This is a genomic window from Actinobacillus indolicus (assembly GCF_004519515.1).
Taxonomy (GTDB): Bacteria; Pseudomonadota; Gammaproteobacteria; order Enterobacterales; family Pasteurellaceae; genus Glaesserella; species Glaesserella indolica_A.
The window spans coordinates 692,056-749,726 of record NZ_CP038145.1 but is presented as its reverse complement, the minus strand read 5'-3'; the positions used below and the strand labels follow the sequence as shown (position 1 = coordinate 749,726).

Genomic DNA, 57,671 nt, shown 5'->3' with positions numbered 1-57,671 from the left:
TAACGCACCGTGCAGGACACGTTTACTGTTATCAATCCCCAAGCGGTCACATAACGCATCTAAATTGTTACGTTTCCCTGGATACATCTTACGAGCAAGCTGTAAGCTGTCCGTGACGGTACACATCTGTGCCACTTTTTCAGGGGGATTCGGCAAAAAGGAAAACTCGTGGTCGATAAATCCAACGTCGAAGGGGGCATTATGGATAATCAGTTCCGCCCCTTTGATAAATTCAATAAATTCATCGGCAATTTCAGCAAATGCAGGTTTATCCGCCAGCATTTCGTTGGTAATACCGTGAACTTGCATTGCTTCTGCCTCGACTTCCCTTGGTGGTTTGATATAGACGTGAAAAGTCCGCCCGGTTAAACGGCGGTTAATCACTTCGACTGCACCAATTTCAATGATGTTATGTCCAATGTGCGGAGCACCATTGAAATTCATTCCCGTGGTTTCAGTATCAAGTACAACTTGGCGTAATATTTGTTGTTCGCTCATTGTATTTCCCTAAGTTACAAGCGGTAGGATATGCAAAATGTTTTACCGATCTTACCGCTTGTTATTCAAATTAACTATCTGCTTTTAATTCATCAATCGCTTTTTGGTCGAAGAAATATTGCGTACCGCAACACTCGCACTGCATATCAATTACCCCTTGTTTTTCGGCTAACATCTCTGCAATGTCTTCTTCAGGCAGTAATAAAATCGCCGCCCCTGAACGCTCTCTTGAGCAACCACACTTAAACTCTGTGGACTGTGGTTGATAAACTTCCACTGTTTCTTCGTGGAACAAACGATAAAGCAGCTCTTCGGCAGTTAAACCGAATAACTCTTCGGCTTTGATGGTCGATGTTAAAGTGGCTAAATGATCGAAGTCGTCCGGTGAGCCTGTGCCATCTGGAACGATCTGTAATAATGTTCCACCTGCAACGGCTTTGCCTTGATATTCACCTACACGGATCACAAGCTGTGTGGCGAGCTGTTCTGAACGAGCAAAATAATCTTCTAAACATTCGCTAATTGTTGGTTTATCTAACGCTATCACCCCTTGATAGCGTTCCCCGTTGTCTGGAATGATAGAAATCACCAATACGCCATTACCAATCATTTCTGGAAGTGTTGCATTGTCTGCGATATTGTCTTCAACACGTGCTAAAGCACGGAATTGTTGTTGATGATTGCCATTTACTACCGCTAATTTTAATGCGCCGTCACCTTGAATTTGAACGGTAATTGTCCCTTCAAATTTAAGTGTTGCCGTTAATAAGCTGGTTGCCACCAACATTTCACCTAGCAAATTTTGTACTGCTGATGGATAGTGGTGGGTATTTAGGGTTTCCGTAAAAGTGTCATTTAAGCGAACCCATTCGCCACGCACTGCGCGGTTTTGAAATAAAAAGCGATAAAGTTTATCGTTATCTTGTGTGTAAGTTGTCATTAAAAATCCTTATGAAATATAAAAGCGGTGAAGACGTTCACCGCAGTTGTCACGTTATATGGGGATGATTTATCAAATTACAAATCACTTTCTTGGTATTTGAATTTAATCAGATCACGCCGCTCTTTTTTATTTGGGCGACGATCTGGGTGTGGCATCGACAACGCATTTGCTTTACGGGCAAAGGCGATTTTTTCTCGCTCTTGAATACTTTTTTCCGTTTCTTGATAAAGTAGTTGTGCTTCAGGCGCGCCACGTCGTTGATCGCTCAAGGCTGTGACAATAACTTCTTTTTCATCGTTGCCTTGGCGTAACTTAATTGTTGCCCCGACTTCGACAATTTTACTGGTTTTAGCCCGTTGCCCATTGTAATGGACTTTACCACCTTCAATCATTGCCTTTGCAATGGAACGGGTTTTGTAAAAGCGGGCTGCCCATAGCCATTTATCTAAACGTACGTCATCATGATTTTCTGCCATATCTCCCCCATCGTTTTGTTATATTTTACCCTTTTTCACGCAAACAAGCGGACAGATTGCAGAAAAAATTTGCAAAACACCTGATTTCGCTGTATTCTTCGCCACCACAATTCATACAAACAAATCTGAATTAACCTGTTTTAATCCAATCTTTTATAAAAAATAATTATTCCTATGCATCTTACAGAGTTAAAAAATACACCCGTATCGGAACTTGTCCGTATCGGTGAAGAACAAATGGGGCTAGAAAACTTAGCTCGCTTACGTAAACAAGATATTATTTTCGCCATTTTGAAACAACACGCAAAAAGTGGTGAAGACATTTTCGGTCAAGGCGTGTTAGAAATCTTACCTGATGGTTTTGGTTTTCTCCGTTCTGCCGACAGTTCTTACCTTGCAGGTCCTGATGATATCTATGTTTCCCCAAGTCAAATCCGCCGTTTCAATCTTCAAACTGGTGACAAAATCGAAGGTAAAATCCGCCCACCGAAAGAAGGCGAACGTTACTTTGCATTGCTAAAAGTCGATTTAGTCAATGATGATAAACCTGAAGTTTCTCGTAGCAAAATTCTCTTTGAAAACTTAACCCCACTTCACGCTAACTCACGTTTGCGTATGGAACGTGGTAATGGTTCAAAAGAAGATTTAACAGCACGTATCTTAGATTTAGCTTCACCAATCGGTAAAGGTCAGCGTGGTTTGATCGTAGCACCGCCAAAAGCAGGTAAAACCGTTTTACTTCAAAACATTGCTCAAAGTATTACCCATAACTATCCTGAGTGTGAATTAATTGTTTTATTAATTGATGAACGTCCAGAAGAAGTAACGGAAATGCAACGTTCGGTCAAAGGCGAAGTGATCGCTTCAACCTTTGATGAACCTGCAACTCGCCACGTTCAAGTTGCTGAAATGGTAATTGAAAAAGCAAAACGTTTAGTCGAACATAAAAAAGATGTCGTTATTTTATTAGACTCTATCACACGTTTAGCCCGTGCTTACAACACAGTAACCCCAGCGTCTGGTAAAATTCTCTCTGGTGGTGTCGATGCTAATGCCTTACACCGTCCAAAACGTTTCTTCGGTGCAGCTCGTAACGTAGAAGAAGGCGGTAGCTTAACCATTATTGCAACAGCACTTGTGGATACAGGTTCAAAAATGGACGAAGTTATCTTTGAAGAGTTCAAAGGAACAGGTAATATGGAATTACACCTTTCTCGTAAAATTGCAGAACGCCGTGTATTCCCAGCGATTGACTTTAACCGTTCAGGCACGCGTAAAGAAGATCTACTCACAAGCCCAGATGAATTACAAAAAATGTGGATTTTACGCAAAATCCTTAACCCAATGGGTGAAGTGGAAGCAATGGAATTCCTCATTGATAAATTGATGGTCGCAAAAACCAACGATGAATTTTTTGAGATCATGAAAAGATCTTAGTTATAGAAACGGCACTTAAAGTGCCGTTTGTCATTAATAACCCTATGAAAAACACAGTATTTTTATCTTTTCTTTGCTTACCACTATTAAGCTATGCGATAGAAAAAGAACCACGAACAATGCCTGCAAATGGCATTGATAAAGCACTGCTCGGTCAAATTCTCTTTTTCGACAATAGTCTTTCATTTCACGGTAACCAAAATTGTTCAAGTTGCCATAATCCTGATGCAGCATTTATTGATGTTAGAGATAACAGTGCTAACAGAATGGTGTCACAAGGTGATGATCTCAGTAAGTTCGGCAAACGAAATTCGCCAACGATGCTTTATGCAAAATATTCTCCTGAATTTCATTTCGATGAGTCGATTAAAGAGTATGTGGGTGGACAATTTTGGGACGGTCGAGCCACAAATTTGCAAAATCAAGCAGGAATGCCACCGCTTGATCCGCTTGAAATGGGTATGCCTGATAAACTTTCCATTGCCAAACGGCTATGGCAAATCCCAATGTATGCAAATTTATTAACTCAACATTATGGCAAAACGGTCTGGGATAGCGTTGATTCCGTCTATGCCGCCATGGAAGATGCCATTGCGACATTTCAAAAAGAGAAAAAGTTACTCGCGCCCTTTAGTTCAAAATATGATAAATCGCTCAAAGGTGAATATCAGCTGACCGAGATTGAAGCCAAAGGCAAAGCACTCTTTTTTGATAAAGACAAAGCTAATTGTGCGAGCTGTCATCAATTACAGCAAACGGCAAATCATCCCGAAGAAACCTTTTCAAACTATCGTTATTACAATATTGGCACACCGAGTAACAAGGCATTAATTGCACATAATGGCTACGCTCAAGATTTTGTTGATTTGGGTTTATTTGAAAATCCGAATGTCAAAGGCGATGAAAAGCAAAAAGGCAAATTTAAAGTGCCGACTTTAAGGAATGTCGCGGTAACTGCCCCTTATATGCATAATGGTGTATTTAAGGAATTAAGGACGGTATTGTTCTATTTAGATCACTTCAATAACGATAAACGCAGGGTGAATCCTGAAACGCAACAAGGGTGGGACAAACCTGAATATGAGCCCACTTTAGCGAAGCAAGAACTCACCGCAAAGCCTCTATCAGATGACGAGATTGATGCACTAGAAGCATTTTTGAAGATCTTAACGGATGAGCGTTATGAGCCTTTGTTGAACAAACGGTAAGATTCTCGCTCTTTTTTGCAAAATGCCCTGATATTCTCAGGGCATTTTCTTTGAACTATTTCGCTGAAACTAATAGATTGGCATAGTAGACAAAATAGTTGCTGAACCGTCAAAAACTATGCCAAGTGGACAAAACAGTTGCTAATGTTTATTTTCTTTAAAATATTAGCAACTCTTTTTATTTAAAAAATCCTGTATAAACAACATCTTACGCTTTTTCGTTAATCCGTTATGATTATTTAATTTTCGTTTAAGTTCACTAAATAATCCCTCTAAACGATTTGTCGTCTTTTTTATATTTAATTCAGAACATTTCTCGTAGGTAAAAATATAATCCATATAACGCTTTAAACTGGCATAAGCACTTCTTACATTGCGATGTTTATAAGGGAAATAGCCTTTTTCATTCGCTTTATCACTCCGTTCTTTTAAAAACGTTTGGTGTTTTATAAACCAAGAATGTAATCGCCGATAAAATTCATTTTTTGAGCTACTCGTGAGTGTTTTTACAATTGTTTTTAATTCTTTACCCGCTTGCGATTGATGTTTTTTTCTTAATTTTCTCATTACAATTGCTACCATATGAAATTGACACATTTGTACCGGCGTATTAAATAAATCTTTCATTAAACCACGCCTACCATCACAGGTAATTGATTGAATTATATAGCCTTTTTCTCTTAATCTATTCAGGGCAAGTTTATAGTAAATATCTTTTTCGGCTCGCACAAAATAATGAGAAATGACGTTATTTGAATTTGAATCCATCAACACTAATACACCAAAATAACGACCGAAGAATGTCGTATCCATGATGATGTTCAAGTATCGATTTAAAGGTGGTTTTAAAGGTGTTTTAGGGGCTTAAAGCCTTGTACTATAAGGCTTTAAGCCACTTTTTAGCAACTATTTTGTCTATTACACCTTTTTGTACATTAGGGTATATAGGCTAAAAGTCGGTAGTAACTCTTAATTCATTTTCACCTATATACTTTTCATTATGCCTTTTTCAAAAACTCAGATTTGAGTAACAATTTTCCGCAATCTACATTGTGGTCGCCAGCCACTAAGCGAATACCTTTGTATTTCGTTCCTTTCTTTAACACTTCTAAAGAACCTTTGAGTTTTAAATCTTTGATTAAGATAACATCATCGCCATCAGCAAGTAAATTTCCGTTGCTATCTTTGACAATTAATTGATCTTCATCGATCTCAACTTCATTACCTGTCCATTCATTACCACAATCAGGGCAAACAAATTGAATTGAATCATGATATGTATTTTCGCCTTTGCAAGCAGGGCAAATTGGGTAGTCCATAAATATCCTCGAGTATTTAAAAATGGCTATTCTACTACAAGCGGTGAGATTTGAGGGATTTTTTGCAAATTAAAAGGGGCATTTTAATTTGCCCCTAACCTTATCAAGATAAACCTATTGTAATGCGGAAATATATTTCAACATGACGCCAGCCGCAATCGCTGACCCAATGACGCCAGCGACATTTGGCCCCATGGCGTGCATTAATAGGAAGTTTTGTTTATCAGCCTCAAGTCCAAGTTTATTGGATACACGGGCTGCCATTGGTACAGCAGATACGCCTGCCGAACCAATCAAAGGGTTGATTGGTGTCTTACTGAAGCGATTCATGATTTTCGCCATAATCACACCGCTTGCAGTGCCGATACCAAAGGCAATAATGCCAAGAGCTAAAATGCCTAATGTCTGTGGTTGTAGGAATTTATCGGCAACTAATTTAGAGCCAACGGATAATCCAAGGAAGATGGTAACCATATTAATCAGAGAATTCTGGGCAACATCACTTAAACGTTCTACTACACCACTAACACGCATCAGGTTTCCAAAGCAGAACATTCCTAATAATGGAGCTGCATCTGGTAATAACAAGGCGACTAAAACCAATAACACAATTGGGAACAACACTTTCTCTCTGGTACTAACATTGCGCATTTGTACCATTTTGATTTTACGCTCTTGTTCGGTCGTCAACGCACGCATAATTGGCGGTTGAATTAGCGGCACCAGAGCCATGTAAGAATAGGCTGCAACAGCGATTGCACCTAATAATTCAGGCGCTAGCTTACTCGCAAGGTAAATGGCGGTTGGTCCATCCGCACCACCGATAATACCGATCGCTGCGGCTTGTGGCAGAGTAAAATCAATAATGCCAAGCCAGTTTAAACCCACAGCCCCCAGTACCGTCGCAAAAATTCCAAATTGGGCAGCAGCACCAAGTAGCAATGTTTTTGGGTTAGCAAGTAAAGGTCCAAAATCAGTCATTGCACCGACCCCCATAAAGATCACCAGTGGTGCAACACCCGAGCCGATTGCCACTTGATAGAATTGGGCTAATACACCAGATGTGTAGCCAAAATCTCCCGCAAGAACTTCAAGTTCATGACGAACCGACGGCAAGGCTAAACCTAATGCTTCCTTAATGGCGCTTGGATCAACTTGGCTACCTAATTTTTCCGCGACCATCGAAAGTTGCTGTGTTGTGCCGTGATGAAGCAAGTTATCAAGAGCCGTCATGGCTAAACCCGCTTCGGGAATATTCGAGAGCAAGCCCCCGAACCCGATAGGTAACAGCAACAGCGGTTCAAATTGTCGGGCGATAGCGAGCCACAGCAACAAGAGACTAATGGCAATCATAATGGCTTGCCCTAGCTCAAGGTGCATGATTCCCATACCTTGAATTAATGCTGACAAACTTTCCATATTTCCCCCTAGGCGATTTGCATCAGCGCATCGCCTACGCCGACGACATCACCTGCTTTCACTTTAATACCTTGTACTGTTCCGGCTTTTGCTGCGCAGATTTGGGTTTCCATTTTCATCGCTTCAAGGATGAGTAATACATCACCTTCTGCGACTTGCTGTCCTTCATTTACTACAACTTTAATGATATTTCCTGCCATTGGTGCATTGACTGGCTCGCCGTTACCACAAGCGGTTGGTTGTGGCGCAGAATTTGCAACTGAGGCAACAGGTTGAGCTGGTGCAGGGGAGGCTACCGGAGCTATATTGCTGATATCGCCACCTTCACTGACTTTCACCACAAAAGCTTTGCCTTCTAATTCAACGGTGTAAACTGCAGAACCGGTCGCTTGTGTTGCCGGTTTTTCTGCTTTTGGTGTCGCTGGTTTAGCACTTTCTTTCGTTGGAACTGGTTCAAAAGCATCTGGATTGCCACGATTTTCTAAGAATTTCCAACCGACTTGTTGGAAGAGCGCAACAATCAACACATCATCAATACTGTTTTCGGCTAATTTAATACCTTTTTCTTTGGCTTGAGCGGTAATTTCAGCCGTTAATTTTTCGACTTCAGGCGCAAGGTGATCGGCTGGGCGATCGGTAATCGGCGCTTTGCCTTCCAACACTCGGGCTTGTAATTCGGCATTGACCGGTGCAGGTGTGCGTCCGTATTCACCTTTTAAGATGCCCGCTGTTTCTTTCGCAATATTTTTATAGCGTTCACCCATAAGTACGTTAATCACCGCTTGTGTACCGACAATTTGTGATGTTGGGGTGACTAGCGGGATATAGCCGAGATCTTTACGGACTTCAGGGATCTCTTTTAACACCAAGTCTAATTTATCGGACGCATTTTGCTGTTTTAACTGGCTTTCAAGGTTGGTGAGCATTCCCCCTGGTACTTGAGCAACTAAAATACGGCTATCTACACCTTTTAATTGCCCTTCAAACGCATGGTATTTTTTACGAACTTCACGGAAATAAGAGGAAATTTTTTCTAATTGTGGAATATCTAAACCCGTATCGTAAGGGGTGCTTTGTAAGGTTGCTACTAACGCTTCGGTTGCAGGGTGTCCGTAAGTGCCACTCATGGATGAAATAGACGTATCTACACCGTCCACGCCTGCTTCAATCGCTTTGAGTAATGCCATTTCTGCCATGCCTGTGGTGGAGTGGCAGTGTAGATGTAATTCCACATCATAACGGGATTTAATTTCTTTGACCAAATCATAGGCTGCCATTGGGGTGAGGATTCCCGACATATCTTTAATCACTAATGAATCAATGCCGATTTCAAGTAACTGCTCGGTGACATCTAACCAAGTTTGTGTCGTATGAACAGGGCTGGTGGTATAACTTAACGTTCCTTGTGCATGTCCGCCGTATTTTCGTACCGCTTGTAGTGCACATTTCATATTGCGTGGGTCGTTCATTGCATCAAACACACGGAAAACACTCATGCCGTTTGCCACGGAGCGATCGACAAAGCGTTCAACCACATCATCGGCATAATGGCGATAACCTAATAAATTTTGACCACGCAGTAGCATTTGTAATGGCGTTTTTGGCATCGCTTTTTTCAATTCACGTAAACGCACCCACGGATCTTCCCCTAAAAAACGAATACAAGCATCAAACGTTGCTCCCCCCCATGCTTCCAATGACCAATATCCAATTTCATCGAGTTCTTTTGCGATCGGTAACATATCGTCTAAACGTAAACGTGTCGCAAACAATGATTGATGCGCATCTCTTAATACCACATCAGTAATAGCAATTTTTTTCGGTTGAATAGTCATTTGATAATCCTCTTATTTAAGTCCTTGAGTACGGCGGTGGTGTGCAATAGCTGCCACAATAACGGGGCGTAAGCGTTCTAAATCATTAGAGATGGCAGGTTGCGATGGTGGTTGAGATGGCTCAACTATCTTGATCGGTTCAGGAAAATAACGATTTATAAGATGTGACATCAGCTGAATAGCGAGAATAAGCAGGAATAGAAACAGCATCACAAATCCCATTCCGACAAACATCAGATTCAGTCCTTCCGTGATAAGTTCAGTTTCAGTCATAGATTGCCCTCTGAAAAGAAGAAGAGTAAATAATGTAAATCAATTTATCGGAGATTTCTATAACTTAAATCAAAATAGTAAAGAGAATTATTTATCAAGTAGATGAAAGTCGAAGTGCATGATTAGGCAGTGAAATATCTGCCTAATCATATTATCGAAGGTGATATAAAATTAGTTAATCTTCTGATCAAAAGAGTATATTTTCAGAGCTCGAGCTGCAGCATCTCTTATTTGCTTACAAGGGTAAGTATCTGCAAATTTGCGATGTGCTTGACTATCATTCTGTGGAATGGCTTGATATAAATCTACACATTCATTAAATGATTTTTTAATGGCTTCATAATCTTTAAGAAGATTTTGTACCATCTCATCTGATAATTGTTTATATCTCTCTTTAACTTTATAGTCAAAGAGATGGCGAATATGCTCTAATGGCTCATATTCGTGGCGAGCGATGTCCAACTCTTGAAGAGACATTTTCCCAATTTCCTCATCGGCTTTTTTAGCTAGTGCTCTTGCGGTTATTTCACATACTGAGAATGATCTTGTTAAATGGACTTCTCGACACTCTTCTCGCTGTTTTAAAATTAAATCATCAAGAGACATCTTCATCAGTTCTGCTTGCCCCTCTTCGGATTTCTGTTTTTGTAATGCATAAAGTGCAGTACATTCTGGGGTTCTGCCAGTATTACTAATATTAATTGTGCATTGATGTTTAAGGAATTTATCGGTAAATGCTCTCCAATCTAAACCAGCGAATTCAGCATCCACTTGTTTTTTGGCTTCTTCCACTGCAATTCGACGCTTTTCTTCCTCTTCTTCACGTTTGCGTTTAGCTTCTGCAATACGATTCTCTTTAATAGCTTGAGCTGCAGATTGGCATTCTAAGTCTGCTTTTAGTTTTTCGAGTTTTTCTTTATCTTTTGATTGACGAGCTTGCTGTACTTCCGCATTACACTCTTTGAGTTTTTCCTCTGCTTCAGGAATATTTTTAAGATAGTACTCTTTATCATTATCTGAACATGCTGCTAAAGCAAGTGCAGCAATGCATACCGAGAGTAAATGTTTTTTCATAATTGATACCTTTATGATCAGTTATTATAAAGCGGTGAGATCTTGCAAATATTTTACAAAATCTTACCGCTTGTAGAAAAATAGAGTAATTGATAGAAGATATTCTATCGGTGCCTATTACGCCTGTTATATCATCCTTTGTCAATAGCTTATTTGATAATCACTAATCGTCTATCATTTATAACAAGCGGTCAGATTTTATGAATTTTTTGCAAAATAGTTTTTATTGATCTGTTCGTACTCGCCAATAAGTCGCAAAACGAGGTTTGCCATTTTCAGTTAAACCACGATATTTATAAGTGATAAGGCTACCGATAGCAGGAGGGTTCTCTCGTTCTTTATCGGAAAATCCCGAACCGATGCGAAAACGCCCACGATGATTTTCACAGGTTACCGCCCCCAGTTTATCGGCATATTTTCCTTTGCCTTTATGATGAGCAATCACGGTGCATTCTTCATCTAGTACGGTTTTCAGCTTTAAAATTTGTGCCGAACGCCCTTGAATGTAAGGTGAATTCGGATTTCGCACCACGACACCTTCACCGCCGAGCTGTTGAATCTGCTCAAAAAATTGATTGAGGTGCGTTGTATCCTTGATAGGAATCTGTTCAATAATTTCAATATAAGGTGTGGGATGTGTAGTAAGGTAATCTTGCAGAACCTTCAATCGCTCAAATAAATTCCCTTCAGCATTCGGCACGTCAAAAACGTGTAATTTTAACTTATACCAACCTTTCGGCGAGGCGGAACGCACTGTTGCCGAAATCTCTTCAAACTTTCCTCGCTCGCTGAACAACTCCCCGTCAATCGCAAAGGGCGGAAAGCCTTGAATAAAATAATCGGGTGGCAAAAACGGATAACCTTGACGGCTGATTAACTGTTTGCCATCCCAAAATCCACGTACACCATCCAGTTTTTCACTCATCACCCAACCGGTGACATCCTGATCTTTATATTGTTCTAACAACATTAAATTGACGGGCTGTGCAGATAACGTTGGAATGATAAAAAATAAAAGAAATCGCCACATATCTTTCTCCTCAATGAAAAATATGTAGCGACTATACGAAAAGTAAATTTAAAAATCTGATCAGCGATCGAATTTTTCGATCTACGTCGAAAAAATTGCAAAAAATTTGGGTTATCTGACCGCTTGTATTAACGCCGAAATCCCTTCTTCAAAGACTTCTTTTTCTGCCATATCAATAATCTGATCATGGGAATAACGTTTTGCGTTATAAACCACGACAATACTTGTATCGCCGATTTGTAAGAAATTCTGTTCACCAAAATCTGTGTAGCGGGTTGCGCCGATACTAATAATAGCTTTGGTTGGATAATTTGCCAAAGCGAGCAAATCAGAAATGTTGCTCATTGGGTCTTGATCGGGTTGATTATTCATTCGGTCGATGATCCAATCTAATAGTTTTTGGTGAAAATAACTGTAACCAACCGTTGGGCTGTCGATGCCGTATTCGGTTAATTTACCGTTCCGTTTGTGGAAACAGGCGATATGATATTGATCCAGGTTTCCGCCTTGTTCGAATTTATCTAACGCAATTTGTGTGGCGGAAATACCTTTGGAATTATCTCCCCAATTCTTCTTTTCACAGATTTTGCGGGCATTCGGGCGACGAATTGAACAGTCATTGTAAGCTGCAAAGTGTGTTGGTTTTAACGCAACGACTTTGCTGTCTTGATATTCAATGTCACAAATTAGCGCGACTTCTGGTTCGATTTGCAGGTTGTCGGCATCTTTCGGGAAATTAATGGTGTCATGGGAGAGTGGATAATGAGCAAGAAAGCGGTCGGATTCGGCTAAATTTTTGCAAGGAACATAAAACGGGAAAATGGCTTTCGGTTGAATCGCTTCGGCGGTTTGAACTTTGACAAAGTCAGCGGCTTCGCCTGCTTGTTCCAAATGTCCGGCAAAGTTTCCTGCAACACCTAAACCGATGAATTTTTCTAGTTGCATGGGTTTCTCCTGTAGAAATGAGATGTAAAAATAAAGTGAACACGACTACTTTTAGAATTAAATTTTAACACAAAATAGCCATTCTGAATTAAAATTCAACAAGCGGTTACTTTTTTCAAATTTTTTGCAAAAAGTACTTGCGTTAGTTTGGGATTTCTCTATAATGCGCACCACACAACGACGCGCTGTTGTGAGTAGTTAAATTTGACAGTGCGTCGTTCTTTTTTGCTCTTTAACAATTTATCAGACAATCTGTGTGGGCACTTGTTGATTGACTTTATTTGAAAATATTATTTAATTTTGAAGTCTTGATAAGTGCTTAAACTAGAAATTCATTTTTACTTAAAAGTAATATGTAAACTTTAGCTAAGCAGTTTATTGAGCGATTAAACTTTTTGAATTGAAGAGTTTGATCATGGCTCAGATTGAACGCTGGCGGCAGGCTTAACACATGCAAGTCGAACGGTAGCAGGAGAAAGCTTGCTTTCTTGCTGACGAGTGGCGGACGGGTGAGTAATGCTTGGGAATCTGGCTTATGGAGGGGGATAACTACGGGAAACTGTAGCTAATACCGCGTAATGTCTAAGGACTAAAGGGTGGGACTTTCGGGCCACCTGCCATAAGATGAGCCCAAGTGGGATTAGGTAGTTGGTGGGGTAAAGGCCTACCAAGCCGACGATCTCTAGCTGGTCTGAGAGGATGACCAGCCACACTGGAACTGAGACACGGTCCAGACTCCTACGGGAGGCAGCAGTGGGGAATATTGCACAATGGGGGGAACCCTGATGCAGCCATGCCGCGTGAATGAAGAAGGCCTTCGGGTTGTAAAGTTCTTTCGGTGATGAGGAAGGTGTTTGTTTTAATAGAACAAGCAATTGACGTTAGTCACAGAAGAAGCACCGGCTAACTCCGTGCCAGCAGCCGCGGTAATACGGAGGGTGCGAGCGTTAATCGGAATGACTGGGCGTAAAGGGCACGCAGGCGGTGACTTAAGTGAGATGTGAAAGCCCCGAGCTTAACTTGGGAATTGCATTTCATACTGGGTCGCTAGAGTATTTTAGGGAGGGGTAGAATTCCACGTGTAGCGGTGAAATGCGTAGAGATGTGGAGGAATACCGAAGGCGAAGGCAGCCCCTTGGGAAAATACTGACGCTCATGTGCGAAAGCGTGGGGAGCAAACAGGATTAGATACCCTGGTAGTCCACGCTGTAAACGCTGTCGATTTGGGGATTGGGCTTTAAGCTTGGTGCCCGTAGCTAACGTGATAAATCGACCGCCTGGGGAGTACGGCCGCAAGGTTAAAACTCAAATGAATTGACGGGGGCCCGCACAAGCGGTGGAGCATGTGGTTTAATTCGATGCAACGCGAAGAACCTTACCTACTCTTGACATCCATAGAATTCTGCAGAGATGCGGAAGTGCCTTCGGGAACTATGAGACAGGTGCTGCATGGCTGTCGTCAGCTCGTGTTGTGAAATGTTGGGTTAAGTCCCGCAACGAGCGCAACCCTTATCCTTTGTTGCCAGCGATTCGGTCGGGAACTCAAAGGAGACTGCCAGTGATAAACTGGAGGAAGGTGGGGATGACGTCAAGTCATCATGGCCCTTACGAGTAGGGCTACACACGTGCTACAATGGTGCATACAGAGGGCTACGATACCGCGAGGTGGAGTGAATCTCAGAAAGTGCATCTAAGTCCGGATTGGAGTCTGCAACTCGACTCCATGAAGTCGGAATCGCTAGTAATCGCGAATCAGAATGTCGCGGTGAATACGTTCCCGGGCCTTGTACACACCGCCCGTCACACCATGGGAGTGGGTTGTACCAGAAGTAGATAGCTTAACCGAGAGGGGGGCGTTTACCACGGTATGATTCATGACTGGGGTGAAGTCGTAACAAGGTAACCGTAGGGGAACCTGCGGTTGGATCACCTCCTTACCTAGATGAAGCGATTTGCAAGTGTTCACACAGATTGTTTGGTAATTGTAGACAGTGAAGAGAATATGTTATAATGGCAAAGTGGAAAGCATCTTTAAATGTTGTCCCCATCGTCTAGAGGCCTAGGACATCGCCCTTTCACGGCGGTAACCGGGGTTCGAATCCCCGTGGGGACGCCATTTAAAGATGATTTTTTTGTCGAAAGATAAGTGATTATCGAATTGTTCTTTAAAAATTTGGAAACAAGCTGAAAAACTGAGAGATTTTCGAAAGAAAGTCTGAGTAGTAAGAAAATCTTGACTGAACAAAAGCAGTCAAGTGTTTAGTAGTTAATATCGACTTCGAATAAAAATGTTTGAGGTTGTATGGTTAAGTGACTAAGCGTACACGGTGGATGCCTAGGCAATCAGAGGCGAAGAAGGACGTGCTAATCTGCGAAAAGCTTGGATGAGTCGATAAGAGGCGTTTAATCCAAGATGTCCGAATGGGGAAACCCAGTAGATGAAGAATCTACTATCACTTGTTGAATACATAGGCAAGTGAGGCAAACCGGGAGAACTGAAACATCTAAGTACCCCGAGGAAAAGAAATCAACCGAGATTTTGTAAGTAGCGGCGAGCGAAAGCGAAAGAGCCAGTTAGTGATAGCAGTTTAACTTAGAGGAATGAGCTGGGAAGCTCAATCGTAGAGGGTGATAATCCCGTACTTAAAAAGTAAATTGTGGTACTAGGCTAACAACAAGTAGGGCGGGACACGAGAAATCCTGTTTGAAGATGGGGGGACCATCCTCCAAGGCTAAATACTCCTGATTGACCGATAGTGAACCAGTACTGTGAAGGAAAGGCGAAAAGAACCCCAGTGAGGGGAGTGAAATAGAACCTGAAACCGTGTACGTACAAGCAGTGGGAGCCCTTTTGGGGTGACTGCGTACCTTTTGTATAATGGGTCAGCGACTTATATTTTGTAGCGAGGTTAACTGAATAAGGGAGCCGAAGGGAAACCGAGTCTTAACTGGGCGGATAGTTGCAAGGTATAGACCCGAAACCCGGTGATCTAGCCATGGGCAGGTTGAAGGTTGGGTAACACTAACTGGAGGACCGAACCGACTAATGTTGAAAAATTAGCGGATGACTTGTGGCTGGGGGTGAAAGGCCAATCAAACCGGGAGATAGCTGGTTCTCCCCGAAATCTATTTAGGTAGAGCCTTGAGCGGACACCTTCGGGGGTAGAGCACTGTTTCGGCTAGGGGTCCATCCCGGATTACCAACCCGATGCAAACTGCGAATACCGAAGAGTGATACTCAGGAGACACACGGTGGGTGCTAACGTCCATCGTGGAGAGGGAAACAACCCAGACCGCCAGCTAAGGTCCCAAAGTCTATATTAAGTGGGAAACGAAGTGGGAAGGCTTAGACAGCTAGGATGTTGGCTTAGAAGCAGCCATCATTTAAAGAAAGCGTAATAGCTCACTAGTCGAGTCGGCCTGCGCGGAAGATGTAACGGGGCTAAAATATAGCACCGAAGCTGCGGCATCAGTAGAAATACTGTTGGGTAGGGGAGCGTTGTGTAAGCGGATGAAGATGGATTGAGAAGTCTGTTGGACGTATCACAAGTGCGAATGCTGACATAAGTAACGATAAAACGAGTGAAAAACTCGTTCGCCGGAAGACCAAGGGTTCCTGTCCAACGTTAATCGGGGCAGGGTGAGTCGGCCCCTAAGGCGAGGCTGAAAAGCGTAGTCGATGGGAAACGGGTTAATATTCCCGTACTTGTCTTCATTGCGATGTGGGGACGGAGAAGGTTAGGTTAGCAGACTGTTGGATGTCTGTTTAAGTTGGTAGGTGGGGAGCTTAGGCAAATCCGGGCTCCTACTAACACTGAGAGATGATGACGAGTCTCTACGGAGATGAAGTAACTGATACCACGCTTCCAGGAAAAGCCACTAAGCTTCAGATGAAGATAAACCGTACTGAAAACCGACACAGGTGGTCAGGTAGAGAATACTCAGGCGCTTGAGAGAACTCGGGTGAAGGAACTAGGCAAAATAGCACCGTAACTTCGGGAGAAGGTGCGCTGGCGTAGGTTGTAGGGATTTACTCCCGAAGGCTGAACCAGTCGAAGATACCAGCTGGCTGCAACTGTTTATTAAAAACACAGCACTCTGCAAACACGAAAGTGGACGTATAGGGTGTGATGCCTGCCCGGTGCTGGAAGGTTAATTGATGGTGTTATCGAAAGAGAAGCTCCTGATCGAAGCCCCAGTAAACGGCGGCCGTAACTATAACGGTCCTAAGGTAGCGAAATTCCTTGTCGGGTAAGTTCCGACCTGCACGAATGGCATAATGATGGCCAGGCTGTCTCCACCCGAGACTCAGTGAAATTGAAATCGCCGTGAAGATGCGGTGTACCCGCGGCTAGACGGAAAGACCCCGTGAACCTTTACTATAGCTTGACACTGAACATTGAATTTTGATGTGTAGGATAGGTGGGAGCCTTTGAAGCAGTCACGCCAGTGATTGTGGAGGCGTCCTTGAAATACCACCCTTTAACGTTTGATGTTCTAACGAAGATTGCGGAACGCGGTCTCGGACAGTGTCTGGTGGGTAGTTTGACTGGGGCGGTCTCCTCCCAAAGAGTAACGGAGGAGCACGAAGGTTTGCTAATCACGGTCGGACATCGTGAGGTTAGTGCAATGGTATAAGCAAGCTTAACTGCGAGACAGACAAGTCGAGCAGGTGCGAAAGCAGGTCATAGTGATCCGGTGGTTCTGAATGGAAGGGCCATCGCTCAACGGATAAAAGGTACTCCGGGGATAACAGGCTGATACCGCCCAAGAGTTCATATCGACGGCGGTGTTTGGCACCTCGATGTCGGCTCATCACATCCTGGGGCTGAAGTAGGTCCCAAGGGTATGGCTGTTCGCCATTTAAAGTGGTACGCGAGCTGGGTTTAGAACGTCGTGAGACAGTTCGGTCCCTATCTGCCGTGGGCGTTGGATGATTGAGAGGGGCTGCTCCTAGTACGAGAGGACCGGAGTGGACGCATCACTGGTGTTCCAGTTGTCTCGCCAGAGGCATTGCTGGGTAGCTACATGCGGAAGAGATAAGTGCTGAAAGCATCTAAGCACGAAACTTGCCTCAAGATGAGTCATCCCAGTCTATAAGACTGTAAGGGTTGTTGGAGACTACGACGTAGATAGGCACGGTGTGTAAGTGTAGTGATACATTGAGCTAACGTGTACTAATTGCCCGAGAGGCTTAACTATACAACCTCAAGCGTTTTTGAAGAAGAAGCGCAAGAGAGTTGAAAGCTGAATAAAAGCAACAAACTAACTAAACAAAATAAAGACACTCAGAGCAGCTTGTTTCGAAATGAAAGAACAGACAATAAGATAGAGAAAGTCATCAAAGATTTTCCTGATGGCCATAGTGCTGTGGTCCCACCTGATTCCATCCCGAACTCAGAAGTGAAACGCAGTAACGCCGATGGTAGTGTGGGGTTTCCCCATGTGAGAGTAGGGCACCATCAGGGTTTTATTAAGGTAAAGAAACCGCAAGTTAGAGATAGCTTGCGGTTTTTTGCGTTTAGGGATAAACATCCCGCAAACAAGCGGTGAGATGGCGAGAGGAATTTGCAAAAGGATTTGCAAAAAAATGAGGGAATCTGACCGCTTGTCAGATGCATTGCATTTCCTTTTGTATTCATTTTATCCAGTTTCTTATGATAAGTTCTTTATCTATCTTTCCATTTATCCCTGTTCCCCGTATAATCGGGAATAATTTTTTGTTTGAAAAACTAAAGCCAACTTAATAATGCAATTAATACGTGGAGTTTATAATTTTAAAAGTATGCCTGATTTCCGAAATGGGTGTGCATTAACAATCGGAAATTTTGATGGCGTTCATTTAGGGCATCAACAAATTTTGAAACGTTTAATTGAACAAGCAAAGATATTAAGCGTACCTTCTGTGGTCATGGTTTTTGAGCCGCAACCACGAGAATTTTTTGCGAAAAAGTTAACGTCTTCTATAGCTCCTGCTCGTTTAATGCGGTTGCGCGATAAGATTTCGGCATTACAACAAATCGGCATAGATTATTTGCTCTGTATTCGTTTTAATCAAAAGTTTGCAGAGTTAGCGCCTGCAGAATTTATTCAATCTTTATTGGTGGATAAATTAAATGTGAAATATTTAAGTGTTGGAGATGATTTCCAATTTGGCTACAAGCGGTCAGGAAACTTTGAAATTTTGCAAAAAGCTGGGAAGCAATTTGGGTTTGACGTAGAAAATTCGCATAGCCATTGTTTAGGGCAACAGCGGGTTAGTAGTTCACTTATTCGTGATGCGTTACATAATGATGATCTGCAGTTAGCAGAAAAAATGCTAGGAAAACCTTATGCAATTTGTGGTCGTGTTGCTCACGGTAATAAATTAGGTAGAACCATTGGATTTCCAACTGCAAATATTATGTTGAACCGCTTAGTCACCCCAATCCAAGGTGTCTATGCCGTGCAAATTGAAACAGCCGAAGGCGTATTCAACGGCATTGCTAATGTAGGCAATCGACCAACGATAAACGGAACAAAGCCGCTATTAGAAGTGCATTTATTTGAGTTTGATAAATCTATTTATGGGCAAGCGATTGAAGTTCGTTTTTTAAAGAAGGTTCGTTCAGAAATTAAGTTTGCGAGTTTTGATGAACTGAAATCACAGATAGAACGTGATGTTATTGACGTAAAAAGCTTTTTTACGCATAGCAAGCGGTCAGATTAAGAGAGAGTTTTGCAAATATGCAATCACCGATTTATTTTTAAATTTTATTAACTGGAACATAAAAATGACTGATTACAAAAACACATTAAATTTGCCTGAAACAGGCTTTCCGATGCGTGGGGATCTCGCTAAGCGTGAACCTGCGATGTTACAAAATTGGTACGACAAAAAGCTCTATCAAAAAATTCGTGAAGCATCAAAAGGGAAAAAATCCTTTATTCTGCACGATGGTCCTCCGTATGCGAACGGGAATATTCACCTTGGTCACGCCGTTAATAAAATTTTAAAAGATATTATTATTAAATCAAAAACTGCGTTGGGTTTTGACTCGCCGTATATCCCGGGTTGGGACTGCCACGGTTTGCCGATTGAGTTGAAAGTAGAAGGTTTGGTGGGTAAGCCAAATGAAAAAATTTCAGCGGCAGAATTCCGTCAAGAATGTCGTAAATATGCAGCAGAACAAGTTGAAGGGCAAAAAGCAGACTTTATCCGTATGGGTGTGTTGGGTGATTGGGATAACCCATACTTGACAATGAACTTTGATACAGAAGCCCATATTATCCGTGCTTTAGGTAAAGTGATTGCAAATGGTCACTTATACAAAGGCTCAAAACCGGTTCACTGGTGTTTAGATTGTGGATCTTCCCTTGCTGAAGCTGAAGTGGAATATGAAGATAAAGTCTCGCCATCAATCTATGTGCGTTTTTCTGCGGTAGATCCTGCTGCCGTAGAAGCGAAATTTAATGCACAAGGTAAAGGAAGCGGTCAAATTTCTGCAGTAATTTGGACAACAACCCCTTGGACGTTGCCGTCAAACCGTGCGATTGCGTTAAATGCAGAATTAGAATATCAACTCGTACAATTTGGCGATGAGCGTGTCATTCTTGCGGCAGAACTTCTAGAAGCTGTACAAAAAGCAGCAGGCGTTGAGCAAGTGGAAGTGTTAGGTTCAGCGAAAGGCAGTGATTTAGAGTTAATGCGTTTTAACCATCCGTTCTATGAGTATAGTATACCGTTTATTTTAGGCGATCACGTTACTACCGATGGCGGTACGGGTTTAGTACATACCGCACCGGATCACGGTTTAGACGACTATATTGTGGGTCAGAAATATAAATTAGAAATGGCTTGTTTGGTGGCAAACGATGGTAAATTCATTTCAACTACACCATTCTTTGCAGGCAAAGGTGTGTTTGAAAGTAATGATTTAGTCCTTGAAAAACTAAAAGAAACTGGGGCGTTGCTCAAATTAGAGCGTATCAAACACAGCTATCCGCACTGCTGGCGTCATAAAACTCCGATTATTTTCCGTGCGACACCACAATGGTTTATCGGTATGGAAACGCAAGGTTTACGCAAACAGGCATTAGGCGAAATTAAACGTGTACGTTGGATCCCAAGTTGGGGTGAAGCACGTATTGATACGATGGTGGCGAACCGTCCTGACTGGTGTATCTCTCGTCAGCGTACTTGGGGTGTGCCGATGACAATGTTTGTGCATAACGAAACAGAACAGCTACACCCACGCACCTTAGAAATTTTGGAAGAAGTGGCAAAACGTGTTGAGCAGGCAGGTATTCAAGCGTGGTGGGATTTAGATCCGAAAGAAGTTTTAGGCGAAGAAGATGCGAAAATCTATCGTAAAGTGCCTGATACCCTTGATGTATGGTTCGACTCAGGATCAACCTATGCGTCTGTAGTGCAACAACGCCCAGAGTTTAACGGCAATGCTGCGGATATGTACCTTGAAGGTTCAGACCAACACCGTGGTTGGTTTATGTCATCATTAATGCTTTCTACGGCAACCGATAATAAAGCACCTTATAATCAAGTACTTACACACGGTTTCACCGTCGATGAAAAAGGTCGCAAAATGTCAAAATCACTCGGTAATGTGATTGTGCCAAGTGAAGTGTGGAACAAAAATGGTGCAGATATTTTACGTTTATGGGTTGCTTCGACGGACTACACCGGTGAAATTGCCGTTTCGCACAACATTTTAAACAGTGCAGGTGACACTTATCGCCGTATCCGTAATACTGCACGTTTCCTATTAGCGAACTTAAACGGCTTCGATCCAAAACGTGATCTGGTTAAACCTGAAGAGATGATCGCCCTAGATCGTTGGGCGGTAAGCTGTGCGTTAGATGCACAAAACGACATTAAAGAAGCCTATGATAATTATCAATTCCACACCGTTGTTCAGCGTTTAATGCGTTTCTGTTCAATCGAAATGGGATCGTTCTATTTAGATATTATCAAAGACCGTCAATACACCACCAAAGCAGACAGCCTTGCACGCCGTAGCTGTCAAACTGCATTGTGGCATATCTCTGAAGCGTTAGTGCGTTGGATGGCACCGATTTTATCCTTCACTGCCGATGAAATCTGGGGCTACTTACCACAAGTGGAAGGGCGTTCTGAATTTGTCTTTACCGAAGAGTTTTATACAGGTTTATTCAGCTTGAGCGAAGCGGATAAATTAGATGATGGCTACTGGCAAAAACTGTTAAAAGTACGTGCTGAGGTCAATCGTGTATTAGAGCAAGCACGTAATGACAAGTTAATCGGTGCTAGCTTAGAAGCGAAAGTCACCGTTTATGCAAATGATGATATTCGTCCGTTGTTAGAACAGTTAGGCAACGAGCTACGCTTCGTGTTAATCACTTCACAAGCGGTTGTTAAACCACTTGCCGAAGCCGATGTTGCTGAAGGTGAATTAGCTGGTCTTGCGGTGAAAGTAGAACGTGCTGACGGTGAAAAATGCCCACGTTGCTGGCACTATGCGACAGATATTGGTGCAAATGCAGAACACGCTGAGATTTGTGGGCGTTGTGTGGAGAATGTGGCAGGTAATGGCGAGCAAAGAGCATTTGCTTAAACAAGCACTCTCTCCGTAACTACATTTCCTACTTTTCTTTGCTTCGCCAAAGAAAAGTAGGCAAAAGAAAGGCGACCCCGAGCGTTTCTTCTTCCTACGCTTGTTGCTAATTTTTGGGACGAACTTTTCAAATTCGCTTGCTTCGCAAGCTCAAACACGAAAAGTTGTCCTCAAAAATTGATGCAACCGCTTCGGCGAAACGCAGGGGAGATCGAACATCTCGATCTTAGCATTACAAAAAATTGATTAAAACTCACCGCTTGTTATGGCGGATTGGGTTCCCTTCTGAACCGCCTGAGCGTGTTTAAATTTGTAGGAACATTTTTCTCTGAGCCAACGAAGTTGGCGAATTTAAAATGTTCCGTTAAACAAATTTAAACTAAGCGAAGATAAGCGGTGAAGTAGGGTGTGTTTCTTTTGGTTACTTTTCTTTGCACAAGCAAAGAAAAGTAACAGAGGACTAACAATGCTTATTCTAAATAAACAAACCCGTGCAAAACGCCACTTAGACAATCTCACCTTCATACCCCAAGCGGTAGAAAAAGTGGATTTTCTAACAAGTAGCACTGCGTTTAAACAACAAATTTTAGCGTTAATCAAACAAGCAAAATTTCGTATTTATCTCACCGCTCTCTATTTTGAAAAAGATGAAGCTGGGCAAGAGATCTTAGATGCACTCTATCAAGCGAAATTAGCTAACCCACAACTAGAAATTAAAGTCTTTGTGGATTGGCATAGGGCACAACGTGGGCGTATCGGCGAAGAAACCCAAAGTTCAAATGCCGATTGGTACACCCAAATGCGTGAAAAATATGCCCTGCCGACAGAGCAAGAGATTGCGTTTTATGGCGTTCCGGTCAATAAACGTGAGATCTTCGGCGTGTTGCACCTAAAAGGTTTTGTGTTTGATGATACCTTGCTTTATAGCGGAGCGAGCATTAACAACGTCTATTTACAGCAGTTTGAGCGTTATCGCTACGACCGCTATCATCAAATAGAAAATAAAACGCTGGCAGACAGTTGGGTTAATTTTATTCAGCAGAATATTTTGACTAACTCAGCGGTAAATCGCTTGGATCAAGCAAATCGTCCAAAAACCATTGAAATCCGACCGCTTGTAAAAGCTTTCCGTAAGGAGCTAAGCCAACAGGCATATCGTTTTAATGGTAAGCCAATGAATCATGAACAGCTAATGGTTTCTCCTGTGGTGGGCTTAGGACGTAAAAATCCGCTGAATAAAACGATTGAAGCCTTGTTTTTCCAAGTGCAACAAAAATTAACCATTTGTACGCCTTATTTCAATTTCCCTCGTTCTATCAGCCAACGAATAGAGTGGTTATTGGAAAATGGCAAACAGATTGAAATTATTGTCGGCGATAAAACGGCGAACGACTTTTTTACGCCTCCTGAAGAAAAATTTACGATGGCATCAGCGTTGCCATATTTGTATGAAAAAAATCTACGAGCGTTTGCTAAACGTTTTGATTATTACATTCAAAATGGGCAATTAACTATCCGTTTATGGAAAGATGGGGAAAACACCTATCATCTAAAAGGGGTGTGGATTGATGATCGTTATATTTTATTGACAGGAAATAATCTCAATCCACGAGCTTGGAAGCTTGATGCGGAAAATGCGGTGTTGATTTCCGATCCAAACGGAGAGCTTACCGAAAAAGCCCAGGACGAGTTAGCGCAAATTCGTACGCATACGACCGTTTTGACCCATTATAGCGATTTGGAAGAGCTAAAAGACTACCCAGAAAAAGTGAAAAAATTACTCAAAAAATTTGGACGGGTAAAATTGGATAAGATTGTGAAGATGTTATTGTAGTAAAAAAGCTGATTTCAATGTTGTTGAAATCAGCTTTTTCTTAAGATTATTGTTGGCATACACCACAAGTTGCCGCAGAAGAGAACATCCATACGAGTTTTTCTTGTTCTTTAATGTAATCACTCATTTGTGAGGCGGTACCTTCATCGCCAGCTTCACTTGCAAGAGCAAGAATTTCACGTTGTTGTTTTAATAAGGTTTTAAAGCCTTCTAATGTGCCTGTTAAACAATGTTGAGCAGAACTTGCGCCAATGTCTTCTTTGACTAATGAAACATTTAGGTATTGGCTAAAGGCATTAGCAGGAACGTGACCTAAGGTAAGAATACGTTCTGCAATTTCATCTACTTTAACCACTAAATCATCATAGATTTCTTCAAATTTTGCGTGTAATTCAAAGAAGCTTACGCCTTTGATATTCCAATGATAGCCACGCACATTGGTGTAGAATACTTGGTAACTTGCTAATAAGTTATTTAACTCTTGAGCTAATTTAGCAGATGTTTCTTTTTCTAAGCCAATTGAATTTAACATACTATTTCTCCTATGATTAAGTAATTTTCACCTATTATAAGTGAAAAACATGGCGAAGACAGCGAATATAATTTATCCATTTAATAGAAAAAAACAATCGCTTAAATGAGATTAATTTCGTTTAAAAACAATGAGATATTCTTTGCAAAATATCATCGTAATCTCACCGCTTGTTATGCTTTAAAATGATCTAAACCGTATTGGTAAAGCTCATTTTTTTTATATCCAAAGGTTTCTGCAACAATCGCAGAGGCTTTTTTTAATGGAAGTTCTTGGTTTAATAATGTCAGTAATTTGATCGCTTGTGGTGAAATTTCTTCATTTTCCTGAGACTGTTTTCCTTCAACAATTAAAACAATTTCACCTTTGATGCGGTTATTATCTTGAGATAGCCAATCGATCAAATTCACAATGGTATCTCCCCGAATAGTTTCCCATGTCTTTGTGAGTTCTCTTGCCATCACAATATAGCGATCTTCACCTAAGATCTTTTGCATATCAGCTAGACATTCCAAAATTCGGTGTGTGGACTCATAAAAAATAAGTGTTCTCGGTTCTTCAGAAAGCGCTGTGAGTTTGTCACAGCGCGCTTTACTTTTTGCAGGAAGGAACCCTTCAAAACAAAAGCGGTCAGATGCAATACCTGAACTGCACAATGCAGTAATGGCGGCACAAGCGCCTGGTATTGGGACAATGTGGATACCTGCTTGTCTGCAATGGCGGACAAGGTGAAACCCAGGATCGCTAATTAATGGCGTTCCTGCATCAGAAATCAGGGCAATATTTTGTCCTTGTTGTAACTTTTCAACAAGAATAGAAGCTTTTTGTTGTTCATTATGATCGTGTAAGGCAAAAAAAGGCTTTTTAATACCATAATGACTTAACAGAATGCCGCTATGGCGTGTATCTTCTGCTGCAATTAAATCGACTTGTTCAAAGGTCTTTAATGCACGCTGGGTGATGTCATCAAGGTTTCCGATAGGAGTGGCAACGATATATAATGTGCCAATTTGTTCGTTATTATGTCCGTTTTTCATTTGATTTTCGCTTATTTGATAAGTAAGATCATTGGATGTGCTTATTCAGAGTATTAAGAATACCTATTTCCAAATTTATGGAGCAATAAAATGCCAACTATTTTAGTACAAAGTCGAGGCTTTCGCCAAAAAATGAAGACAATCTTTATTCCTACGACATTAGCTTTATTACTTGCTGCCTGTTCAAATAATCAAGTGACAGAAGCTCTCAAAGATGAAGCCTATGCAAATTCTGAGTTCTACATTAATAAAGCAGATCAAAGCGGTAAGGAAGAAGAACAACAAAGCTATCGGTTACTGGCTGTGCGAAAATTGATCGATGAAAATAAAGTCGTTGAAGCACAAAATACAATGTCAGACATTGTTGTAGAGAAGTTAAATGAGCTCCAAAAACCAGAATATCAATTACTTTCTGCACAATTAGCCGCGCTTCAAGGAAAAAATGCAGAAGCTTACTCACTCTTAAAAAGCTTACCACAAGCGCAGTTAAGTCAATCTCAACTGTTGCGAGTTTACCAAACCCAAGCTCGTATTGCTGAAAACCAGAATGACGCTATTGAAGTCGTAAGAGCAAGATCTTTTATGGATAGTTACATGAAAGATACGCAAAGTCGTCAGGCAAATAACGATAAAATTTGGGAAACGTTGCGTAATGCCAACCGTGGTATGCTAGAAAAAGCAGTAGCAGGGCCCGGTGAAATGGGGCTAGCTGGGTGGTTAGCATTGGTTGTGACATATAACCAACATATGTCAGCGCCAGAACAGCTTCCACAAGCAATTCAAAATTGGAAACAGCAATATCCTAATCATTCTGCCGCAATTTTAATGCCAACAGAATTACAAAATGTGGTCTCTTTCCAACAAACACAATTAAATGGTGTTGCGTTACTTTTACCGCTAAGTGGAGAAGGTAAAATTCTAGGCGATATTATTAAACGTGGTTTTAATGATGCCAAAGGACAAGATTCGATAGCCGTTCAAGTTTTTGATACGGATACAGCCCCTGTTAATGATCTACTTGTTCAAGCAAAACAGCAAGGTGCACAAACAGTTATTGGTCCATTATTGAAAAATCGTGTCGATGAAATGCTTGTCAGCCCAGAAATTAATAATCTTAATGTATTGGCATTAAATTCAACACCTAATGCAAGACCTGTTGCGAAGGTTTGTTATTATGGCTTATCGCCAGAATCTGAAGCAAAATCTGCCGCAGAGCGTTTCCGAAAAGACGGATTAAATAATGCGGTAGTTCTTGCACCAAATGGCGATTTCGGACAACGTTCAGCAGATGCTTTCGCACAACGTTGGCGCCAATTAACTAATAAAGATGCGGACATTCGTTACTATAATGAAGCATTTGAAGGTATTTCTTTGCTACAAAGTGCAGGGCTGTCTCAAGGCAGCGGTATTTATGTGTTAGGCACAGCGGAACAATTAGTCGATGTAAAACAAGGTATTGATAACTCACCATTAGCAAATCAATATCCAATTTATACTTCGTCACGTAGTAATTCACCAAATAACGGTCCTGATTTCCGTTTAACGATGGAAGGGGTTAAATTTAGTGAAATTCCGTTACTTTCAGATCCAGAATCTGACGAATATAAAAAAGCAGAACAAATTGCAGAAAGTGATTTCTCAATGATGCGTCTTTATGCTATGGGATCGGATACATGGTCTATTGCGAATAAATTTAATGAATTCCGTCAGATTCCTGGTTACAAAGTCCATGGATTAACAGGTATTTTAAGTGCAGGGACTCACTGTAATATTGAACGTGAAATGAATTGGCTACAATACCGTAGCGGTAGCATCATTAACGCAAACTAAGATGAGAGCTCAGGGCTATTATTATGAACAGCAAGCAAAGGTTTTCTTAGAAAATCAAGGCTTGCTGTTTATTGCTCAAAACCAGCAGTTTAAATGTGGTGAGCTTGATTTAATTATGAAAGAGCAAGAGACTTTTGTTTTTGTAGAAGTTCGCCAACGTAAAAATGCATATTTTGGTTCTGCTGTTGAAAGTATCAATTACCAAAAACAGCAGAAATGGCTAAAAGCGGCTAATTTGTGGTTAGCAAAACGTCATCTTTCATTAGATACGGCATATTGTCGATTTGATGTCGTGGCTTTTGAAGGAAGTAATGAGCCAATCTGGATAAAAAATTTTTTAGGATAAGATGTTAGATAAAATTCAAGATCGCTTTAGTGAAAGTATTCAGATTCAAATCGCAGCAGCGGAGTTATTGCCAAAAGTATTAAATGAAGCTGCGAATCGTATTGTTGCCTGTTTACTTCGTGGTAATAAAGTGATTGTTTGTGGCTATGGGCGTTCTTATGCAAATGCCCAGTTATTAGTGAGCAATCTTTTACATCGTTATGACTTGGTTAGACCAAGTCTTTCCGCCCATTTGTTACAATTTGACGGAATGTTAGTTGGGTGTTTAAATCAAGATCAGGATTTAGCCCAAATTTATCGTAAACAATTACAAGTGATAGCAAAAGAAGGCGATCTTTTTATTGCATTCTCGCCTATTGGTAATGAAGAAAGTGTATTGAACGCAATTCACTGTGCGAATAATGAAAATTTAGAGATTTTTGCATTTACCAGTAGTCGAAATGATCATACTAAAGGGTTATTAGATGAAACGGATCTGGAAATTGAGATGCCATCCATTAATGAGATGAGAATCATTGAAGGTCACCAGTTTTGTGTCAATATGATTTGTGAATTAGTAGATAGTTTACTGTTTCCAACCTCATCAAATTAAAACACTTTTAAGGAGATTATTATGTTAACGTTAGTAAAGAAATTTGGAAAAGTAGGGCTGTTAGGAATAACATTGTTATCTCTACAGGGCTGTTTAGCAACAGCAGTTGTTGTAGGAGGGGCTACTGCAGCAAAAGTGGCAACGGATCCGAGAAGTGCTGGTCGCCAAATTGATGATGAAACTTTGGAAGAAAAGGTCGCTTATAATTTAAATAAGGATGAACAGATTAAATCAGAAGCACGCATTAATGTTGTTGCTTACAACGGAAAAGTACTGCTAATTGGACAAGCACCAAATGAATCTGCAAGAGAGGCTGCCAAAAGTGTAGCTGCTGGTGTAGAAAGCGTTTCCACCGTATATAATGAAATTCGTGTAGGTGAAAAAATAGGTGTTGCACAAATCAGCCAAGATAGTTGGATCACTACAAAAGTGAAATCACAATTACTTGTTAATAATGAAGTCAAAGCCACGGAAGTGAAAGTCATCACTGAGAATGGTGAAGTGTTCTTAATGGGGAGTCTTTCCAATACTCAAGCGAATGCAGCTGCTGATGTAGCACGTAATGTTAGTGGTGTTGCGAAAGTCGTTAAAGTAATTACTTATGTTCAATAGAAACTAGATAATTAAGCAATATCGGCATATTGAAACACGCCTATCAATATGCCTTTTTTATTGAGAATAATTTTGTCAATTTTTTTAAATAACATTGACTTTAATTAGGGCATCATTGATTATCGCAAGCTATTTTTTAACCTAGAGAAACCGAATGCGTAATAAAGAGAATTTGGTTGAAGTAAAGAACTTAACCTTTAAACGAGGTGAGCGTGTTATTTACGACAATCTCAATCTACAAGTGCAAAAAGGCAAAGTGACTGCAATTATGGGGCCGTCAGGGATTGGTAAAACCACTCTCTTACGTCTTATTGGCGGTCAAATTTTACCTGAACACGGTGAAATACTCTTTGATGGACAAGATATTTGTCAGGCAAATAATAAAACCTTGTACCAAATTCGTCAGAGAATGGGGATGTTATTCCAATCTGGCGCATTATTTACGGATTTATCGACTTTTGACAATGTCGCTTTTCCTATTCGTGAACATACTCGCTTACCCGAAGAGCTCATTCGTAAGCTAGTATTAATGAAACTTGAAGCGGTTGGATTACGAGGCGCAGCACAATTAATGCCATCAGAACTTTCTGGCGGTATGGCTCGCCGTGCGGCATTGGCAAGAGCGATTGCATTAGACCCTGATTTGATTATGTATGATGAGCCTTTTACGGGACAAGATCCTATCAGTATGGGGGTTATCGTTGAGTTGATTAAAAAATTAAACCAAGCATTAAACTTAACGTCTATCGTTGTCTCTCATGATGTGACGGAAGTATTAAGCATCGCAGATTATGCTTACATCATTGCAGATAAACGTATAATTGCAGAAGGTACCCCTGAGAGTTTATTGTCTAGCCAAGATCCGCAAGTCGTTCAATTTTTATCAGGAAAGGCAGATGGTCCTGTGAGATTCCATTATCCAGCCGAAGATTATACCAAGGAGCTGTTTCAATGATTGACTTTGTTTCATCTGTTGGACGCTCTGTCATCCATTTTATTCGAGCGCTTGGCAGAGCAAGTTTTATGCTCTGGGGAGCATTAATTGGCAAACCTGAATTTCGTAAACATACGCCATTGCTGATTAAGCAGTTACACGTCCTTGGCGTGCAGTCTTTATTAATCATCATGCTTTCAGGCTTATTTATCGGGATGGTATTGGGCTTGCAAGGTTATGTGGTCTTAGTTGACTTTTCCGCAGAAACAAGCCTAGGGCAGTTGGTCTCCCTTTCGCTATTACGTGAGCTTGGTCCTGTGGTGACGGCATTATTATTTGCTGGGCGTGCAGGTTCTGCATTAACAGCAGAAATTGGTTTAATGAAAGCCACGGAGCAACTTTCAAGTTTAGAGATGATGGCGGTTGATCCACTCCGTCGTGTTGTTGCGCCACGTTTTTGGGCGGGTGTGATTGCGATGCCAATTTTAGCGGTGATTTTTACTGCGATTGGTATTTGGGGTGGTTCTTTAGTCGGCGTTGATTGGAAAGGCGTTGACTCTGGAAGCTTTTGGTCTGTCATGCAAAGTAGCGTAACGGTAACTGATTTACTCAATGGGTTTATTAAAAGTCTCGTCTTTGCTTTTGCAGTGGTATGGATTGCACTGTTTAATGGTTATGATGCACTGCCAACGTCGGAAGGCATTAGCCAAGCAACAACAAGAACCGTTGTGCATGCATCTTTAGTCATTTTAGGTTTAGATTTTATTTTAACGGCAATTATGTTTGGTGGTTAATAAGAAGGGAATTTGCAAAAAATCGTGCAAATCATACCGCTTGTTAACCCCTTTCAATAAGGAAAATTATGCGTCAATCAATTAAATATGAATTTTGGGTAGGGTTATTTGTTCTGCTTGGATTAGGAGCTTTAGTTTTTTTAGGCTTACGCGTTGCCAATGTTCAAGGTTTTTCTTCAGAAAAAACTTATGCGCTTTATGCAACTTTTGATAATATTGGTGGACTAAAGGTTCGCGCGCCGATTAAAGTCGGTGGCGTTGTTGTAGGACGAGTTTCTGACATCCAACTTGATCCGAAAACCTATACTCCGAAAGTGACTCTCGCTATCAATGAAGAATTTAATCAAATTCCAGATACAAGCTCACTTTCAATTAAAACGGCTGGTTTACTTGGAGAGCAATATATTGCCTTAAATGTTGGCTTTGTTCTTGAAGGTGAAACGAGTATGTTAAAAGCAGGAGATACCTTTGCAGATACCAACTCTGCTATGGTTCTTGAAGATTTAATTGGTCAGTTCTTATATGGCGATAAGAAATCTGACAATAAAGAAGAGTCCGCTGAACCTAAAGCGGAATAATTCACGAGCATTTGCTCACTATAAATAATAAATGGATGATCCATTTTACTTTTGGAGTTTTAAATATGATCAAAACCCTTAAAAACATTCTTGTTGCTGGCGTTGTCGCTTTATCAACTTTAGTTTCAACGACTGCATTTGCATCAACAAGTCCTTATGTTTTAATGCAACAAACAGCAGATAAACTTTTCGGTGACATCAAAGCAAATCAAAGCAAAATTAAAAAAGATCCAAACTATTTACGTACTATCGTGCGTAATGATTTAATGCCACATGTTCATGTGAAATATGCTGGTCAATTAGTGTTAGGTAAAAATTTAGCCTCTGCAACAGATGCACAACGTGATGCGTTCTTTAATGCGTTTGGTCAGTTTATTGAGCAATCTTATGCACAAGTATTAACCCAATATTCAGACCAACAAGTACAAATCGAAAGTGAAAAACCGGTCGGCGATAAATCTATCGTGAGCATCCGTGTGAATGTTTTACAATCAGGCAACGCTCAGCCAATTAAATTAGATTTTAAATGGCGTAAAAATATAAAAACAGGTGTGTGGCAAGCTTATGATATGGCTGCAGAAGGGGTAAGCATGGTTGCAACAAAACAAAATGAATGGAGTGGCATCTTACGTCAACAAGGTATTGATGCATTAACAGCTCAAGTTGCACAATCTGCAAAACAACCTATTACTTTAGGTAAATAATTCTGTATGCAATCCAAAAATCCATTACAATGGGACATTCAGCAAAATAATGAAAGTCTGATGGTTCAGTTGTCTGGTGACCTTACACGTGACACGTTGCTTCCTTTATGGAAGCAACGTGCTTCTTTTTTATCACCAAAAAGTAACCAATATATTTATTGGGATCTCAAATCGCTTACAAGCATTGATTCGTCCGGCTTCACACTACTTGCGGAATTACTCCACCATTATCAACAAAAAAATCCAAATTGTTTATTAAATACTCCGCCAACACTCACAAGTCTTGCGGAATTATTTGATTTATCAGATTGGTTTAAGACTTTTTTACCTAAAGAGAAAAAATAACAATGGAACCAAAACAAATTGAAGAAATTCTAAAAAATGCCTTAGAACTTGATGAAGTTTATGTGCAAGGCGAAAATTCCCATTATGGTGTCATCGCAGTAAGCGATGCTTTTGCGTCTTTATCAAAAGTAAAACAACAACAAATGATTTATGGACCATTAACAGAATTCTTTGCAACGAATGCAATTCATGCATTAACGATTAAAACCTTTACCAAAGAACAGTGGAAGAGAGAACGTCTTCTTAATATGGCTGGTTAATTGAAATTGAAGATAAAAATGTTTGCAAAATAAGGTTGAGATCTGACCGCTTGCAAACCTATTTTTTAGGTTCAATTTTGTCTTTATGATTTAAGGAACTCAAATGGAAAAATTTCGTGTACACGGTCCATTTACATTAAGTGGTACTGTTGATATTTCAGGTGCAAAAAATGCTGCACTGCCTATTTTATTTGCTGCAATTTTGGCGGAAGAGCCTGTTGTATTGACTAATGTCCCTAATTTAAAAGATGTGGATACCACATTCAAAATTTTGCGTAAATTAGGTGTAGTGGTAGAACGCACTGAGGACAATAGTGTTCATATTGATGCAAGTAAAATCGATCACTATGTTGCACCTTATGAATTAGTGAAAACGATGCGTGCTTCAATCTGGGCATTAGCGCCATTATTAACCCGCTTCCACCAAGGACAAGTTTCATTACCAGGTGGATGTACGATTGGTGCGCGTCCTGTTGATATGCATATTGCTGGTCTTGAAAAAATGGGCGCAGAAATCACCCTTGATGAAGGCTATGTAAAAGCAGAAGTGAATGGTCGTTTATCTGGTGCACGTGTATTAATGGATAAAGTGAGTGTTGGTGCAACATTATCTGTAATGATGGCTGCAACCTTAGCTAAAGGCACAACAATCATTGAGAATGCGGCACGTGAACCAGAAGTGGTAGATACTGCTGTATTCCTAAATAAAATGGGTGCGAAAATCAGTGGTGCTGGTACAGATATGATCACTATCGAAGGTGTTGAACGCTTAGGTGGATGTGAACATCATATTGTTCCAGACCGTATTGAAACGGGAACATTCCTTATCGCAGCTGCGATTTCAGGTGGACGTATTACTTGTCGCGGTACTAAAGCGGATACTTTAGATGCTGTTATTGAAAAATTACGCGAAGCAGGTATGCAAGTGGATGTGACAGAAGATACGATTACCTTAGATTCGTTAGGCGTACGTCCAAAAGCAGTCAATATTCGTACTATGCCACACCCAGGCTTCCCAACGGATATGCAAGCACAATTCACCTTATTGAATACGGTTGCTAATGGTACAAGTAAAATTACCGAAACCATTTTTGAAAACCGTTTTATGCATATTCCAGAATTAATTCGTATGGGAGCAAAAGCAGAAATTGAAGGTAATACCGCAATTTGTCATGGCGTAGAAAGCCTATCTGCAGCAGAAGTAATGGCTACAGATTTACGTGCTTCTATTAGCTTAGTATTAGCTGGTTGTATTGCAAATGGTGAAACCATTGTAGATCGTATTTATCATATCGATCGCGGTTATGAACATATCGAAGAAAAATTACAAAAATTAGGTGCAAGAATTGAAAGATTTAGCGCACCGTTTGAAGAGTAATTTAAATCCGGTAAAAAGTCGCTTATTAAGCGACTTTTTGTTATCTATATTTATCTAAAAAACGGTAGTAATTTACGCCAATTTTAAGTGCCATACTTTTTACCATTTTGCCACCAAATAAACTGGGTACTTTCAAGGCTTCAAAAATACGTAAACGTTCATCATTGCCTTCAATCGCTTCAGCAATAATACGCCCTGCAAGCCCTGTTAATGCAACGCCATGACCTGAAAAACCGTGAGCAAAATAAACATTAGACTTCACTCGACCAAAGTGTGGAGAAGCATTTAATGTCATATCAATCGGTCCGCCCCAACCATAATCAATTTTAACATCTTCAAGTTGTGGAAACACATCAAGCATATTACGACGCATTTTGGCCATCATATCGACATTAGAGCTCGAATCACTCCCAAAGAGTAAACGGTTATCAGCACTCAAGCGGTAATAATCGAGCAAAATATTGTTATCGCAGACAGACATACCATTATTGATAATACTGTCTGCCAGTGCTTGAGTTAGTGGCTCAGTCGCAATGATAAAGCTTTCCACAGGAAGAATTTTGCGTGCAAGTTTAAAGCCGATTTTTTTGTTAGATTTAGCGTCAATATAGGCATTTGTTGCCAACACGACATTATCTGCGGTAATAGCGCCTTGTGGGGTAATAACTTTAACTTGTTTGCCTGAAAATTGAAGATCAAGGGCTGGAGTATGTTCGTAAATTGTGACACCTTTCTCTAAACAGGCTGCCGCTAACCCTAGACAATAATTTAATGGGTGTAAATGTCCAGACTGGCTATCGTACAATGCGCCACAGTAAATTTTACTGCCTAAATGTTGTTCTAACTTTGCCTTATCCCATAGTTGCATATGCTGATAGCCAAAGCGTTCACGGCTCTCTTTTTCAATCGCCACCAAATCATCCATTCGGCGATGATTTAATGCTAATGTAGCGTAACCTTTTTTCCAGTCACATTGAATATTGTAGGTTTTAACACGCTCATCAATGATGTTGATCGCTTCTAGGGACATATCCCAAAGCTGGCGAGCGTTTGCTTCGCCAACTTGTTTAATGTATTCATCAATGCCTTCTTCGAAGCCATTGATCGCTTGTCCGCCATTACGGCCAGAAGCACCATATCCTACTCGAGCACCTTCAACCACAATGACATTCTTGCCTTTTTCTGCAAGTTCTAAAGCGGTGGAAAGCCCTAAGAAGCCTGCGCCAATCACGCAAACATCAGCAGATTGATTAGCGGTGAGATGTGGTAATTGAAAATGAATATTACGGGTATCGGAATAATATGTACGAATATGTTCTTGATGTGCAAAATTTAGCATAAAAACCGCTAAGTAAGATCTTATCGTAAGATTTAGAATTATTATTGGCTTTAACGAAAAGATTTGAAAGTTTGAAATGGCGCACCCGAGAGGATTCGAACCTCTGACCGCTCGGTTCGTAGCCGAGTACTCTATCCAGCTGAGCTACGGGTGCGTATTTGAAAAGAAACGGTGTTATTTATTTTATCAGCGACCATTCAATATTGATAGATAAATATTAAATGGCGCACCCGAGAGGATTCGAACCTCTGACCGCTCGGTTCGTAGCCGAGTACTCTATCCAGCTGAGCTACGGGTGCGTGATAAAGTAAATGGCGGTGAGAGAGGGATTCGAACCCTCGATGGAGTTTTTGACCCCATACTCCCTTAGCAGGGGAGCGCCTTCAGCCTGCTCGGCCATCTCACCACTCACTGTGTCTGTGGGCGTGCATATTACTAGGTTCTGGAAATATGTCAAATTATTTTTGCAAAAAAACAAAAAAAACTGACCGCTTGTTTAGTTACTAGTCAAAGTGTCTAAAATCTGGCTTTTTGTAAATAATTATTAGACTTTTCATAGGGTTATAATTTATTACGTGAAATTTATTCTTGAATGGAATAAGGCGAAAAAATAAAGAAAAAAGCGCCTTTAAATTTAAAAGCGCTTCAGAAAAATTGACTATTTACGTTTAAATAATTTCATTGCAGGGAGAATAATGGCACAAGCAATGCTACCAATAATAATACCCACAACGAGATCGGCAATGCTTAATAGTGAAGCGGGTAATTGTAGTCCTTCAATAACATGGTGAATATAGGGAACTGTATGAGTAAAGATTCCACCACCAACAAGGAACATCGCGATAGTCCCAATCACAGAAAGGGATTTCATAAACCACGGCATAATAAAGAGCAGGCTCTTACCGATACTTTGTGATAATGCACTTTTCTTTTGCATCATCCATAACCCGATATCGTCCAATTTGACAATCAGCCCAACTAAACCATAAACAAAGAGCGTAATCCCAATACCAATCGCGGAGAGCGATAAAATTTTGGTTAAGGTTGGAGCGCCTTGTAAAACACCAAGGGCAATAATGATGATTTCCGCAGAAAGAATAAAATCGGTACGAACCGCACCTTTGATTTTATCTGCTTCTGATACGACTTCTTGCGGTTCATTGCTATCTGCTTTGTGTAAGAATTTATGCAGTAATTTTTCTACCCCTTCGAAACAGAGATAAGCACCACCAATCATCAATAATGGATTAATCAACGCAGGCAAATAAATTGATAGCAACAATGCAATCGGAATTAATATCACTTTATTAATCAACGAGCCTTTTGCCACCGCCCATACAATCGGTAATTCTCGTTCAGGTTTAATATCTTTACCGCTTACTTGGTTTGCATTTAACGCCAAATCATCACCGATCACCCCAGCGGTTTTCTTTGTCGCCGCTTTGGTCATCAATGCGACATCATCAAGTACAGATGCAATATCATCTAATAGTGTAAATAATGAACTAAAAGCCATATTCTTTCCTTAAATCAATCAAAAAAAGCCCACAACGATGTGGGCCATAACAAGTGATATATTGAGCGAAATTTTAAACAATTTCAATCATTTTCTCTCTTTGCAAGAAATAGGAAGAAAATGACCGCTTGTTATTCAGAAAGCCATTCTGCTAGCGCAGGTAACGCCAAGAGATGTTTCTGATAGTTAAGTGAAGACTCACTAAAATAATGATGTAAACCATAGGTTTCAATGCGAAGTGCAACAGGAACAAAAAACGCATCGACCGCAGTAAACTGATTGCCCGCTAAGTATTTCCCTTGAAATTGTATTAATCCTTCTTGCCAAAGTTCATCAATACGGCGTAATTCATTTGCTAATTCGAGTGGAATATGTTCTAACTGAATACGGTTAAGCGGATCGAAATTACAAATAGAGCGTAATTGCTCAAACCCCGAATGCATTTCAGCACAAGCCGAACGGCTCCAAGCTCGTGCAAATTTCTCTTTTACCCAGACTTGCGGATGATCTTCAGCAATAAATTCAATGATCGCAAGGCTATCCCAAATAACGTGGTTTTCCACATAAAGTACAGGAATTTTTGAGGTCGGCGAGAAGCCTTTAAACTGCTCTCGTTGTTTGGTTAAATCATCTAAATAACGTACGGTTTTCTGCTCAAAAGGAATATTCAAGACTTTTAATAAAATCCATGGGCGCAAAGACCAAGAAGATTTCGGTGGATTGACATAAAGTTGATACATTTTTTCTCCTTTTGAGCTTATTTTTAGTGATATTGCGCTAATTGTTGCAGGGTGTCAAAGGCTTTTCCTGTGGCTAAATGCGCTTTTACTTTTTCAACATTAACTTTCAAATCCCGTTCACCGAACAAACGCATTAACATGGCGACATTCACCGTTACGGCATCAACATGAGCTGGTTCACCTTTTCCTTGCAACAACGCAGTAATTTTTTCGGCATTTTCAGCGGGTTCACCGCCTTTTAATTTATCAAGGGAATGACGTTGAATGCCAAAATCTTCAGGGGTTAATGTGAAGTAACGGATTTCCCCGTTTTCTACTTCAGCAACCTGTGTTTCACCGTGAATTGCCACTTCGTCCAAACCTGAGCCGTGAACGACAATCGTATGTTGATGATTTAAGCTATTGACTGTTTCGGCGTAGGTTTTCAGTAATTCAGGGGCATAAACGCCGAGTAATTGATGTTTCGGACGGGCAGGATTCACCAACGGACCTAAAATATTAAAAAGCGTGCGAGTTTTTAATGCTTGGCGAACGGGAATGGCATATTTAAAGCCTTGATGATATTGCGGAGCAAATAAAAAGCAGAGATTGATCTCATCCAGTGCTTGGCGAGCGGTATCGGCAGAAATCCCCACATTAATTCCTAATGCCGTTAATAGATCACTTGCCCCTGTTTTGCTCGACACACTACGGCTGCCGTGTTTGGCTATTTTCAGCCCCATACTTGCGGCAACAATGGCACTTGCCGTTGAAATGTTAATGGTATTAGCGCCATCGCCACCTGTGCCGACAATATCCGCAAAAGGATAGTTTGGTCTTGCAAAAGGTTGTGCATTTTCAAGGGTCGCCGTGACGGCTCCTGCGATTTCTTCAATGGTTTCGCCACGCAATTTTAAAGCGACGAGCATTCCTGCTAATTGCTCGTTAGACAGTTGCCCCTGCATTAATTGTTGGAATAAACAATGGAATTCGGCTTGGGATAAGGTTTGTCGATTAAAGAGTTTTTCTAATAGATATTCGTGTTGCATAGGAAATCCTTTTTATATTTGTAGGGATGCACTGCGTGCGTCCGCTTATCAAGTTATTCACATTCTTATATTCGTCGGACACACGCGGTGTGTCCTTACATACAGACTATGTTAGAAGCCATTCCACCGACTGCTTCAGCAGTCTTGTGCCTTCTACCGTCAAGATCGATTCAGGGTGAAATTGAAAGCCGCAAATCGGTAAATGTTTATGACGAATTGCCATCACAATGTCGCCGAAATGGGCATTCACTTCTAATTCATCGGGTAAATTGTCGCCCATTAACGAATGGTAACGTGCCACTGGCATCGGATTATTGAGTCCTGCAAACATCGCTTGGTTATCGTGTTCGATTTTTGATACTTTACCGTGAAGGACTTGCCCTGTATGGACGACATCTCCGCCTAAGGCTTCAATAATCGCTTGGTGTCCTAAACAGATCCCAATCATCGGCACTTTGCCTTTCAGCTCTCGAATGATTGCCAGTAAATTACCAGCTTCCTGCGGATTACCTGGTCCAGGAGACAATGCCACAATACAATCTTCCGTAGTTAATGCTTTCTCTAAAAAGGCTTGCAACGGGTAGTCATTGCGAAAAATTGTCACCGAATGCCCAAGCTGACGGAATTGATCAACCAAGTTGTAGGTAAAGGAATCGAAATTATCAACGAAAAGAATATTTGCCATTTTGATCTCCTACTGATTAACTTGAGCAATCGCTTTTAACACCGCTCTGGCTTTATGACGGGTTTCATCTGCTTCTAATTGCGGATCGGAATCCAATACTTCGCCACAGCCTGCTTGCACATAAGCCGTGCCGTTTTGCACAAAGGCGGAACGAATCACAATACAACTGTCCAAATTGCCGTCAGAGGTTAAATAGCCGACAGCGCCACCATAACTATGGCGTTTTTGCTGTTCAAACTGGTAAATCAGTTGCATTGCCTTGATTTTCGGTGCACCCGTCAGTGTTCCCATATTCATACAGGCTTGGTAAGCGTGTAGGGCATCAAGATCGGGGCGAAGTGTACCGATCACCCGTGAAACTAAGTGCATAATGTGCGAATAGCGGTCGATCTGCATCAAATCAGCAACACGGCGAGAGCCTGAAACCGACACCCGAGCTACATCATTTCGAGCTAAATCCACCAACATCAAATGTTCGGCTAACTCTTTTTGATCCAAACGCAGTTCAAGCTCAAGGCGAGAATCCAGCTCTAAATCAATGTGACCTTGCTCATCAAAGCCACGCGGACGAGAGCCGGCAATCGGGTAAATTTCTAATTGGCGGTTTTGTTGTGAATATTTCAATGCACTTTCAGGGGAAGCACCGAACAGCGTAAAAGTTTCTCCTTGCATAAAGAACATATACGGACTTGGGTTATTCGCTTTCAGTTGGCGATAGCTCGCAAGGGTATTCGGACAAGGCAAGCTGAAACGGCGAGATGGCACGATTTGGAATACATCGCCGATATGAATATGATGTTTAAGCTGGCGGACAATGTCTTTAAATGGCTCATCTTCTAAATTTACTTGAATGTCGGTTGAAGCGGATTTCACATCAAGATCGAGATCTTTACCGATATTTCTTGTTAATTTATCGGCAAATCTTACCGCTTGTTCAGTAAGATTTTGCTGTTCTTTTAGATCAAAACAGAAGGTATTCAAGGTAGCTTGTTGCTGTTGGTGGTCGATAAAAATCAACTGCTCGGCAAGGTAAAAGCTGTAATCAGGGCAAGACAATCCATCATCTTTTAGCTCAATATTTTCCATTGGGATAAACTGTGCCACTAAATCATAGCTAAACAAACCGCCTAAATAGATGGGGGAAACTGCATCGGCAAAGAGCTGGCTGACGGTACGTAAGCCGTCAAAAATGGTGGTGGTTTTCAGTTTGCTGTCTTCATCTAAGGCTTCGTTGAGCACAGGAAAATCTGCTTGCAAGCGGTCAGATTCTGCAAAAAATTTGCAAATTGGAGCAGGGTTTAACTGATTTAACGCCTGTTCGATTAAGGGTAAAACTGCTTTGCCATTTGTGGTGAGGGACTGAAAATTGACCTGTTGCCCTTCGCAAAAAATATGTAGCGCAGATTGAGCAAAGAGCAGACTTTTTAGGCTGTTTTTACTTTGAATTTCTGCCGAATCTAGTAAAAGAGTATGGGGCTGGTTACCACATAAATAGTGAAAAATCGCCGTAGTATCGGCGTAATAAGGAAGTTCCCTTTGTTGAATCTGCACGCTCATTTCGCTATCCTTGTTTAAACTTTTGTACTATTAAACTAGTACACAAAGGATAAGTCAAGCTTATTTTGTATTGTTTACTTCAGTAGTAAGCAACAAATTTTATTAAACGCATACCGTTTCTCATATAAACAGCGTATAATCTCGCCAATTTTGACAACCTAAAGGAAGAGTATGAGCCAATTTTTCTATATTCACCCTGAAAATCCACAACAACGCTTAATTAATCAAGCGGTGGAAATCATTAAAAACGGTGGTGTAATTGTCTATCCGACAGATTCTGGTTATGCCTTAGGTTGTGCGATTGGTGATAAGCATGCAATGGATCGTATTGTGGCAATTCGTCGTTTGCCTGAAAATCACAACTTTACGCTAGTATGTAGCGATTTATCAGAGCTTTCGACTTATGCACTAGTGACAAATCAATCTTACCGCTTGATTAAAAATAATGTGCCAAATCCTTATACCTTTATTCTGCCTGCGACTAAAGATGTACCTCGTCGTTTAATGACTAAACGTAAGACGATAGGTATTCGTGTGCCGAATAATGTGATTGCTTTGGCTCTGCTGTCAGCACTGGGTGAACCGATTCTTTCGTGTTCATTAATGTTACCAAATGAAGAAATTACTCAATCTGACCCAGATGAAATTCGAGAGCATTTAGAACATCAAGTCGATTTGATTATTCACGGTGGTTACTTAGGGCAATCACCGACGACAGTGATCGATTTAACTCAAGACAGCCCTGAAATTATTCGAGTGGGTTCGGGCGATCCGACACCTTTTGAGTAACAGACACACTGCGTGTGTCCGATAATAATTTGTTTTATTGAAACACCCCGACGCTTGTGAAAGCGACAAATAAGGAACTTAAATGACGACATTTCGTAAACCGACTGCAACCAAGCGGTCAGATTCAAACAAAACTTGGCAAAAGCCAACTCAATCTCATACACGCCAAGAAGCTCAACAGCGTAAGCCTTTGGTAAAAAAAGTAATAAAATCAATCGCTTCCATTGAAACGGAAAACAAAACGAACGACAAAATCGTCGGTGAAAAACTACAAAAAATTCTAGCTCGTGCAGGGCAAGGTTCTCGCCGTGAAATTGAAGAAGTGATTGCGGCAGGGCGAGTGAGTGTGGACGGTAAAATTGCGACGCTCGGTGATCGTGTACAGGTTAGCTCAAGCACCAAAATCCGTATTGATGGCAATTTAGTCAGCCTAATTCCAACGCAAAAAGAGATCTGCCGAGTGTTGATGTACTACAAGCCTGAAGGTGAGTTGTGTACTCGTGCTGATCCTGAAGGAAGAGCAACGGTATTCGACCGCTTACCACGTTTAACAGGCTCTCGTTGGATTGCGGTGGGGCGTTTAGATATTAACACATCAGGTTTGTTACTGTTTACCACCGATGGTGAACTGGCTAACCGCTTAATGCACCCAAGTCGAGAGGTCGAACGGGAATATTCTGTGCGTGTATTTGGCGAAGTAAATGACGCAATGATACAACGTTTACGCAAAGGTGTTCAGTTGGAAGACGGTCCTGCTAATTTCAAACAGATTAAAGCAGTTGGCGGTACAGGGATTAACCAATGGTTTGATGTCACCTTAACCGAAGGGCGTAACCGTGAAGTTCGTCGTTTATGGGAATCACAAGGGATTCAAGTTAGTCGTTTGATTCGTATTCGTTACGGCAATATCAAACTTGAAAAAAGTTTACCTCGCGGTGGTTGGGAAGAGATGGGATTAGAGCAAGTGAACTACTTGCGTGAATTGGTTGGCTTAAAACCTGAAACGGAAACTAAGGTTGATGTGACAAAAGCCCGTCGTCGTACCAGTACTCGACAAATTCGTAAAGCCGTGAAACAGCATACGAAATACCGTAAAATTTAAACATTCGCCCCTATCCCACCTTCCCTCGTAAACGGGGGAAGAAGTTAAAGGAATTATTTTCGGAGAACAAATGACCACCTTTAATCTTCGCTTAAAAGCCAAAAGTGAACTCACCCCACACCCTACCGCACAATATTGGCGGAAGTGCCAAGTGGAAGAACTCTTTGCAATGCCATTTATGGAGCTAGTATTTAAAGCAGCACAAGTTCACCGTGAAAACTTTAATCCGCAAGAAATCCAACTTTCTACCTTGCTCTCGATTAAAACAGGTGGCTGCCCTGAAGATTGCGAATATTGCCCACAATCTGCCCGCTATGATACGGGGCTTGAGCGTCAAACCATGCTAGATGTAGAAGAAATTCTCGAAAAGGCACGCATTGCAAAAGCTCGTGGGGCAAGCCGTTTCTGTATGGGGGCTGCGTGGCGTGGACCTAAGCCAAAAGATATTGAAGTGGTCACAAAAATTATTTCGGCAGTCAAAGATCTCGGTTTAGAAACCTGCGGTACTTTTGGTATGTTGGAAGAAGGTATGGCAGAAGATCTGAAAGAAGCTGGGCTGGATTACTACAACCATAATCTCGATACCGATCCTGATAGCTATCACAAAATTATCCATACACGCACTCACGATGATCGTATGGACACACTCGGCAAAGTGCGTAATGCTGGCTTAAAAGTCTGCTGTGGTGGAATTGTGGGAATGAATGAAACTCGCCCAGAGCGAGCAGGTTTAATTGCAAGTCTTGCCAACCTTGATCCACAACCTGAAAGTGTGCCGATCAATCAATTAGTCAAAGTAGAAGGTACGCCATTAGCCAATGCAGAAGATCTGGATTGGACGGAATTTGTCAGAACTATTGCCGTTGCTCGAATTACAATGCCAAAAAGCTACGTTCGTTTATCCGCAGGGCGTGGCAATATGCCAGAAGCCATGCAAGCCTTATGTTTTATGGCTGGTGCAAATTCAATTTTCTATGGGGATAAGTTGCTCACTACAGAAAACCCTGAAGAAGATCATGATCAAGTACTTATGGCGAAGCTAGATCTTCATCCATTAACTGTTTCTTAAATAACGGGATTGCAAAAAAGGCTTGCAAACTAACCGCTTGCAAGCCTTTATCATTATTGAATAATTACGTAGAAGTTAGAGCCATCACGTAAAATATTTAATGCGATGGCAGATGGATTAGAATCTAAGATTTTACGTAATTCACCAATGTTTTCTACCGTTTGGCGGTTTACACCAACAATGACATCGCCTTTTTTGAACCCTCTTGATTCTGCCATTGAGCCTTTTTCTACTTTAACAATTTCAACGCCTTTTACATCTTTGTCATTGTAGTTTGCAAATTCAGCGCCATTTAAGGTTGGAAGTAGGCTTTTAGCACTGGTTTTACTTTGTTCATCGGATTGTAAGGTTACTTTAACGTTACTTTCTTTGCCATCACGTAAGTAGGTTAATTCGATTTCTTTTCCTGCACCAGTTGTGGCAACTTTTGCTCTTAACTCCGCAAAACTACGAATTTTTTGACCATTCAAGGCAGTAATCACATCACCTGCTTTTAAGCCTGCTTTAGCGGCAGCTGAATCAGCCATCACTTCACTCACAAAAGCACCTTGTTGTGCGTTCACATCAAAGGCTTTCGCTAAATCAGCATTTAATTCACCACCTTTAATGCCGAGTAAGCCACGTTTTACTTCACCAAACTCAATAATTTGCTGAACTAAGTTATTTGCCATATTACTTGGGATGGCAAAAGCAATACCTGCATTTCCACCACTTGGTGAGATAATCGCAGTATTGATACCAATTAACTCGCCATTTAAGTTAATTAATGGGCCACCTGAGTTACCACGGTTTACTGCAGCATCCGTTTGAATATAGCTCTCATAACTTTCATCTATATTGCCGGTTGAGCGTCCTAATGCAGAAACTATACCAGAAGTCACCGTTTGTCCTAAACCAAATGGGTTACCGATAGCAACGGTGAAATCTCCTACACGTAATTTATCTGAGTCTGCGATTTTAATTTCGGTTAAATCTTTTGGATTTTCTAATTGAATTAAAGCCACATCTGACATTGGATCTGCGCCAACTAATTTAGCTTTAAATTCACGACCATCTTCAAGTTTAACGGTAATTTTATCTGCACCATTAATCACATGGTTATTCGTAACTACGTATCCTTTATCTGCATTAATAATGACACCAGATCCTTCGCCTCTGAATTGGCGTGGAGCGCCACCATCACGAAACATTTCTGGACCAAAGAAAAATTCAAATTCTTCAGGGATATTTGGTCGACTTTCTGATGCTTTGGTTTTTCCTTCTACAGCAATGCTCACAACAGCTGGACGCACTTTTTCTAACATTGGTGCAAGACTTGGTACAGCTTGTCCCTCGACGACCGTTGGTAAATTTGCTTGTGCAAACATTGGTGTTGCGAGTACGCTTAATCCAAGAACAAGGGACGTTAATACTGATTTTTTCATCATCATTTTCATTGATATTTCCTTTTATATTAATTAGTTATGTTAATCGAGTCAGTTTATTGCTCACTCGTGCAACGTAAGACAGAGAAATTTTTTCCCAGTTCCTACCATAGGTATTAAAAGTATATAATTTATACAGCTCAATTGATGAAAGAGAGTAATTTGTAAAATTCTAGACAAATATAACCGCTTGTTATTATATCAGGTGGTATTTTCTTTTTGTTTTTTTATAAACTGTTATAGTTTTTACTCAATAAAGTGTACCTTCATCTCATCATTAAATTCTTATAGAATGCCCGCCTATTTTTCTATGTAGGATTATTTTATGGATCTTGGTCTTACGGCGTTAATGCTGGCTCGTATTCAGTTTGCATTTACCGTCTCTTTTCACATTATTTTCCCTGCGACTTCGATAGGATTAGCGAGTTTTCTTGCCTTTTTAGAATGGCGTTGGTTGAGAACAAGCGATCCGATTTATAAAGATTTATACAAATTTTGGTTAAAAATCTTTGGTATCGCTTTTGGTATGGGCGTTGTCTCTGGCATTGTAATGAGCTATCAGTTTGGAACGAACTGGAGTGAATTTTCACGTATTGCAGGTAGTGTTACAGGCCCGTTGTTAACCTATGAAGTATTAACCGCCTTCTTCTTAGAAGCTGGCTTCTTAGGCATTATGTTATTCGGTTGGGGGCGTGTTAGCCCGAAAGCGCATTTTGGTGCAACATTAATGGTGGCAATTGGAACCTGTATTTCGATGTTCTGGATTTTATCGTCAAACAGCTGGATGCAGACCCCACAAGGTTTCCGTATTGAAAATGGCATTGTGATTCCTGAAGATTGGTGGGCGATTGTGTTTAATCCGTCTTTCCCTTATCGCTTTGCACACATGGCGGTGGCTGCTTTCTTAGTCTCAGCGCTGTTAGTCGTAGGGACTGCTGGCTGGCATTTGTTGAAAGGTCGCCGTGATCAACTCATCAAAAAATCATTCTCTTATGGTTTATGGATGGTATTAGCAACTTCTGTGGCACAAGTTTTTGTGGGCGATATGCACGGTTTAAATACCTTAAAACATCAGCCGTCTAAATTAGCGGCGATTGAAGGTCATTGGGAAACCAACCACGATCACGGTATGCCGTTACTTTTATTTGCTATTCCAGATATGGAACAAGAGAAAAACCATTTTGAAATTGGTGTGCCGAATTTAGGCAGTATGATTTTGACTCATACGTTAGACGGTAAAGTAACAGGCTTGAAAGAGTTTGCGCCTGAAGATCGCCCGAATGTGCCGATTGTATTCTGGAGTTTCCGTATCATGGTCGGTATGGGGATGTTAATGGTATTAATGTCTTTAACTGCCCTTTATTTAAGAAAACGTCATGCTCTGTATGAAACAAAATGGTTTCACCGTTTTGCATTCTTGATGACTCCATCTGGCTATATTGCATTATTGGCTGGTTGGGTGACGACTGAAGTCGGGCGACAACCATGGTTGATTTACGGATTAATGCGTACTAAAGAAGGATTATCCCACACAGTTTCAGCAGAGCAGGTTGGCTTAACGTTAATCATTTTTGTGATTACCTATGCCATTATTTTTGGCTGTGGCATTTTCTATATGGTGAGAATGTTATGGAAAGGCCCTGAAATGATTGATTCAAAGGAGCAATAAGATGATCGATACCGCACTGATTTGGTTTTTAATTATTGGGCTAGGGTTGCTCATTTATGTGGTACTTGACGGCTTTGATTTAGGTATCGGGATTCTTTTCCCTTTTGTGAAAAAGGAAAAAGAGCGTGATGTGATGATTAATACAGTTGCGCCCGTTTGGGATGGTAATGAAACATGGATGGTGCTAGGCGGTGCAGGATTATATGCCGCTTTCCCTGTGGTCTATGCAACGGTGCTCTCTGCATTGTATATGCCGATTAGTTTGATGGCGATTGCCCTGATTTTCCGTGGGGTAACTTTTAAATTCCGTTCAAAATCAGTAAATAACAAAAAATGGTGGGATTACTCTTTTATTTTCGGTTCAACGATTTCGAGCTTTTTACAAGGCGTGATTTTAGGGGCAATTATCCAAGGGATTGAAACCACTAATGGTATTTATTCAGGCGGAACTTTTGATTGGTTGACACCGTTTACGATCTTTACGGGCTTTGGCGTGGTTGTTATGTACGCCACATTAGGCTGTGCATGGTTAATCATGAAAACGGAAGGGAATTTACAACAAACAATGTATCGCATTATGCCGAATATTACGTTGGTATTGCTGGTGGTATTTATTGGCGTAGTAGTGGTTTCACCAATGATTGAGTCAAGTTTTGCAGAGCATTGGTTTAGTATGCCGAATATGGCTTATTTTGTTGTCATGGTTGTGGCGACATTTGCAATTTTTTATCTCAATCTGACCGCTTGTAAACAACGCAACGATAAAAAGCCGTTTATCTACACCTTTTTATTGATGTTACTGGCGTTTGTTGGGTTTGTATTAAGTCTATTTCCTTACATTATTCCACCGTCTGTGGATATTTGGCAGGCATCTGCACCACGTTCAAGCCAAATGTTCGCTTTAGTGGGCGCAGGGATTTTTATCCCGATTATTATTGCCTATACCATTTTGTCTTATTGGGTGTTTAGAGATAAAGTACGTATTGGTGATGAGGGCTATCATTGATGAAGATTAACATGAAACTGAGTTCAACCCAGTGGTTTATTCTGCTTTGGCTAGCAGGCTTTTGCGGACTGGCAATGATTGCTGGGATATTTAAAGTGTTGTTGCATTTAGCATATTAAGTAAAATAGAAAACCCGATATTTGATGTATCGGGTTTGGTTTTTGTATATGAACACCGTATTTCTCCACTGAGTTCTAAAATTATGCTGGTTTGTGCGGAATTTCATATCCCGAACAAAAAGCCATTCAATGACGCCTATCTCTCAATCCCCTAAACCAAGATGAATTTTAGTGGTGGTTGGGGTAAGATAGATGGTAGCCGTATTCGCTATTTAAGCAAGTTGACGATCTGCAATACTACAAACTTAACCTTAACTTAATTACCCTTTTACCCAATGTACAAATACACCAAACTCACCCAGCACCTTAAACATTTGATTGAAACAGGCGAGTTGAAACCGCACGAGAAGTTGCCGTCTTTGCGAGATCAGGTACAACGTTCGGGACTGAGTTTGATGACGGTGTTAAACGCCTATCAAGAGTTAGAAGCTCAAGGGCTGATTTATTCGGTGCAAAAGAGCGGTTATTTTGTTGCACCTTTTTACTCATCTTCTCGTCCGCACACCAACAGCGAAATCACGTTGAACAAATAAATTGAGATTAATTCGTTGGTGTTTCGTTATCTGAAATCCATTCAAGCTACGGATATTGTACCTCTAGGGTCGCCTTTTCCGAGCCACGATTATCTCAATCCGCCCAAATTGCTACAAATTTTAAGTCAGCTTAGCCGTGATAGAACGCAGATTGAGCCACAGCCTGTGTTGTCGGGCAATGTGGAATTGCGTAAATTAATCGCACAACGTTACCGCTTGCAAGGTATTCCTACGCAAGCCGATGATATTGTGATTACCTCCGGCTGTTTAGACGCTTTGAACCTTTCGCTACAAGCCTTAACGCAACAGGGTGATTATATTTTATTACAGCAGACGGTATTTTATGGGGCGTGGCAGATTGCGGAAAAATTAGGTTTAAATGTTGTTACTTTGCCCGACCACCCAAGCGGTTTTGACCTTGTGGCGTTTGAGCAAGCCTTACAGCGTTATCCCATCAAGGTTTGTTGGTTTATGCTCAACTGCCACAATCCGCTGGGGTTTACTGTCAGCCCTGAAATCAAACAGCGGATTGGGGAATTGTTGGCTCAATATCAAGTGCATTTAATTGAAGACGATGTGTATCAAGAGCTTTATTATCGGGGTGAAAAGCCCTTGCCGATGAAGGCATTTGACGCACAAAACTGGGTGTTGCATTGTTCTTCTTTTTCTAAAATTTTAGGGGCAAATTTCCGTATCGGCTGGGTTCACGCAGGGCAATTTGCCGATAAAATCCAACATTTGCAACTGATGAGTACCATTTCCGCCAACGCTTTAATTCAACAAGCCTTGGTGGAATTTATCTCTAATCACCATTACGAAAAACATCTGCGACACCTTCGCCGTCATTTAGAAAAGAACAAAAAGCAATGTTTGGACTATTTACGTCAGCATTTGCCCGCAAATTGTCCTATCGAACACCACAGTAGTGGCTATTTCCTTTGGATACACCTGCCCAAGCATTTGGATAGTATGCAGATTTATCAACAGTTACTCGAAGAAAAAATCAGCATTAGCCCAAGCGAGCTTTTTACTTTGCCCACTTCACAGCATAAAGGGATTAGGGTTAATTGTTCGTTTGCTTGGACAGATGAAATAGAAGAAGCGTTAGGAACTTTAGTCAGAATACTGAGGAGCTAATCCAGTGCAAGCGGTATGATTTTGCAAATTTTTTGCAAGAACGCACCGCTTGTAGCATTTTTCCTTGTCGTTTTAAGAATCGCATATCAGGAAAATAGATGAAATGTTTCTAGCGTAGTATGTGTAATCAAATTGTGATCGTTGTCACATTTCTAATGTTGTATTTAACAATCTCGTTTACTTTATTTACACAAATAACTAGAATGTGTCGCCTTTTGGCATATTATCAATAATTGATTATAGGACTCCCTTATATGTTGTGGTTTTTATTCTGCGTAGCCGTATTAATTTTAGGCTACTTCGTTTACGGTAAAATCATTGAAAAAATCTTCGTGATTAACCCGAAAAAAACAACACCTGCATATTCAATGCAAGACGGTGTTGACTATGTGCCAATGTCTAAAAAACGTATTTGGCTTATTCAGTTGTTAAACATTGCTGGAACAGGTCCAATCTTTGGTCCTATTCTTGGTGCGTTATACGGACCAGTTGCAATGCTTTGGATTGTTTTAGGTTGTATCTTTGCTGGTGCGGTACACGATTACTTCTGTGGTATGTTAAGTGTGCGTAATGGCGGTGCATCAATGCCTAACCTTGCGGGTAAGTACTTAGGCCGTCCAGTTAAAGCATTTATCAATCTTCTAGCGGTTGTATTACTTCTTTTAGTTGGTGTTGTGTTCGTTGCAAGTCCAGCACAATTATTAAGTACTATCACTATGGATGTATTTGGTAACTCTGCGGGTTCATTGTCTTTAAATAATGCAGAAGAAATTGCACAAACAGCAACAGCGGCTGCAAGCGACATTACTGTATGGGGCATGGATAAACCAACTGTTATTGCAGTATGGACAACCATTATCTTTGGTTATTATATCATAGCTACTCTTCTTCCTGTTGACAAAATCATCGGTCGTATCTATCCGTTCTTCGGTGCGTTACTCCTATTTATGTCAGTAGGTATGGTATATGGTTTAATGACTAGCCACTTTAGTGCAACAGATCCTATTGATTTCTTCCGTACAATTGATGGTATGAGTGTTGAGAAGTTCTTCCAAAACTTCCAAGTAAAAGGTGATGTTCCAATTTGGCCATTATTATTCTTAACCATCTCTTGTGGTGCATTATCAGGCTTCCACGCAACGCAAACTCCATTAATGGCACGTTGTGCACAAAATGAAAGCGAAGGTCGTTTCATTTTCTACGGTGCAATGATTGCTGAAGGTGTTATTGCGTTAATCTGGTGTATGGTTGGTTTAGCATTCTATGAAAACCCACAAGCGTTACAAGATGCTATCGCAGCAGGTTCACCATCTAAAGTGGTATATGATTCTTCACTTTACTTCTTAGGTTTCATTGGTGGTATCTTTGCGGTATTAGGTGTTGTGGTATTACCAATCACTTCTGGTGATACAGCATTCCGTGCGGCACGTTTAATTATTGCTGAATTCTTCAAAATTGAACAAAAAACCTTAGTTAAACGTTTAATGATCTGTATCCCACTATTCGTAATTGGCTTTATCGTGTCAAAAGTGGACTTCAGTATCTTATGGCGTTACTTTACTTGGGCAAACCAAACGACAGCAATGGTCATGTTATGGACTGCAGCGGCTTACTTATACCGTTACAATAAATTCCACTGGGTATGTACAATTCCTGCGGCATTTATCAGTACCGTATCATTCACCTTCCTTGCGTACAACAAAATCGGCTTCGGCTTAGATTATGAATTATCTGTATGGATTGGTTTAGGTTTAACAGCAGCATGTACTGCGGCATTCTTCACCATGTTAAAACCGTTAGGTAAAGAAGACCCAGATATCTATGTTGATGATACAACTAAAGCATAATTGCTGAGTTATTGGACTATAGGGGCGAGTTTTCGCCCCTTATGTTTTTTAGGAATAAAATGCGTTTTTTCGATACCCACACACACCTAGATTATCTCGCTCAAGATCTCAATCTCTCTGTTTCGCAATTAATGCATAATGCTAAAGTGCAAGAGGTGGAACGAATTTTAGTTGTGGCAATTTCTGCAAAAAATTTTGAGCAAGTCGCCGCTTGTAGCCAAGCTGAACCAAATCATATTGTGTATGGCTTAGGCTTACATCCCCTTTATATTGCTGAACATCAAACAACTGATCTAGATTTACTTGAACGCTATCTGCAACGCCAAGATCCGCATTGCACGGCGATTGCCGAGATTGGCTTAGAACGAGCAGTTGAAGCAGTTTGTACGCCTGAGCTGTGGCATAAACAATGTGTATTTTTAGAAGCACAATTAGCTTTTGCCAAGCGGTATGATTTGCCTGTGAATTTACACTCTCGTAAAAGCCACGATCAGCTTTTTACTTTTTTGAAAAAAGCACAACTTGCTCGAACAGGTGTTATACACGGGTTTGCAGGAAGTTATGAACAAGCGAAGCGTTTTGTTGATTTAGGTTATAAAATCGGGGTGGGCGGTACGATAAGCTATCAAAGAGCAAATAAAACCAGAGAAACAATGCGTAAATTGCCTTTGGAAAGTTTACTACTTGAAACCGATGCTCCTGATATGCCTGTCTTTGGTTATCAAGGCGAGCCGAACCGTCCAGAGCGTTTGAACGTGAGTTTTAACGCATTATGCGAATTACGCTGTGAAACCCCTGAGCAGATTGCAGAAACCATTTGGCAGACAAGTGAAAGGTTATTTTGGCTAGGCTCTCGCTAATGTCCATACCTGAATTTCCTTTACCCCATGTTTGAGCAACTCGGCACAAATCGTATTCAAAGTTGAACCTGTGGTGACCACATCATCTACAATCGCTACTCGCTGATAAGGCTGTTTTGGTTGATAAATAAAAGCCCCTCGTAGATTTTTACGGCGTTCTTGCCCTGTTAGCTCTCGTTGCGGTTGGGTGGCTCGAATACGTTGTAAACTCTCTTTATCCATTGGCAGATGAAGCCATTTTGCTAACTGTTGGGCTAAAAGCACCGCTTGATTGTAGCCTCGTTGCCATTCACGTTGCCAATATAACGGCACAGGTAAAATCACTTCAGGCAATGTGAGCTGATGTGTTCGTCTAGCTTGATAAATAGCAAGTAGTAGCAGCCGTGCTAATGGTTGATCAAGCCAATATTGCTGTTGAAATTTGAAGCGGTGGATCCACTCTGCAAGCGGTGGTTTATATTGGGAAATTTGCACGATGCGATGCCATTTAGGTTCGTTCTTTAAACAATTTCCACAGTAATTGTGATCGCTTAACAGAAAACTTCCACAGCCACCACAGTAGCAGTGGCGTTTTAGCAGATCATTACAACGGCTACAAATACCGTGTGATGCAATGGCAAGCCGTCTGTCGCAATGTACACAGCAAAATCCCCAGTCGTTCATCTTTTCCCCAATAGCTTTTTTCTTTGAACTCTATCAAGTTTTTTTAGAGAAGTTTGGGGAATTTTTGTGACACGGATCGAAAAAAGAGTAAAATTTCATAGATTAAACATAAAAGGAGATATGATGCAAAAGCCAACTACCCCAATCAAAATTGTGTTTTTTGATATTGATGAAACCTTGTATTACAAAAAGAAACCCGTATTCCGTTGTCTATTTCAGAGCAAGTACTTCCTCGCTTACGAGCTAAAGGGATTATCCCTGCGATTGCCACAGGTAGAACTTACGGGGCTTTTCCGAAAGCAATCAAGCCGTTAATGAATGAGCAAGGTTTTGAGCTGTTCATAACGACAAACGGTCAGTATAACCTTTATCGAGATCAGATTATTAGTGAATACCCGCTTACGACTGAACGTGTTGAGCGTATATTAGCCAAACTGCAGGCGTTGCAGATTGAGTATGCCTTTGTGACTGCAGAACAAATTGCGGTGTCTAAAAATACGGCGGAAGTCGAAGAGTCGTTGCGTCCAATTAAAGAAGATTATATTGTCGATCCGAATTTTTATTTGGATCATTCGGTTATTCAGCTATTGGCGTTCTTTCCGCAAGAACGCACGGAAGAAGTTATTCGCTCAGGAATTTTAGAAGATGATTTAAAAGAAGTGCGTTGGCATAAATATTCGGTGGATTTGCTGAATAAAAACAACTCAAAAGCACGTGGTATTGAAGATGTTCTTCATCATTTTGGCTTTGGTATTGAAAATGCGATGGCGTTTGGCGATGGTTTAAATGATTTGGAAATGATTGCTACCGTAGGCTTTGGGGTTGCAATGGGCAATGCAGAAGAGGAATTGAAAGAGGTGGCAGATTATGTCACTTTGCCGATTGAACAAGATGGCATTTTGGTGGCGTTAGAAAAGCTAGGGGTGATTTAAAACCTTTTGTATTTAAGATTATCTTAGGCAAATTTTCTTATCCCATTTTCAATAATGTTAGATTATGGTATAGTTCGCACTTTAATAATTAGCGTCTCATTCTCATCTGAATGGGAGAATTTAGCCCAAGAATTGTAGTAATGGCAAAGCAAGATTCAGATTGTATTACCTTAGATCTGTTCGAAAATATGCCAAAAGTTGGGCGACCACGTACAAATCCCCTTAGCCGAGAACAACAACTTCGTATTAATAAACGGAATCAGCTTAGACGAGATCGCTCATCTGGCTTAAGACGAGTCGAGTTGAAGTTACATTCGGATTTGGTGGAGGCATTGGAACAAGAATCAGCGGTAAAAGGACTGTCTCGAGGACAGTTGATTGAACTCATTTTAAACGATTATCTCAATGGCGATGCCATTGAATTGAGCAAATAATAGGTATTTTAAATGGCAGTTGTCGGTTTATTTTACGGTAGTGACACCGGAAACACAGAAAACATTTCTAAAATGATTCAAAAACAACTAGGTGCTAACCTAGTGGATATTCGTGATATTGCAAAAAGCACGAAAGAAGACATCGAAGCTTACGATTTCTTATTAATTGGTATCCCAACATGGTATTACGGCGAATCTCAAGCAGATTGGGACGATTTTATGCCGACGTTAAAAGAGATTGATTTTACAGGCAAGATCGTGGGTATCTTTGGTTGTGGTGACCAAGAAGACTATGCGGAGTATTTCTGTGATGCAATGGGAACGGTTCGTGATGTGATTGAACCAAATGGCGGTACTATTGTGGGTCATTGGTCAACTGAAGGTTATACTTTCGAAGCATCTCAAGCATTAATTGATGATGAAACCTTTGTCGGCTTATGTATTGACGAAGATCGCCAACCAGAATTAACCGAAGAGCGTGTAAACCGTTGGTGTAAACAGATTTTTGATGAAATGTATTTAGCGGAATTAGCGTAATATATCTATTGGAGGATATATGTCAGAAGAAAATGTGAAACTATTAAAAAAAGTAGGCTTGAAGGTGACTGAGCCTCGCTTAACGATTTTGGAGCTCATGCAACAAACTCGCGACCAAATGCAACATTTTTCAGCGGAAGACATTTATAAATTACTCTTAGAGAAGCAGTCTGAAATTGGTTTAGCGACGGTTTATCGCGTATTAAATCAATTTGAGGAAGTTGATATTTTAACTCGTCATAATTTTGATGCGAATAAAGCAGTTTATGAGTTAAATATGAACCACCAACATGACCATATTATCTGTATGGACTGTGGCAAAGTATTTGAGTTTAAAGATTCTGAAATTGAACGCCGTCAGCGTGAAATTAGCCAACAACATGGGATTGAGCTTGCAAACCATAGTCTTTATCTTTATGGTAAATGTAGTAATATCCAAAAATGTGATGAAAAAGAGAAAAAATAATTTCTCTTTATTGGCGGGTAAATCATGATCAAGCGGTGAGATTTTGTAAAATTTTTGCAACATCTCACCGCTTACGTCTATCTAGTGAATTGAAATTTTATGTCAGAGAATATTCCAAATAGTGTGCCTGCAAAGGTGAGACAACCTAGAAAAATTTCACCCTTTTGGTTGTTGCCGATAGTGGCTTTTGCCATTGGTTGTTTACTGTTCTTTCAAATTCTAAAAGAGCAGGGGGAAACCATTACGATTCGTTTCCATGAAGGCGATGGGATTACTGCAGGGAAAACGGTTATTCGTTATCAAGGTTTACAAATAGGTCAGGTTAAAAAGGTCTATTTTGTCGATAATCTCACGGGGGTCCAAGTGGATGCGGAGATTAATCCTGAAGCGAAGTCAGTACTGCGTGAAGGGACGAAATTTTGGCTTGTGAAACCGAGTGCTTCATTGGCGGGGGTTTCTGGTTTAGATGCGCTTGTGTCAGGAAACTACATCACATTACAACCTAGTGAGAATAGCGATGCATCAAGCAAATATGAATTTACGGCGGAAGAAGAACCTCCTGCAATCAGTGTCACTGATGGTGATCTTTTAGTCAAACTGGTTTCATCAGATCTTGGTTCGATCACCGTTGGTGCAAGTGTATATTTCCGTAAGGTTCCTGTCGGAAATATTGCCGATTATCGTTTTACTCGTGATCAGAAACAGGTTGAAATTGATCTCGTTATTGATAAAAAGTATGCAAATTTGGTGAAAAAAGAGAGCCATTTCTGGAATATCAGTGGTATTAATCTAAATGCAGGCTTGTCTGGAGTTAGTGTGAATGTGGATAGCCTTGCTTCAATTGTGCAAGGTGCGGTTGCTTTTGATTCACCTGAGGATGGGGAAGTCGCTGAACAGGGGCAAAAATTTCATCTTTATGACAGTTTAAAGTCAGCTCAGAGAGGCACTGAAGTTAATGTTATTTTGCCAATGATGCCAAATTTAAAAGTGAATGAAACCCCTGTGTATTATCAAAATATTCAGATAGGGGTATTATCTCATTTAAATATTCAACCAGAGAAAGAGAGTGATATTCTAAAAAATCAGCAAACATCCACTGAAAAAATTCAGGGAACCTTGTTGATCGACCCTAATCATGCTGACTTATTGAAATCAGGAAGCCAAATTTTAATTAAGGAACCAAAATTTAGTCTAAATAAAGAGCAAATTAGTAAAATAGGCGAATTATTTCGGGGTGTTTATTTTGAAATTGAAAAGGGAGATGGGGAACCTCAGTTTAATTTTACCGTATTAAAAGAATCTGATTATCTTTTAAGTCGTCCTAATGTGCTTGCTTTCCAATTGGTGTCGCCTCAAGCTTACGGTGTAGAGCAAGGACAAGGCATTTACTATAATGATGTTCAAATTGGTGAGATTTTACAACGTCAGGTCTCTTTAGATGGGGTGAAGTTTCAAGCTATTATTTATCCACCTTATCGAAATCTTGTGGCTGGCAATACAAAGTTTGTGGCGATTTCTAACATTGATATGTCAGTAAGTTTAGATGGATTAAGGGTTCATGCGGGTTCTCCTTCAGATTGGTTAAAAGGTGGTATCCGAATTTTACCAAGTAAAGCGGAAGGTGAAGCTAAAAAACAATATCCACTTTATAAAGATGTTGATAGTGCAGAAGCGGACATTGTGAGCGTAGAGAAAAAAGCAACACTCACATTATCGGCTAATGATTTGACTAGCATTGATAAAGGTTCGGTTGTGCTATACCGTAATTTTCCTATCGGTGAAGTATTAAACATTCGCCCACTAAAAGCCAAATTTGATGTTGATCTCTTTATTGAACCGAAATATCGTCATTTAGTGACAGAAAATAGCCGTTTCTGGATTGAGCCTGCAACGGAAGTAGATATTTCAACCAATGGATTGAATGTCAAAATGGGATCTCTGATGAGAACATTAAAAGGGGCTATCAGTTTTGATAATGGTGGTTCAAAAGGTAATAAAACCCTTTATGCAAGTTATGATAAAGCGACATCGGGTAATACCTATGTCACTTTGATTGCTCAAGATGCCTCAAAACTCAGTAAAGGTATGCCAATTAAATATATGGGATTAACCATTGGTAAAGTCGAATCGCTTCAGCTAGATAATGCAAAAAAACAGGTGAAAGCCACCGCTTACATTGAAGGTCAGTATTATCCTTTAGTGGCAAAAGCAGGGAGTAAGTTTAGTGCAATCTCACCTGAAATTGATACTACTGGCTTTAAAAATCTGGATGCAATGATTCAAAACTATATTAATGTGGATGCTGGTACAGGGGAACGTAAAACCCAATTCCAATTAGGCGATACCGATACGGTGAAGACCCAGTATGCAGATGGATTCCCAATTATCGTAGAAAC

50 protein-coding genes, 4 tRNA genes, 3 rRNA genes and 1 pseudogene (2 of these 58 only partly in view) are annotated in these 57,671 nt (G+C 40.7%); 34 read left to right on the top strand and 24 right to left on the bottom strand.

Annotated features, from left to right (window positions below):
• From dnaQ to hslR, 3 genes are all read right to left on the bottom strand, one after another.
• Positions 1–498 carry the 5' portion of a DNA polymerase III subunit epsilon gene (dnaQ, locus tag EXH44_RS03555; RefSeq protein WP_162856302.1) on the bottom strand. 273 nt of this gene lie to the left of the window's left edge, so 498 of the gene's 771 nt are visible here — the first part of the coding sequence; it begins with the start codon at positions 496–498; its stop codon lies off the left edge, out of view.
• Positions 499–568: 70 nt separating this feature from the next.
• Positions 569–1,438, bottom strand: coding sequence for an Hsp33 family molecular chaperone HslO (gene hslO, locus EXH44_RS03550; RefSeq protein ID WP_162856301.1), 870 nt, complete (start codon positions 1,436–1,438; stop codon positions 569–571).
• 77 nt (positions 1,439–1,515) lie between these two features.
• The gene (gene hslR / locus EXH44_RS03545) at positions 1,516–1,917 is read right to left on the bottom strand and encodes a ribosome-associated heat shock protein Hsp15 (RefSeq protein ID WP_162856300.1); all 402 of its coding nucleotides are present in this window, start codon (positions 1,915–1,917) and stop codon (positions 1,516–1,518) included.
• 174 nt (positions 1,918–2,091) lie between these two features.
• Here hslR and rho point away from each other — a divergent pair, with 174 nt between their 5' ends.
• Positions 2,092–3,354, top strand: a complete 1,263-nt coding sequence (gene rho, locus EXH44_RS03540) for a transcription termination factor Rho (protein WP_005714322.1) — start codon at positions 2,092–2,094, stop codon at positions 3,352–3,354.
• Between the two features lie 44 nt (positions 3,355–3,398).
• Complete coding sequence (locus EXH44_RS03535) at positions 3,399–4,562, top strand: cytochrome-c peroxidase (RefSeq protein ID WP_162856299.1); 1,164 nt, start codon at positions 3,399–3,401, stop codon at positions 4,560–4,562.
• A gap of 165 nt (positions 4,563–4,727) precedes the next feature.
• Here the strand turns inward: EXH44_RS03535 and EXH44_RS03530 are convergent, their stop codons facing one another.
• The 8 genes from EXH44_RS03530 to EXH44_RS03495 form a co-directional block, all read right to left on the bottom strand.
• Positions 4,728–5,375: an IS256 family transposase, variant Zn-binding type gene (locus EXH44_RS03530; RefSeq protein ID WP_162856298.1), complete on the bottom strand. Its 648-nt coding sequence runs from the start codon at positions 5,373–5,375 to the stop codon at positions 4,728–4,730.
• A 185-nt stretch (positions 5,376–5,560) separates the two neighbouring features.
• Entirely contained in the window at positions 5,561–5,881 is a 321-nt protein-coding gene (locus tag EXH44_RS03525) for a zinc ribbon domain-containing protein YjdM (protein ID WP_162856297.1), read from the bottom strand.
• 114 nt (positions 5,882–5,995) lie between these two features.
• A complete protein-coding gene (locus EXH44_RS03520) occupies positions 5,996–7,300 on the bottom strand; it encodes a sodium ion-translocating decarboxylase subunit beta (protein ID WP_162856296.1) in 1,305 nt (434 codons plus the stop codon).
• Between the two features lie 8 nt (positions 7,301–7,308).
• Positions 7,309–9,135, bottom strand: a complete 1,827-nt coding sequence (oadA, locus tag EXH44_RS03515; RefSeq protein WP_162856295.1) for a sodium-extruding oxaloacetate decarboxylase subunit alpha — start codon at positions 9,133–9,135, stop codon at positions 7,309–7,311.
• A gap of 12 nt (positions 9,136–9,147) precedes the next feature.
• On the bottom strand, positions 9,148–9,408 hold the full coding sequence (locus tag EXH44_RS03510) for an oxaloacetate decarboxylase subunit gamma (RefSeq protein WP_135674838.1): 261 nt from the start codon (positions 9,406–9,408) through the stop codon (positions 9,148–9,150).
• Between the two features lie 171 nt (positions 9,409–9,579).
• Entirely contained in the window at positions 9,580–10,482 is a 903-nt protein-coding gene (locus tag EXH44_RS03505; protein ID WP_162856294.1) for a hypothetical protein, read from the bottom strand.
• Positions 10,483–10,705: 223 nt separating this feature from the next.
• A complete protein-coding gene (locus EXH44_RS03500) occupies positions 10,706–11,512 on the bottom strand; it encodes a DNA ligase (RefSeq protein WP_162856293.1) in 807 nt (268 codons plus the stop codon).
• Positions 11,513–11,623: 111 nt separating this feature from the next.
• Entirely contained in the window at positions 11,624–12,457 is an 834-nt protein-coding gene (locus EXH44_RS03495) for a DUF5718 family protein (RefSeq protein ID WP_162856292.1), read from the bottom strand.
• Between the two features lie 397 nt (positions 12,458–12,854).
• On the opposite strand from EXH44_RS03495, the gene EXH44_RS03490 reads away from it, so the two are divergent.
• From EXH44_RS03490 to pssA, 7 genes are all read left to right on the top strand, one after another.
• Positions 12,855–14,394: ribosomal RNA gene (locus tag EXH44_RS03490) — 16S ribosomal RNA — on the top strand.
• 103 nt (positions 14,395–14,497) lie between these two features.
• Positions 14,498–14,573: transfer RNA gene (locus EXH44_RS03485), tRNA-Glu, on the top strand.
• Positions 14,574–14,761: 188 nt separating this feature from the next.
• Positions 14,762–17,659, top strand: a 23S ribosomal RNA gene (locus tag EXH44_RS03480).
• Positions 17,660–17,809: 150 nt separating this feature from the next.
• Positions 17,810–17,925: ribosomal RNA gene (gene rrf / locus EXH44_RS03475) — 5S ribosomal RNA — on the top strand.
• Together the 16S, 23S and 5S rRNA genes with 1 tRNA gene alongside form the textbook arrangement of a ribosomal RNA operon.
• Before the next feature lie 281 nt (positions 17,926–18,206).
• Positions 18,207–19,166, top strand: coding sequence for a bifunctional riboflavin kinase/FAD synthetase (gene ribF / locus EXH44_RS03470; protein WP_162856291.1), 960 nt, complete (start codon positions 18,207–18,209; stop codon positions 19,164–19,166).
• A 64-nt stretch (positions 19,167–19,230) separates the two neighbouring features.
• The gene (gene ileS / locus EXH44_RS03465) at positions 19,231–22,047 is read left to right on the top strand and encodes an isoleucine--tRNA ligase (protein ID WP_162856290.1); all 2,817 of its coding nucleotides are present in this window, start codon (positions 19,231–19,233) and stop codon (positions 22,045–22,047) included.
• A gap of 466 nt (positions 22,048–22,513) precedes the next feature.
• Positions 22,514–23,881: a CDP-diacylglycerol--serine O-phosphatidyltransferase gene (pssA, locus tag EXH44_RS03460; RefSeq protein WP_162856289.1), complete on the top strand. Its 1,368-nt coding sequence runs from the start codon at positions 22,514–22,516 to the stop codon at positions 23,879–23,881.
• Between the two features lie 46 nt (positions 23,882–23,927).
• Here pssA and EXH44_RS03455 read toward each other — a convergent pair whose 3' ends face one another.
• The gene (locus tag EXH44_RS03455) at positions 23,928–24,413 is read right to left on the bottom strand and encodes a Dps family protein (RefSeq protein ID WP_162856288.1); all 486 of its coding nucleotides are present in this window, start codon (positions 24,411–24,413) and stop codon (positions 23,928–23,930) included.
• 173 nt (positions 24,414–24,586) lie between these two features.
• On the bottom strand, positions 24,587–25,450 hold the full coding sequence (gene rsmI / locus EXH44_RS03450; protein WP_162856287.1) for a 16S rRNA (cytidine(1402)-2'-O)-methyltransferase: 864 nt from the start codon (positions 25,448–25,450) through the stop codon (positions 24,587–24,589).
• 90 nt (positions 25,451–25,540) lie between these two features.
• Between rsmI and EXH44_RS03445 the strand changes: the two genes are divergently transcribed.
• From EXH44_RS03445 to murA, 11 genes are all read left to right on the top strand, one after another.
• Positions 25,541–27,280, top strand: coding sequence for a penicillin-binding protein activator (locus EXH44_RS03445; RefSeq protein WP_162856286.1), 1,740 nt, complete (start codon positions 25,541–25,543; stop codon positions 27,278–27,280).
• Position 27,281: 1 nt separating this feature from the next.
• Positions 27,282–27,626 (top strand): YraN family protein, encoded by a 345-nt coding sequence (locus EXH44_RS03440; RefSeq protein WP_162856285.1) that lies wholly within the window; start codon positions 27,282–27,284, stop codon positions 27,624–27,626.
• 1 nt (position 27,627) lies between these two features.
• Positions 27,628–28,218, top strand: coding sequence for a D-sedoheptulose-7-phosphate isomerase (locus tag EXH44_RS03435; protein WP_162856284.1), 591 nt, complete (start codon positions 27,628–27,630; stop codon positions 28,216–28,218).
• Positions 28,219–28,239: 21 nt separating this feature from the next.
• Positions 28,240–28,830, top strand: a complete 591-nt coding sequence (dolP, locus tag EXH44_RS03430) for a division/outer membrane stress-associated lipid-binding lipoprotein (RefSeq protein WP_162856283.1) — start codon at positions 28,240–28,242, stop codon at positions 28,828–28,830.
• A gap of 154 nt (positions 28,831–28,984) precedes the next feature.
• Entirely contained in the window at positions 28,985–29,785 is an 801-nt protein-coding gene (gene mlaF / locus EXH44_RS03425) for a phospholipid ABC transporter ATP-binding protein MlaF (RefSeq protein ID WP_162856282.1), read from the top strand.
• Positions 29,782–30,558, top strand: a complete 777-nt coding sequence (mlaE, locus tag EXH44_RS03420) for a lipid asymmetry maintenance ABC transporter permease subunit MlaE (RefSeq protein WP_162856281.1) — start codon at positions 29,782–29,784, stop codon at positions 30,556–30,558. The genes mlaF and mlaE overlap by 4 nt, the downstream gene beginning before the upstream one ends.
• Positions 30,559–30,626: 68 nt before the next feature.
• On the top strand, positions 30,627–31,136 hold the full coding sequence (gene mlaD / locus EXH44_RS03415; RefSeq protein ID WP_162856280.1) for an outer membrane lipid asymmetry maintenance protein MlaD: 510 nt from the start codon (positions 30,627–30,629) through the stop codon (positions 31,134–31,136).
• Positions 31,137–31,201: 65 nt separating this feature from the next.
• Entirely contained in the window at positions 31,202–31,840 is a 639-nt protein-coding gene (gene mlaC / locus EXH44_RS03410; protein ID WP_162856279.1) for a phospholipid-binding protein MlaC, read from the top strand.
• A 6-nt stretch (positions 31,841–31,846) separates the two neighbouring features.
• On the top strand, positions 31,847–32,185 hold the full coding sequence (locus EXH44_RS03405; RefSeq protein ID WP_135674743.1) for an STAS domain-containing protein: 339 nt from the start codon (positions 31,847–31,849) through the stop codon (positions 32,183–32,185).
• 2 nt (positions 32,186–32,187) lie between these two features.
• Positions 32,188–32,445 (top strand): BolA family protein, encoded by a 258-nt coding sequence (locus EXH44_RS03400; protein ID WP_162856278.1) that lies wholly within the window; start codon positions 32,188–32,190, stop codon positions 32,443–32,445.
• A gap of 103 nt (positions 32,446–32,548) precedes the next feature.
• Positions 32,549–33,823 carry a UDP-N-acetylglucosamine 1-carboxyvinyltransferase gene (gene murA, locus EXH44_RS03395; RefSeq protein WP_162856277.1) on the top strand — a complete coding sequence of 425 codons (1,275 nt, stop codon included), beginning with the start codon at positions 32,549–32,551 and terminating at the stop codon, positions 33,821–33,823.
• A gap of 40 nt (positions 33,824–33,863) precedes the next feature.
• Here murA and EXH44_RS03390 read toward each other — a convergent pair whose 3' ends face one another.
• From EXH44_RS03390 to trpE, 9 genes are all read right to left on the bottom strand, one after another.
• On the bottom strand, positions 33,864–35,162 hold the full coding sequence (locus EXH44_RS03390; protein ID WP_162856276.1) for an NAD(P)/FAD-dependent oxidoreductase: 1,299 nt from the start codon (positions 35,160–35,162) through the stop codon (positions 33,864–33,866).
• 77 nt (positions 35,163–35,239) lie between these two features.
• Positions 35,240–35,316: transfer RNA gene (locus EXH44_RS03385), tRNA-Arg, on the bottom strand.
• A gap of 68 nt (positions 35,317–35,384) precedes the next feature.
• Positions 35,385–35,461: transfer RNA gene (locus EXH44_RS03380), tRNA-Arg, on the bottom strand.
• A gap of 13 nt (positions 35,462–35,474) precedes the next feature.
• Positions 35,475–35,568: transfer RNA gene (locus EXH44_RS03375), tRNA-Ser, on the bottom strand.
• A 252-nt stretch (positions 35,569–35,820) separates the two neighbouring features.
• Positions 35,821–36,678 carry a DUF808 domain-containing protein gene (locus EXH44_RS03370; protein WP_162856275.1) on the bottom strand — a complete coding sequence of 286 codons (858 nt, stop codon included), beginning with the start codon at positions 36,676–36,678 and terminating at the stop codon, positions 35,821–35,823.
• 131 nt (positions 36,679–36,809) lie between these two features.
• The gene (locus tag EXH44_RS03365; protein WP_162856274.1) at positions 36,810–37,418 is read right to left on the bottom strand and encodes a glutathione S-transferase; all 609 of its coding nucleotides are present in this window, start codon (positions 37,416–37,418) and stop codon (positions 36,810–36,812) included.
• Positions 37,419–37,441: 23 nt separating this feature from the next.
• Complete coding sequence (gene trpD, locus EXH44_RS03360; protein ID WP_162856273.1) at positions 37,442–38,446, bottom strand: anthranilate phosphoribosyltransferase; 1,005 nt, start codon at positions 38,444–38,446, stop codon at positions 37,442–37,444.
• Between the two features lie 106 nt (positions 38,447–38,552).
• On the bottom strand, positions 38,553–39,131 hold the full coding sequence (locus EXH44_RS03355; protein WP_162856272.1) for an aminodeoxychorismate/anthranilate synthase component II: 579 nt from the start codon (positions 39,129–39,131) through the stop codon (positions 38,553–38,555).
• 9 nt (positions 39,132–39,140) lie between these two features.
• Positions 39,141–40,688 carry an anthranilate synthase component I gene (trpE, locus tag EXH44_RS03350; protein ID WP_162856271.1) on the bottom strand — a complete coding sequence of 516 codons (1,548 nt, stop codon included), beginning with the start codon at positions 40,686–40,688 and terminating at the stop codon, positions 39,141–39,143.
• A gap of 171 nt (positions 40,689–40,859) precedes the next feature.
• On the opposite strand from trpE, the gene EXH44_RS03345 reads away from it, so the two are divergent.
• The 3 genes from EXH44_RS03345 to bioB all read left to right on the top strand — a co-directional run bounded on the left by EXH44_RS03345 (position 40,860) and on the right by bioB (position 43,648).
• Positions 40,860–41,477 carry an L-threonylcarbamoyladenylate synthase gene (locus EXH44_RS03345; protein WP_162856270.1) on the top strand — a complete coding sequence of 206 codons (618 nt, stop codon included), beginning with the start codon at positions 40,860–40,862 and terminating at the stop codon, positions 41,475–41,477.
• A gap of 82 nt (positions 41,478–41,559) precedes the next feature.
• On the top strand, positions 41,560–42,579 hold the full coding sequence (gene rluB / locus EXH44_RS03340; RefSeq protein ID WP_162856269.1) for a 23S rRNA pseudouridine(2605) synthase RluB: 1,020 nt from the start codon (positions 41,560–41,562) through the stop codon (positions 42,577–42,579).
• Positions 42,580–42,649: 70 nt separating this feature from the next.
• Complete coding sequence (bioB, locus tag EXH44_RS03335; protein WP_162856268.1) at positions 42,650–43,648, top strand: biotin synthase BioB; 999 nt, start codon at positions 42,650–42,652, stop codon at positions 43,646–43,648.
• A 53-nt stretch (positions 43,649–43,701) separates the two neighbouring features.
• Here the strand turns inward: bioB and EXH44_RS03330 are convergent, their stop codons facing one another.
• The gene (locus EXH44_RS03330; protein ID WP_162856267.1) at positions 43,702–45,084 is read right to left on the bottom strand and encodes a Do family serine endopeptidase; all 1,383 of its coding nucleotides are present in this window, start codon (positions 45,082–45,084) and stop codon (positions 43,702–43,704) included.
• 313 nt (positions 45,085–45,397) lie between these two features.
• Here EXH44_RS03330 and EXH44_RS03325 point away from each other — a divergent pair, with 313 nt between their 5' ends.
• The 6 genes from EXH44_RS03325 (at position 45,398) to EXH44_RS03305 (ending at position 52,243) form a co-directional block, all read left to right on the top strand.
• On the top strand, positions 45,398–46,741 hold the full coding sequence (locus EXH44_RS03325; RefSeq protein WP_162856266.1) for a cytochrome ubiquinol oxidase subunit I: 1,344 nt from the start codon (positions 45,398–45,400) through the stop codon (positions 46,739–46,741).
• Between the two features lies 1 nt (position 46,742).
• Entirely contained in the window at positions 46,743–47,747 is a 1,005-nt protein-coding gene (cydB, locus tag EXH44_RS03320) for a cytochrome d ubiquinol oxidase subunit II (RefSeq protein WP_162856265.1), read from the top strand.
• Positions 47,748–48,141: 394 nt separating this feature from the next.
• The gene (locus tag EXH44_RS11045; RefSeq protein WP_208717159.1) at positions 48,142–48,399 is read left to right on the top strand and encodes a GntR family transcriptional regulator; all 258 of its coding nucleotides are present in this window, start codon (positions 48,142–48,144) and stop codon (positions 48,397–48,399) included.
• An 18-nt stretch (positions 48,400–48,417) separates the two neighbouring features.
• Positions 48,418–49,536, top strand: a complete 1,119-nt coding sequence (locus EXH44_RS03315; protein WP_208717157.1) for an aminotransferase-like domain-containing protein — start codon at positions 48,418–48,420, stop codon at positions 49,534–49,536.
• 254 nt (positions 49,537–49,790) lie between these two features.
• Positions 49,791–51,383: a carbon starvation CstA family protein gene (locus tag EXH44_RS03310; protein WP_162856264.1), complete on the top strand. Its 1,593-nt coding sequence runs from the start codon at positions 49,791–49,793 to the stop codon at positions 51,381–51,383.
• A gap of 59 nt (positions 51,384–51,442) precedes the next feature.
• Positions 51,443–52,243 (top strand): TatD family hydrolase, encoded by an 801-nt coding sequence (locus EXH44_RS03305; protein WP_162856263.1) that lies wholly within the window; start codon positions 51,443–51,445, stop codon positions 52,241–52,243.
• Here the strand turns inward: EXH44_RS03305 and EXH44_RS03300 are convergent.
• Positions 52,229–52,906 (bottom strand): phosphoribosyltransferase family protein, encoded by a 678-nt coding sequence (locus EXH44_RS03300; protein WP_162856262.1) that lies wholly within the window; start codon positions 52,904–52,906, stop codon positions 52,229–52,231. The two genes, EXH44_RS03305 and EXH44_RS03300, sit on opposite strands and share 15 nt — an antisense overlap.
• A 123-nt stretch (positions 52,907–53,029) precedes the next feature.
• Between EXH44_RS03300 and EXH44_RS03295 the strand changes: the two are divergent.
• The 5 genes and pseudogenes from EXH44_RS03295 to EXH44_RS03275 all read left to right on the top strand — a co-directional run.
• Positions 53,030–53,838 (top strand): annotated as a pseudogene (locus EXH44_RS03295) (Cof-type HAD-IIB family hydrolase).
• Between the two features lie 140 nt (positions 53,839–53,978).
• A complete protein-coding gene (gene ybfE / locus EXH44_RS03290; protein ID WP_135674782.1) occupies positions 53,979–54,272 on the top strand; it encodes a LexA regulated protein in 294 nt (97 codons plus the stop codon).
• Positions 54,273–54,284: 12 nt separating this feature from the next.
• Positions 54,285–54,809: a flavodoxin FldA gene (gene fldA / locus EXH44_RS03285; protein ID WP_135674785.1), complete on the top strand. Its 525-nt coding sequence runs from the start codon at positions 54,285–54,287 to the stop codon at positions 54,807–54,809.
• Positions 54,810–54,828: 19 nt separating this feature from the next.
• A complete protein-coding gene (gene fur, locus EXH44_RS03280; RefSeq protein WP_135674787.1) occupies positions 54,829–55,275 on the top strand; it encodes a ferric iron uptake transcriptional regulator in 447 nt (148 codons plus the stop codon).
• 99 nt (positions 55,276–55,374) lie between these two features.
• A protein-coding gene (locus EXH44_RS03275; RefSeq protein WP_162856261.1) for a PqiB family protein crosses the window boundary here: on the top strand, positions 55,375–57,671 show its 5' portion. Its footprint extends 373 nt past the window's final position; the window shows 2,297 of its 2,670 coding nt (coding positions 1–2,297); the start codon lies at positions 55,375–55,377; the stop codon falls past the right edge of the window.

Bases quoted from the DNA above. Each gene is read 5' to 3' on its own strand.
- fur (WP_135674787.1), top strand. From the start codon at position 54,829: ATGTCAGAAGAAAATGTGAAACTATTAAAAAAAGTAGGCTTGAAGGTG.
- EXH44_RS03510 (WP_135674838.1), bottom strand. From the start codon at position 9,408: ATGACTGAAACTGAACTTATCACGGAAGGACTGAATCTGATGTTTGTC.
- trpE (WP_162856271.1), bottom strand. From the start codon at position 40,688: ATGAGCGTGCAGATTCAACAAAGGGAACTTCCTTATTACGCCGATACT.
- EXH44_RS03390 (WP_162856276.1), bottom strand. From the start codon at position 35,162: ATGCTAAATTTTGCACATCAAGAACATATTCGTACATATTATTCCGAT.
- EXH44_RS03455 (WP_162856288.1), bottom strand. From the start codon at position 24,413: ATGTTAAATTCAATTGGCTTAGAAAAAGAAACATCTGCTAAATTAGCT.
- EXH44_RS03525 (WP_162856297.1), bottom strand. From the start codon at position 5,881: ATGGACTACCCAATTTGCCCTGCTTGCAAAGGCGAAAATACATATCAT.
- pssA (WP_162856289.1), top strand. From the start codon at position 22,514: ATGCTTATTCTAAATAAACAAACCCGTGCAAAACGCCACTTAGACAAT.
- mlaD (WP_162856280.1), top strand. From the start codon at position 30,627: ATGCGTCAATCAATTAAATATGAATTTTGGGTAGGGTTATTTGTTCTG.
- fldA (WP_135674785.1), top strand. From the start codon at position 54,285: ATGGCAGTTGTCGGTTTATTTTACGGTAGTGACACCGGAAACACAGAA.
- EXH44_RS03305 (WP_162856263.1), top strand. From the start codon at position 51,443: ATGCGTTTTTTCGATACCCACACACACCTAGATTATCTCGCTCAAGAT.
- EXH44_RS03445 (WP_162856286.1), top strand. From the start codon at position 25,541: ATGCCAACTATTTTAGTACAAAGTCGAGGCTTTCGCCAAAAAATGAAG.
- rho (WP_005714322.1), top strand. From the start codon at position 2,092: ATGCATCTTACAGAGTTAAAAAATACACCCGTATCGGAACTTGTCCGT.
- EXH44_RS03495 (WP_162856292.1), bottom strand. From the start codon at position 12,457: ATGCAACTAGAAAAATTCATCGGTTTAGGTGTTGCAGGAAACTTTGCC.
- EXH44_RS03435 (WP_162856284.1), top strand. From the start codon at position 27,628: ATGTTAGATAAAATTCAAGATCGCTTTAGTGAAAGTATTCAGATTCAA.
- ybfE (WP_135674782.1), top strand. From the start codon at position 53,979: ATGGCAAAGCAAGATTCAGATTGTATTACCTTAGATCTGTTCGAAAAT.
- EXH44_RS03500 (WP_162856293.1), bottom strand. From the start codon at position 11,512: ATGTGGCGATTTCTTTTATTTTTTATCATTCCAACGTTATCTGCACAG.
- ribF (WP_162856291.1), top strand. From the start codon at position 18,207: ATGCAATTAATACGTGGAGTTTATAATTTTAAAAGTATGCCTGATTTC.
- mlaF (WP_162856282.1), top strand. From the start codon at position 28,985: ATGCGTAATAAAGAGAATTTGGTTGAAGTAAAGAACTTAACCTTTAAA.
- EXH44_RS03325 (WP_162856266.1), top strand. From the start codon at position 45,398: ATGGATCTTGGTCTTACGGCGTTAATGCTGGCTCGTATTCAGTTTGCA.
- oadA (WP_162856295.1), bottom strand. From the start codon at position 9,135: ATGACTATTCAACCGAAAAAAATTGCTATTACTGATGTGGTATTAAGA.
- EXH44_RS03330 (WP_162856267.1), bottom strand. From the start codon at position 45,084: ATGAAAATGATGATGAAAAAATCAGTATTAACGTCCCTTGTTCTTGGA.
- mlaE (WP_162856281.1), top strand. From the start codon at position 29,782: ATGATTGACTTTGTTTCATCTGTTGGACGCTCTGTCATCCATTTTATT.
- EXH44_RS03370 (WP_162856275.1), bottom strand. From the start codon at position 36,678: ATGGCTTTTAGTTCATTATTTACACTATTAGATGATATTGCATCTGTA.
- bioB (WP_162856268.1), top strand. From the start codon at position 42,650: ATGACCACCTTTAATCTTCGCTTAAAAGCCAAAAGTGAACTCACCCCA.
- EXH44_RS03365 (WP_162856274.1), bottom strand. From the start codon at position 37,418: ATGTATCAACTTTATGTCAATCCACCGAAATCTTCTTGGTCTTTGCGC.
- EXH44_RS03310 (WP_162856264.1), top strand. From the start codon at position 49,791: ATGTTGTGGTTTTTATTCTGCGTAGCCGTATTAATTTTAGGCTACTTC.
- EXH44_RS11045 (WP_208717159.1), top strand. From the start codon at position 48,142: ATGTACAAATACACCAAACTCACCCAGCACCTTAAACATTTGATTGAA.
- murA (WP_162856277.1), top strand. From the start codon at position 32,549: ATGGAAAAATTTCGTGTACACGGTCCATTTACATTAAGTGGTACTGTT.
- EXH44_RS03530 (WP_162856298.1), bottom strand. From the start codon at position 5,375: ATGGATACGACATTCTTCGGTCGTTATTTTGGTGTATTAGTGTTGATG.
- ileS (WP_162856290.1), top strand. From the start codon at position 19,231: ATGACTGATTACAAAAACACATTAAATTTGCCTGAAACAGGCTTTCCG.
- cydB (WP_162856265.1), top strand. From the start codon at position 46,743: ATGATCGATACCGCACTGATTTGGTTTTTAATTATTGGGCTAGGGTTG.
- EXH44_RS03405 (WP_135674743.1), top strand. From the start codon at position 31,847: ATGCAATCCAAAAATCCATTACAATGGGACATTCAGCAAAATAATGAA.
- EXH44_RS03505 (WP_162856294.1), bottom strand. From the start codon at position 10,482: ATGAAAAAACATTTACTCTCGGTATGCATTGCTGCACTTGCTTTAGCA.
- EXH44_RS03535 (WP_162856299.1), top strand. From the start codon at position 3,399: ATGAAAAACACAGTATTTTTATCTTTTCTTTGCTTACCACTATTAAGC.
- hslR (WP_162856300.1), bottom strand. From the start codon at position 1,917: ATGGCAGAAAATCATGATGACGTACGTTTAGATAAATGGCTATGGGCA.
- EXH44_RS03300 (WP_162856262.1), bottom strand. From the start codon at position 52,906: ATGAACGACTGGGGATTTTGCTGTGTACATTGCGACAGACGGCTTGCC.
- EXH44_RS03345 (WP_162856270.1), top strand. From the start codon at position 40,860: ATGAGCCAATTTTTCTATATTCACCCTGAAAATCCACAACAACGCTTA.
- trpD (WP_162856273.1), bottom strand. From the start codon at position 38,446: ATGCAACACGAATATCTATTAGAAAAACTCTTTAATCGACAAACCTTA.
- EXH44_RS03440 (WP_162856285.1), top strand. From the start codon at position 27,282: ATGAGAGCTCAGGGCTATTATTATGAACAGCAAGCAAAGGTTTTCTTA.
- EXH44_RS03355 (WP_162856272.1), bottom strand. From the start codon at position 39,131: ATGGCAAATATTCTTTTCGTTGATAATTTCGATTCCTTTACCTACAAC.
- mlaC (WP_162856279.1), top strand. From the start codon at position 31,202: ATGATCAAAACCCTTAAAAACATTCTTGTTGCTGGCGTTGTCGCTTTA.
- rsmI (WP_162856287.1), bottom strand. From the start codon at position 25,450: ATGAAAAACGGACATAATAACGAACAAATTGGCACATTATATATCGTT.
- EXH44_RS03400 (WP_162856278.1), top strand. From the start codon at position 32,188: ATGGAACCAAAACAAATTGAAGAAATTCTAAAAAATGCCTTAGAACTT.
- EXH44_RS03520 (WP_162856296.1), bottom strand. From the start codon at position 7,300: ATGGAAAGTTTGTCAGCATTAATTCAAGGTATGGGAATCATGCACCTT.
- rluB (WP_162856269.1), top strand. From the start codon at position 41,560: ATGACGACATTTCGTAAACCGACTGCAACCAAGCGGTCAGATTCAAAC.
- dolP (WP_162856283.1), top strand. From the start codon at position 28,240: ATGTTAACGTTAGTAAAGAAATTTGGAAAAGTAGGGCTGTTAGGAATA.
- hslO (WP_162856301.1), bottom strand. From the start codon at position 1,438: ATGACAACTTACACACAAGATAACGATAAACTTTATCGCTTTTTATTT.